The 55,683-nt window shown below is 58.1% G+C and carries 58 protein-coding genes and 1 pseudogene (1 of these 59 only partly in view); 33 read left to right on the top strand and 26 right to left on the bottom strand.

Annotation, left to right across the window (positions count from 1 at the left end):
- Together JL015_RS21945 and acnA are read right to left on the bottom strand one after the other, a co-directional pair.
- On the bottom strand, positions 1-130 hold the beginning of the coding sequence (locus JL015_RS21945; protein WP_201019938.1) for a CPBP family intramembrane glutamic endopeptidase. 662 nt of this gene lie to the left of the window's left edge; the window shows 130 of its 792 coding nt (coding positions 1-130); the start codon lies at positions 128-130; the stop codon falls past the left edge of the window.
- A 94-nt stretch (positions 131-224) separates the two neighbouring features.
- Positions 225-2,969, bottom strand: a complete 2,745-nt coding sequence (gene acnA, locus JL015_RS21940; RefSeq protein ID WP_201019936.1) for an aconitate hydratase AcnA — start codon at positions 2,967-2,969, stop codon at positions 225-227.
- 159 nt (positions 2,970-3,128) lie between these two features.
- On the opposite strand from acnA, the gene rlmM reads away from it, so the two are divergent.
- The 3 genes from rlmM (at position 3,129) to pdxB (ending at position 5,726) form a co-directional block, all read left to right on the top strand.
- Entirely contained in the window at positions 3,129-4,211 is a 1,083-nt protein-coding gene (gene rlmM, locus JL015_RS21935) for a 23S rRNA (cytidine(2498)-2'-O)-methyltransferase RlmM (protein ID WP_201019935.1), read from the top strand.
- Between the two features lie 54 nt (positions 4,212-4,265).
- Positions 4,266-4,520, top strand: a complete 255-nt coding sequence (gene tusA, locus JL015_RS21930) for a sulfurtransferase TusA (protein ID WP_201006201.1) — start codon at positions 4,266-4,268, stop codon at positions 4,518-4,520.
- 66 nt (positions 4,521-4,586) lie between these two features.
- Positions 4,587-5,726, top strand: coding sequence for a 4-phosphoerythronate dehydrogenase PdxB (gene pdxB, locus JL015_RS21925; RefSeq protein WP_201019933.1), 1,140 nt, complete (start codon positions 4,587-4,589; stop codon positions 5,724-5,726).
- A 68-nt stretch (positions 5,727-5,794) separates the two neighbouring features.
- On the opposite strand, the gene JL015_RS21920 is transcribed toward pdxB, so the two are convergent.
- On the bottom strand, positions 5,795-5,974 hold the full coding sequence (locus JL015_RS21920; RefSeq protein ID WP_201006205.1) for a PA1571 family protein: 180 nt from the start codon (positions 5,972-5,974) through the stop codon (positions 5,795-5,797).
- A gap of 201 nt (positions 5,975-6,175) precedes the next feature.
- Here JL015_RS21920 and JL015_RS21915 point away from each other — a divergent pair, with 201 nt between their 5' ends.
- Complete coding sequence (locus JL015_RS21915; protein WP_201019932.1) at positions 6,176-7,957, top strand: ABC transporter transmembrane domain-containing protein; 1,782 nt, start codon at positions 6,176-6,178, stop codon at positions 7,955-7,957.
- Between the two features lie 43 nt (positions 7,958-8,000).
- On the opposite strand, the gene ppnP is transcribed toward JL015_RS21915, so the two are convergent.
- Both ppnP and JL015_RS21905 read right to left on the bottom strand, forming a co-directional pair.
- Positions 8,001-8,282, bottom strand: a complete 282-nt coding sequence (ppnP, locus tag JL015_RS21910) for a pyrimidine/purine nucleoside phosphorylase (protein WP_201006209.1) — start codon at positions 8,280-8,282, stop codon at positions 8,001-8,003.
- A gap of 83 nt (positions 8,283-8,365) precedes the next feature.
- Positions 8,366-8,908: an exonuclease domain-containing protein gene (locus JL015_RS21905; RefSeq protein ID WP_201019931.1), complete on the bottom strand. Its 543-nt coding sequence runs from the start codon at positions 8,906-8,908 to the stop codon at positions 8,366-8,368.
- 250 nt (positions 8,909-9,158) lie between these two features.
- Here JL015_RS21905 and JL015_RS21900 point away from each other — a divergent pair, with 250 nt between their 5' ends.
- On the top strand, positions 9,159-10,007 hold the full coding sequence (locus JL015_RS21900) for a substrate-binding periplasmic protein (protein ID WP_201006212.1): 849 nt from the start codon (positions 9,159-9,161) through the stop codon (positions 10,005-10,007).
- A gap of 13 nt (positions 10,008-10,020) precedes the next feature.
- Here JL015_RS21900 and JL015_RS21895 read toward each other — a convergent pair whose 3' ends face one another.
- The 3 genes from JL015_RS21895 to JL015_RS21885 form a co-directional block, all read right to left on the bottom strand.
- On the bottom strand, positions 10,021-10,188 hold the full coding sequence (locus tag JL015_RS21895; RefSeq protein WP_201006214.1) for a DUF2897 family protein: 168 nt from the start codon (positions 10,186-10,188) through the stop codon (positions 10,021-10,023).
- A gap of 113 nt (positions 10,189-10,301) precedes the next feature.
- Positions 10,302-11,666, bottom strand: coding sequence for an ethanolamine permease (gene eat / locus JL015_RS21890; RefSeq protein ID WP_201019929.1), 1,365 nt, complete (start codon positions 11,664-11,666; stop codon positions 10,302-10,304).
- A gap of 17 nt (positions 11,667-11,683) precedes the next feature.
- A complete protein-coding gene (locus tag JL015_RS21885; RefSeq protein ID WP_201019928.1) occupies positions 11,684-11,959 on the bottom strand; it encodes a hypothetical protein in 276 nt (91 codons plus the stop codon).
- Between JL015_RS21885 and pyrF the strand changes: the two genes are divergently transcribed.
- A complete protein-coding gene (gene pyrF, locus JL015_RS21880) occupies positions 11,958-12,656 on the top strand; it encodes an orotidine-5'-phosphate decarboxylase (RefSeq protein WP_200994097.1) in 699 nt (232 codons plus the stop codon). The two genes, JL015_RS21885 and pyrF, sit on opposite strands and share 2 nt — an antisense overlap.
- Positions 12,657-12,820: 164 nt before the next feature.
- On the opposite strand, the gene JL015_RS21875 is transcribed toward pyrF, so the two are convergent.
- Positions 12,821-13,825, bottom strand: coding sequence for an NADP-dependent oxidoreductase (locus JL015_RS21875; RefSeq protein WP_201019927.1), 1,005 nt, complete (start codon positions 13,823-13,825; stop codon positions 12,821-12,823).
- 198 nt (positions 13,826-14,023) lie between these two features.
- On the opposite strand from JL015_RS21875, the gene JL015_RS21870 reads away from it, so the two are divergent.
- The 3 genes and pseudogenes from JL015_RS21870 to JL015_RS28175 all read left to right on the top strand — a co-directional run bounded on the left by JL015_RS21870 (position 14,024) and on the right by JL015_RS28175 (position 17,154).
- On the top strand, positions 14,024-14,959 hold the full coding sequence (locus tag JL015_RS21870) for a S66 peptidase family protein (RefSeq protein WP_201019925.1): 936 nt from the start codon (positions 14,024-14,026) through the stop codon (positions 14,957-14,959).
- Between the two features lie 224 nt (positions 14,960-15,183).
- Positions 15,184-16,296: pseudogene (locus tag JL015_RS28180) on the top strand (HAMP domain-containing protein); the annotation flags it as partial.
- Complete coding sequence (locus JL015_RS28175; RefSeq protein WP_374063458.1) at positions 16,273-17,154, top strand: methyl-accepting chemotaxis protein; 882 nt, start codon at positions 16,273-16,275, stop codon at positions 17,152-17,154. The pseudogene JL015_RS28180 and the gene JL015_RS28175, both read left to right, overlap by 24 nt.
- A gap of 2 nt (positions 17,155-17,156) precedes the next feature.
- Here the strand turns inward: JL015_RS28175 and JL015_RS21860 are convergent, their stop codons facing one another.
- Both JL015_RS21860 and JL015_RS21855 read right to left on the bottom strand, forming a co-directional pair.
- The gene (locus JL015_RS21860; RefSeq protein WP_201019921.1) at positions 17,157-18,350 is read right to left on the bottom strand and encodes a benzoate/H(+) symporter BenE family transporter; all 1,194 of its coding nucleotides are present in this window, start codon (positions 18,348-18,350) and stop codon (positions 17,157-17,159) included.
- Positions 18,351-18,400: 50 nt separating this feature from the next.
- A complete protein-coding gene (locus tag JL015_RS21855) occupies positions 18,401-18,874 on the bottom strand; it encodes a MarR family winged helix-turn-helix transcriptional regulator (RefSeq protein WP_201006227.1) in 474 nt (157 codons plus the stop codon).
- Positions 18,875-18,956: 82 nt separating this feature from the next.
- Between JL015_RS21855 and JL015_RS21850 the strand changes: the two genes are divergently transcribed.
- From JL015_RS21850 to JL015_RS21840, 3 genes are read left to right on the top strand one after another with little or no spacing between them, the layout of a single operon-like run.
- Positions 18,957-20,123 (top strand): aminotransferase-like domain-containing protein, encoded by a 1,167-nt coding sequence (locus JL015_RS21850; protein ID WP_201019919.1) that lies wholly within the window; start codon positions 18,957-18,959, stop codon positions 20,121-20,123.
- 38 nt (positions 20,124-20,161) lie between these two features.
- Positions 20,162-20,764, top strand: coding sequence for a glutathione S-transferase family protein (locus JL015_RS21845; protein WP_201019917.1), 603 nt, complete (start codon positions 20,162-20,164; stop codon positions 20,762-20,764).
- A 22-nt stretch (positions 20,765-20,786) separates the two neighbouring features.
- Positions 20,787-21,173 carry a lysozyme inhibitor LprI family protein gene (locus JL015_RS21840; RefSeq protein ID WP_201019915.1) on the top strand — a complete coding sequence of 129 codons (387 nt, stop codon included), beginning with the start codon at positions 20,787-20,789 and terminating at the stop codon, positions 21,171-21,173.
- An 18-nt stretch (positions 21,174-21,191) separates the two neighbouring features.
- On the opposite strand, the gene JL015_RS21835 is transcribed toward JL015_RS21840, so the two are convergent.
- Complete coding sequence (locus JL015_RS21835) at positions 21,192-21,563, bottom strand: glutaredoxin family protein (protein ID WP_201006231.1); 372 nt, start codon at positions 21,561-21,563, stop codon at positions 21,192-21,194.
- Positions 21,564-21,634: 71 nt separating this feature from the next.
- Positions 21,635-22,180 carry a GTP cyclohydrolase I FolE gene (gene folE, locus JL015_RS21830; protein ID WP_236124300.1) on the bottom strand — a complete coding sequence of 182 codons (546 nt, stop codon included), beginning with the start codon at positions 22,178-22,180 and terminating at the stop codon, positions 21,635-21,637.
- A gap of 235 nt (positions 22,181-22,415) precedes the next feature.
- Between folE and JL015_RS21825 the strand changes: the two genes are divergently transcribed.
- Positions 22,416-22,607 carry a hypothetical protein gene (locus JL015_RS21825; protein WP_201006283.1) on the top strand — a complete coding sequence of 64 codons (192 nt, stop codon included), beginning with the start codon at positions 22,416-22,418 and terminating at the stop codon, positions 22,605-22,607.
- A 39-nt stretch (positions 22,608-22,646) separates the two neighbouring features.
- Here JL015_RS21825 and JL015_RS21820 read toward each other — a convergent pair whose 3' ends face one another.
- The 3 genes from JL015_RS21820 to JL015_RS21810 form a co-directional block, all read right to left on the bottom strand.
- Positions 22,647-23,204: a Smr/MutS family protein gene (locus JL015_RS21820; protein ID WP_201006233.1), complete on the bottom strand. Its 558-nt coding sequence runs from the start codon at positions 23,202-23,204 to the stop codon at positions 22,647-22,649.
- A gap of 47 nt (positions 23,205-23,251) precedes the next feature.
- A complete protein-coding gene (locus tag JL015_RS21815) occupies positions 23,252-23,572 on the bottom strand; it encodes a hypothetical protein (protein WP_201019913.1) in 321 nt (106 codons plus the stop codon).
- Positions 23,573-23,706: 134 nt separating this feature from the next.
- On the bottom strand, positions 23,707-24,297 hold the full coding sequence (locus JL015_RS21810; RefSeq protein ID WP_201006236.1) for a cysteine hydrolase family protein: 591 nt from the start codon (positions 24,295-24,297) through the stop codon (positions 23,707-23,709).
- 200 nt (positions 24,298-24,497) lie between these two features.
- On the opposite strand from JL015_RS21810, the gene prmB reads away from it, so the two are divergent.
- Positions 24,498-25,406: a 50S ribosomal protein L3 N(5)-glutamine methyltransferase gene (gene prmB, locus JL015_RS21805; protein WP_201006238.1), complete on the top strand. Its 909-nt coding sequence runs from the start codon at positions 24,498-24,500 to the stop codon at positions 25,404-25,406.
- Between the two features lie 37 nt (positions 25,407-25,443).
- On the opposite strand, the gene JL015_RS21800 is transcribed toward prmB, so the two are convergent.
- The gene (locus tag JL015_RS21800) at positions 25,444-26,244 is read right to left on the bottom strand and encodes a hypothetical protein (RefSeq protein WP_201006240.1); all 801 of its coding nucleotides are present in this window, start codon (positions 26,242-26,244) and stop codon (positions 25,444-25,446) included.
- 115 nt (positions 26,245-26,359) lie between these two features.
- Positions 26,360-27,355 carry an alpha/beta hydrolase gene (locus JL015_RS21795; RefSeq protein WP_201019911.1) on the bottom strand — a complete coding sequence of 332 codons (996 nt, stop codon included), beginning with the start codon at positions 27,353-27,355 and terminating at the stop codon, positions 26,360-26,362.
- Between the two features lie 143 nt (positions 27,356-27,498).
- Between JL015_RS21795 and aroC the strand changes: the two genes are divergently transcribed.
- From aroC to JL015_RS21765, 6 genes are all read left to right on the top strand, one after another.
- Positions 27,499-28,590, top strand: coding sequence for a chorismate synthase (gene aroC / locus JL015_RS21790; protein WP_201019910.1), 1,092 nt, complete (start codon positions 27,499-27,501; stop codon positions 28,588-28,590).
- 40 nt (positions 28,591-28,630) lie between these two features.
- The gene (locus tag JL015_RS21785; protein WP_236250253.1) at positions 28,631-29,794 is read left to right on the top strand and encodes an MFS transporter; all 1,164 of its coding nucleotides are present in this window, start codon (positions 28,631-28,633) and stop codon (positions 29,792-29,794) included.
- Positions 29,791-30,405: a methylthioribulose 1-phosphate dehydratase gene (locus JL015_RS21780; protein WP_201019908.1), complete on the top strand. Its 615-nt coding sequence runs from the start codon at positions 29,791-29,793 to the stop codon at positions 30,403-30,405. The genes JL015_RS21785 and JL015_RS21780 overlap by 4 nt, the downstream gene beginning before the upstream one ends.
- Positions 30,406-30,485: 80 nt before the next feature.
- Positions 30,486-31,031 carry a 1,2-dihydroxy-3-keto-5-methylthiopentene dioxygenase gene (locus JL015_RS21775; RefSeq protein ID WP_201019907.1) on the top strand — a complete coding sequence of 182 codons (546 nt, stop codon included), beginning with the start codon at positions 30,486-30,488 and terminating at the stop codon, positions 31,029-31,031.
- Between the two features lie 67 nt (positions 31,032-31,098).
- Positions 31,099-31,773 carry an acireductone synthase gene (gene mtnC, locus JL015_RS21770; protein WP_201019905.1) on the top strand — a complete coding sequence of 225 codons (675 nt, stop codon included), beginning with the start codon at positions 31,099-31,101 and terminating at the stop codon, positions 31,771-31,773.
- A gap of 282 nt (positions 31,774-32,055) precedes the next feature.
- Positions 32,056-32,778: a helix-turn-helix domain-containing protein gene (locus JL015_RS21765; protein WP_201006250.1), complete on the top strand. Its 723-nt coding sequence runs from the start codon at positions 32,056-32,058 to the stop codon at positions 32,776-32,778.
- Positions 32,779-32,874: 96 nt separating this feature from the next.
- Here JL015_RS21765 and JL015_RS21760 read toward each other — a convergent pair whose 3' ends face one another.
- Complete coding sequence (locus tag JL015_RS21760; RefSeq protein WP_201006251.1) at positions 32,875-33,153, bottom strand: DUF3509 domain-containing protein; 279 nt, start codon at positions 33,151-33,153, stop codon at positions 32,875-32,877.
- Positions 33,154-33,484: 331 nt separating this feature from the next.
- Between JL015_RS21760 and JL015_RS21755 the strand changes: the two genes are divergently transcribed.
- The gene (locus JL015_RS21755; RefSeq protein ID WP_201019904.1) at positions 33,485-34,015 is read left to right on the top strand and encodes an ankyrin repeat domain-containing protein; all 531 of its coding nucleotides are present in this window, start codon (positions 33,485-33,487) and stop codon (positions 34,013-34,015) included.
- Between the two features lie 88 nt (positions 34,016-34,103).
- Complete coding sequence (locus tag JL015_RS21750; protein ID WP_201019902.1) at positions 34,104-34,628, top strand: hypothetical protein; 525 nt, start codon at positions 34,104-34,106, stop codon at positions 34,626-34,628.
- Here JL015_RS21750 and JL015_RS21745 read toward each other — a convergent pair.
- Positions 34,625-35,551, bottom strand: coding sequence for a ZIP family metal transporter (locus JL015_RS21745; protein ID WP_201006254.1), 927 nt, complete (start codon positions 35,549-35,551; stop codon positions 34,625-34,627). The two genes, JL015_RS21750 and JL015_RS21745, sit on opposite strands and share 4 nt — an antisense overlap.
- Positions 35,552-35,689: 138 nt before the next feature.
- On the opposite strand from JL015_RS21745, the gene JL015_RS21740 reads away from it, so the two are divergent.
- The 8 genes from JL015_RS21740 to JL015_RS21705 all read left to right on the top strand — a co-directional run bounded on the left by JL015_RS21740 (position 35,690) and on the right by JL015_RS21705 (position 43,897).
- Positions 35,690-35,881: a PLDc N-terminal domain-containing protein gene (locus JL015_RS21740; protein WP_201006255.1), complete on the top strand. Its 192-nt coding sequence runs from the start codon at positions 35,690-35,692 to the stop codon at positions 35,879-35,881.
- Positions 35,882-36,040: 159 nt separating this feature from the next.
- The gene (speE, locus tag JL015_RS21735) at positions 36,041-36,901 is read left to right on the top strand and encodes a polyamine aminopropyltransferase (protein ID WP_201019901.1); all 861 of its coding nucleotides are present in this window, start codon (positions 36,041-36,043) and stop codon (positions 36,899-36,901) included.
- Between the two features lie 276 nt (positions 36,902-37,177).
- Positions 37,178-39,271 carry an LTA synthase family protein gene (locus tag JL015_RS21730; RefSeq protein WP_201019899.1) on the top strand — a complete coding sequence of 698 codons (2,094 nt, stop codon included), beginning with the start codon at positions 37,178-37,180 and terminating at the stop codon, positions 39,269-39,271.
- Positions 39,272-39,411: 140 nt separating this feature from the next.
- Complete coding sequence (locus JL015_RS21725; protein ID WP_201006259.1) at positions 39,412-39,648, top strand: hypothetical protein; 237 nt, start codon at positions 39,412-39,414, stop codon at positions 39,646-39,648.
- Positions 39,649-39,893: 245 nt separating this feature from the next.
- Entirely contained in the window at positions 39,894-40,235 is a 342-nt protein-coding gene (locus JL015_RS21720; protein ID WP_201006260.1) for a ribonuclease E inhibitor RraB, read from the top strand.
- A 489-nt stretch (positions 40,236-40,724) separates the two neighbouring features.
- Entirely contained in the window at positions 40,725-42,134 is a 1,410-nt protein-coding gene (locus tag JL015_RS21715) for a circularly permuted type 2 ATP-grasp protein (protein WP_201006261.1), read from the top strand.
- A gap of 12 nt (positions 42,135-42,146) precedes the next feature.
- Positions 42,147-43,103, top strand: coding sequence for an alpha-E domain-containing protein (locus JL015_RS21710; RefSeq protein WP_201006262.1), 957 nt, complete (start codon positions 42,147-42,149; stop codon positions 43,101-43,103).
- The gene (locus JL015_RS21705; RefSeq protein ID WP_201019898.1) at positions 43,100-43,897 is read left to right on the top strand and encodes a transglutaminase family protein; all 798 of its coding nucleotides are present in this window, start codon (positions 43,100-43,102) and stop codon (positions 43,895-43,897) included. Before JL015_RS21710 ends, JL015_RS21705 begins: the two co-directional genes overlap by 4 nt.
- Positions 43,898-43,979: 82 nt before the next feature.
- On the opposite strand, the gene JL015_RS21700 is transcribed toward JL015_RS21705, so the two are convergent.
- Positions 43,980-44,351, bottom strand: coding sequence for a rhodanese-like domain-containing protein (locus JL015_RS21700; protein WP_201006264.1), 372 nt, complete (start codon positions 44,349-44,351; stop codon positions 43,980-43,982).
- A gap of 614 nt (positions 44,352-44,965) precedes the next feature.
- Here JL015_RS21700 and JL015_RS21695 point away from each other — a divergent pair.
- Positions 44,966-45,694 (top strand): amidotransferase, encoded by a 729-nt coding sequence (locus tag JL015_RS21695; protein ID WP_201006266.1) that lies wholly within the window; start codon positions 44,966-44,968, stop codon positions 45,692-45,694.
- Positions 45,695-45,742: 48 nt separating this feature from the next.
- Here JL015_RS21695 and JL015_RS21690 read toward each other — a convergent pair whose 3' ends face one another.
- From JL015_RS21690 to JL015_RS21670, 5 genes are all read right to left on the bottom strand, one after another.
- Positions 45,743-46,714 carry a magnesium and cobalt transport protein CorA gene (locus JL015_RS21690; RefSeq protein ID WP_201019896.1) on the bottom strand — a complete coding sequence of 324 codons (972 nt, stop codon included), beginning with the start codon at positions 46,712-46,714 and terminating at the stop codon, positions 45,743-45,745.
- A gap of 137 nt (positions 46,715-46,851) precedes the next feature.
- Positions 46,852-47,541, bottom strand: a complete 690-nt coding sequence (locus JL015_RS21685; RefSeq protein ID WP_201019895.1) for a crotonase/enoyl-CoA hydratase family protein — start codon at positions 47,539-47,541, stop codon at positions 46,852-46,854.
- 217 nt (positions 47,542-47,758) lie between these two features.
- The gene (locus JL015_RS21680; protein WP_201019894.1) at positions 47,759-48,439 is read right to left on the bottom strand and encodes a class I SAM-dependent methyltransferase; all 681 of its coding nucleotides are present in this window, start codon (positions 48,437-48,439) and stop codon (positions 47,759-47,761) included.
- A 30-nt stretch (positions 48,440-48,469) separates the two neighbouring features.
- Entirely contained in the window at positions 48,470-48,763 is a 294-nt protein-coding gene (locus JL015_RS21675; protein WP_201006271.1) for a DUF6388 family protein, read from the bottom strand.
- 139 nt (positions 48,764-48,902) lie between these two features.
- Positions 48,903-49,790, bottom strand: a complete 888-nt coding sequence (locus tag JL015_RS21670; protein ID WP_201019893.1) for a manganese catalase family protein — start codon at positions 49,788-49,790, stop codon at positions 48,903-48,905.
- 382 nt (positions 49,791-50,172) lie between these two features.
- On the opposite strand from JL015_RS21670, the gene JL015_RS21665 reads away from it, so the two are divergent.
- Complete coding sequence (locus tag JL015_RS21665) at positions 50,173-51,873, top strand: ShlB/FhaC/HecB family hemolysin secretion/activation protein (protein ID WP_236250252.1); 1,701 nt, start codon at positions 50,173-50,175, stop codon at positions 51,871-51,873.
- Positions 51,874-51,924: 51 nt separating this feature from the next.
- A partial coding sequence (locus JL015_RS21660; RefSeq protein WP_201019891.1) for a two-partner secretion domain-containing protein occupies positions 51,925-55,683 on the top strand: 3,759 nt, incomplete at its 3' end.

Raw genomic sequence — 55,683 nt, 5'->3', positions numbered from 1 at the left:
TTGCGCAAAGCCCTGCAATAAGCAGAACGCCGACAGCCAGGGCCGCGGGCCACTCCAGTTGCCCGTAAAACAGGGCAATGGAGTAGCCGAGGCCAAGCAGGCCGAAAAATACCCACAGCCTTGGTGCCATTGAGAATCTCCTGAAGCAAAAGCGGAGATTCTAGGGGTTTCCAGCGGGCGTGTGCGGTATCAATAGATATTGGCCAGGCATCATTTTCACGACGTCAGGACGCAATCAACTGCCTCAACACGTAATGCAGAATACCTCCTGCCTTGAAGTATTCCACTTCGTTGAGGGTGTCGATCCGGCATAGTACGTCCAGATTTTCCTGGCTGCCGTCTTCCCGGGTGATCTTGAGCGTCAGGCTCATGCCCGGCTGCACCTCTGCATGTGTCAGCCCGCTGATTTCCAGTGTCTCCTTGCCCGTCAGCTTTAGGGATTTGCGGTTCTGGTCATTTTTGAATTGCAGGGGCAGCACGCCCATCCCGACCAGATTGGAGCGATGAATCCGCTCAAAGCTTTCGGCGATGACGGCTTTTACGCCCAGAAGGTTCGTGCCTTTGGCTGCCCAGTCGCGGCTTGAGCCGGTGCCGTATTCCTGGCCCGCGATAATCACCAGTGGTGTGCCTTCTGCCTGATAGCGCATGGCGGCGTCGTAGATGGCCAGCTTTTCGCCGCTGGGTACGTGAAGGGTATTGCCGCCTTCCTCGCCGCCCAGCATTTCATTGCGAATGCGGATATTGGCGAAGGTGCCGCGCATCATCACTTCATGGTTGCCACGACGTGATCCGTAGGAGTTGAAGTCCTTGGGTTCTACGCCCTGATCGCGCAGGTAGCGTCCGGCCGGGCTTTCAGTCTTGATATTGCCCGCCGGGGAAATATGGTCAGTGGTGACCGAGTCCCCCAGCAGTGCCAGGATCCGCGCGCCTTGAATATCTTCGATCACCGGCAAAGGGCCGGCAATTTCTGCAAAGAACGGCGGGTGCTGAATATAGGTGGAGTCCGGCTGCCAGACATAGGTGGCCGCCTGAGGGACTTCGATGGCCTGCCATTGTTCGTCACCGGCAAAGACCTCGGCGTACTCCTTGTGAAACATGCTGGTGTTGACGCTTTCTACCGCCTCGGCGATTTCTTTCTGGCTGGGCCAGATATCGCGCAGGTAAACCGGTTTGCCGTCCGAACCTTCACCCAATGGTTCGCTACTGATATCGATGCGCACACTACCTGCCAAGGCATAGGCCACAACCAGCGGTGGTGACGCCAGCCAGTTGGTCTTGACCAATGGGTGTACGCGGCCCTCGAAATTGCGGTTACCGGACAATACCGAGGCCACGGTCAGGTCCGAGTTCTGGATGGCGTTCTCTATGGGCTCCAGCAGTGGCCCGGAATTACCGATGCAGGTGGTACAGCCATAACCCACCAGATCGAAGCCCAATGCATCAAGGTATTGCGTCAGGCCAGCGGCCTTGTAGTAATCGGTGACGACCTTGGAGCCGGGAGCCAGCGAGCTTTTTACCCAAGGCTTGCGCTTGAGGCCTTTTTCCACTGCTTTTTTCGCCACCAGCCCGGCTGCCATCATCACGCTGGGGTTGGAGGTGTTGGTGCAGGACGTAATGGCCGCGATAACGACTGCGCCGTCTTTCAGGCGATAAGTCTGGCCGTTGTGCTCATATTCAGCCTCGCCGCTGAGCTGTTCGGCATTGCCCACGGCCACGCCACCGCCGCCTTCGCTTTCCAGGCGACCTTCTTCTGTGCGGGCAGGTTTGACCTGCAGGCCGAGAAAGTCATCGAATGCCTGGGCGACGGCAGGCAGATCGACTCTGTCCTGCGGACGTTTCGGCCCCGCCAGGCTGGCCTGTACAGTGCTCATGTCCAGTTCCAGGCTGTCGGTGAACACAGGCTCCTTGCCAGGCAGTCGCCACAGGCCCTGCGCCTTGCAATAAGCTTCCACCAGCTTCACCGTTTCATCCGGGCGGCCGGAAAGGCGCAGGTAATCCAGCGTTACATCATCCACCGGGAAGAAACCGCAGGTTGCACCATATTCGGGTGCCATGTTGGCAATGGTTGCGCGGTCAGCCAGCGGCAGGTCGGCCAGCCCGTCGCCATGGAATTCGACGAATTTCCCGACCACGCCTTTCTTGCGCAGCATCTGGGTGACGGTCAGCACCAGATCCGTCGCAGTGATGCCTTCCTTGAGCTTTCCGGTCAGTTTGAAACCGATCACTTCCGGGATCAGCATCGACACCGGCTGGCCGAGCATGGCCGCTTCGGCTTCGATCCCGCCCACGCCCCAACCCAGCACACCCAGGCCGTTGATCATGGTGGTGTGGGAGTCGGTGCCGACCAGGGTGTCGGGGAATGCATAAGTGCGGCCATCCTCTTCCTTGGTCCAGACCGTGCGGCCCAGGTATTCCAGGTTCACCTGATGGCAGATTCCGGTGCCCGGCGGTACGACGCTGAAGTTATCGAAGGCGCTCTGGCCCCAGCGCAGGAAGGCATAACGTTCTCCGTTGCGCTGCATTTCAATATCGACGTTGTCGCTGAAGGCGTCGGGATCGCCAAACCGGTCCACCATGACCGAGTGATCGATGACCAGATCAACCGGCGATAGCGGGTTGATACGCTGTGGGTCGCCACCGGCCTTGGCCACGGCGGCGCGCATTGCGGCCAGATCCACCACAGCGGGCACGCCGGTAAAGTCCTGCATCAGAACCCTGGCCGGGCGGTACTGAATTTCACGGTCCGAACGGCGTTCGGTCAGCCAGGCCGCAAGGGCCTTCAAGTCGGCTCCGGTGACGGTCTTGTTGTCTTCCCAGCGCAACAGGTTTTCCAGCAGCACTTTGAGCGACATGGGCAGCTTGTCCAGGTCACCCAATGATTTGGCAGCTTCCGGCAGGCTGAAGTAGTGATAGGTCTTGTTATCGATTTCGAGTGTTTTCAGGCTTTTCAGGCTATCCAGGGAGGGCATGAATGACTCCTTAAAGAGTTATGCAAGCGGTACTGGCTCCATGCAACAGGTCGGGAGCGCAGTCCGAGGCTCGACATTCTGTGGACTGTCGGGCTGCGCCAGTGGTTCCTGATTGGGCTATCATGCGCGGCTTTCAAGTCTGCGGGGCCGTGAGTCACCATGAATACGCTGTTTATGCATTGTCGACCCGGTTTTGAGAGCGAGGTCTGTTCGGAGATATCCGACCATGCTGCACGCCTGAACGTGGCAGGTTATGCCAAGGCCAAGCCCGATACGGCGTGTGCCGAATTCATTTGCACTGAAGAGGATGGTGCCCGGCGTCTGATGAGCGGTCAGCGTTTTGATCGCTTGATCTTCCCTCGGCAGTGGGCTCGGGGAGTCTTTCTCGATTTACCTGAAACCGACCGCATCAGCGTGATCCTGGCTCATATGGCGAGTTTTCCTGTCTGCGGCAGCGTGTGGCTGGAAGTGGTCGACACCAACGATGGCAAGGAACTGTCGAATTTCTGCAAGAAATTCGAGGCTCCGCTGCGCAAGGCGCTGACCCAGGCGGGCAAGCTGGTGGACGATTCGCGCAAGCCGCGTCTGTTGCTGACCTTCAAGAGTGGCCGAGAGGTGTTTCTCGGTCTGGCCGAGGCAGATAACTCGGCGATGTGGCCCATGGGGATTCCGCGTCTGAAGTTTCCTCGTGAAGCGCCAAGCCGTTCGACCCTGAAGCTCGAAGAGGCCTGGCATCACTTTATCCCGCGTCAGGAGTGGGATGAGCGCCTGTCCAGCGACATGACCGGCGTAGACCTGGGGGCGGCGCCGGGTGGCTGGACCTATCAACTGGTGCGTCGTGGCATGCTGGTAACGGCCATCGATAACGGACCGATGGCCGAAAGCCTGATGGATACCGGTCTGGTGCAGCATTTGATGGCCGATGGTTTTACCTACAAGCCTCGCCAGACAGTGGACTGGATGGTCTGCGACATCGTCGAAAAACCGGCACGTAACGCCGCCTTGCTGGAAACCTGGCTGGGAGAGGGTCTGTGCCGTGAGGCCGTGGTCAATCTCAAACTGCCCATGAAGCAGCGTTACGCTGAAGTGCGTCGGCTGCTTGATCGTATCGAGGAAGGGTTCCAGGCGCGTGGTGTCAGGGTTTCGATTGGCTGCAAGCAGCTTTATCACGACCGCGAGGAAGTGACCTGCCACCTGCGCAGGCTGGACGTTGCCAAGCCAGCCCGCCCGCGCAAGGGCTGATTGGCCTGATTGAATCAATTGAGCGACAATTGCCGCCAGTTTTTGGAGTGCCTCATGTCTGAACCCATCGAAAACCAGCCTGTTGATGCAACCCTGGATGCCAGCGGCCTCAATTGTCCTGAACCTGTGATGATGTTGCATCAGAAGGTTCGTGACCTGCATGCCGGTGGCCTGCTCAAGGTGATCGCCACGGACCCTTCGACCCGTCGTGACATTCCCAAGTTTTGTGTGTTTCTAGGGCATGAACTGGTCGAACAACAGACCGATGGCGGTACTTTTCTCTACTGGATTCGCAAGAAACAGGATTGAGGCAGGTTTTACCTGCCGCAATCGTGTTTCACTACGGGTTATCCCTCAGTTACCAGAGACTCTTTCATGCGCATTGTCGCTGACGAAAATATCCCGCTGCTTGATGCCTTTTTCGCTCATTTTGGCGAGATACGCCGTCTGCCGGGGCGCTCTATCGATCGGGCCGCGGTTGCCGATGCCGATATCCTGCTGGTGCGCTCGGTGACAAACGTTGACCGCACGATGCTTGAAGGCAGCCCGGTGCGTTTCGTCGGGACCTGCACCATTGGGACGGACCATCTGGATCTGGAGTATTTCCAGCAGGCGGGCATTCAATGGTCCAGCGCTCCTGGCTGCAATGCCCGAGGCGTTGTGGATTATGTATTGGGCAGTTTGCTGACCCTGGCCGAAATCGAAGGTGCAGACCTCAAGCAGCGCACTTATGGTGTCGTGGGTGCAGGTCAGGTGGGTGGCCGCCTGATCAAGGTGTTGAAGGCTCTGGGCTGGAACGTACTGGTCTGTGATCCGCCTCGGGCTGGCGAGGGCGGCGAGTTCGTCAGCCTGGACGAGATCGTTGAGCGCTGCGATGTCATCAGCCTGCACACGCCTTTGACCAGGGTGGGGGAGCAGCCAACCTGGCATCTGTTCGATAAGTCGCGGTTACTTCAGCTCAGGCAGGGTGCCTGGCTTATCAATGCCAGTCGTGGTGCAGTGATCGATAACGTTGCGCTGCATGACGTCCTACTTGAACGTGAAGACCTGCAAGCGGTACTCGATGTATGGGAAGGCGAACCTCAGGTCAACGTGCCGCTGGCGGATCTGTGCGTGATCGGCACGCCGCATATTGCAGGCTACAGCCTCGATGGCAGGCAGCGTGGAACCGCGCAGATCTATCAGGCGCTCTGTGCCTTTCTCGATCAGCCGGCAACCATTCTTCTGGACGATCTGCTGCCTCGGCCCTGGCTGGCGCAAGTCAGCCTGGACGGGCAAACCGATCCTGTCTGGGCACTGAACATGCTGTGCAGGGGTGTCTATGATCCGCGTCGCGACGATGCCGATTTCCGTCGCAGCCTGGTGAACGATACCGCCAGCCAGCGTCTGGCTTTCGATGCCTTGCGCAAGCACTACCCGCCACGTCGGGAAATCGAGGGTTTGAAAGTCCGGCTGGAAGGCGATTCGCAGGCCTTGAAGCAGATGGTCTTGGCGCTGGGTGCATCGCTTGTCTGAACAGGCACACGGGATTCAAGGCAGAAAAAACCCGACACTGGGTCGGGTTCTGAAAAATGGGGTGATGCTTAATTATTCTGCTTTGCAGGCGTGACCCAGAATTTTTCGCATTCCTGGCAGGCAGCCTGAACCATTTCTTCGGTAATGAGGACTTCGTGTCCATCCTTGTCGAGCACAGCGCCACCTACAGAGAGGTCGGGGGTGGATCGAACGACCTGGACTTGATTGCTGCTTTCTTGCACGTTCATAGTCTTTCTCCTTGATCAGGTGTTACATCTAAACTACCCGCGTTTGATGACCGTGCAGTGACACTTCCAGTCGCAAGCGGAGTCCCAGTGCAACAGAAATGATATAAAACCGCCAGTATTTGCTTAGATCGATCCTTTCTAGAAGAGAAGCAAGGCGTCATAACGCTTGGCTTTCCTGCCCCCCATACAGGTTTAATGATTATGTCGTCGGTGTTTTCCATCGCTCAGCGGCCTTCTATCCGTCTGGCCCTGAGTTTTCTCGTCCCTTACCGCTGGCAGGCTTTGGGGGCATTGCTGGCCTTGATCATTACGGCAGGTCTCATGCTCTTCATGGGGCAGGGCATCAAGATGATCGTGGATCAGGGATTCGTGACGGGCTCGGCTGAACAACTTGAGCGATCCATCGGTTTTTTCCTGCTGGTGACTGTGGGGTTGTCGATCGGCACCTTTACCCGCTTTTATCTGGTGTCCTGGATCGGCGAGCGGGTTGTGGCGGATTTGCGCAATCGCGTATTCGAGCACCTGATCAATCTGCATCCGGCTTTCTATGAAAATAACCGCAGCTCGGAAATCCAGTCCCGCCTGACGGCAGATACCACCTTGCTGCAGTCGGTGGTGGGGTCGTCTCTGTCGGTATTCCTGCGCAGTGCGCTGATGGTGATTGGCGGCATCATTCTTTTGTTCATCACCAACCCGAAGCTGACCAGTATCGTGGTGCTCACCTTGCCACTGGTGATCGTGCCAATCCTGGTATTCGGTCGCCGGGTGCGTCGTCTGTCCCGCGAGACGCAGGACCGTGTGGCTGACGTAGGCAGTTATGTCGCCGAAGCGCTGAGGCAGATCAAGACCGTTCAGGCGTATAACCATCAGGAGCACGACAAGGCGCATTTTTCCCGGACGGTCGAGAATGCCTTCGGTACGGCACGCAAGTATATCTTGCAAAGGTCCTGGCTGATTACCATCGTGATCTCGCTGGTATTGGGGGCTGTTGGCGTGATCCTGTGGGTTGGCGGGATGGACGTGATCAAGGGCACCATCAGCAGCGGTGAATTATCGGCCTTTGTGTTTTACGCCCTTCTGGTAGGCACTTCCTTTGGTTCGCTGAGTGAGGTGATTGGCGAGTTGCAGCGCGGCGTGGGTGCTGCCGAGCGCATCAGCGAACTGCTTCAGGTCTGTAGCGAAATCACACCTCCAGCCAGCGGCCTGCTTTGTCTGCCGGGCAGAATCAGTGGTCGTCTGGCGTTCGAGGGCGTCAGTTTTGCCTACCCGTCACGGCTCGATCACAATGCGGTCGACGATCTGACCCTGAGCATCGTGGCCGGTGAAACCATCGCGCTGGTCGGTCCATCGGGGGCGGGCAAGTCCACGCTGTTCGATTTGTTGCTGCGTTTCTACGATCCTCAGCAGGGCCGCATCCTGATTGAAGGGACCCCCATTCTTCAGCTTGATCCTCAAGACCTGCGTCGCAACTTTGCCCTCGTTTCACAGACGCCAGCCTTGTTCTTCGGCAGTGTCGAAGACAACATTCGCTATGGCAACTCAGAGGCCAGTATCGAGCAGGTGGAAGCCGCAGCGCGCATTGCTCATGCCCATGAGTTCATCATGCAAATGGCTGATGGCTACAAGACCCATCTGGGGGATGGCGGCCTTGGGTTGTCCGGTGGTCAGCGGCAGCGTCTGGCGATTGCCAGGGCATTGCTGGTCGATGCACCGATTCTGTTGCTGGATGAAGCGACCAGTGCGCTGGATGCTCAAAGCGAGCACCTTATCCAGCAGGCGCTGCCAAGCCTGATGAAGGGGCGTACGACGCTGGTTATCGCCCATCGACTGGCCACGGTACAGAATGCCGACCGTATTGCAGTCATCGATCAGGGGCGTCTGGTGGCGGTGGGGACGCATCAGCAACTGATAGCCGGCAATGCGCTGTATGCGCGTCTTGCGGCACTTCAGTTCAATGTGCAGATGGAAGGCGAGATGGGTTGAGGCTTTGGCTGGCTGCGTGTCTGGCACGCAGCCTTGGCTTTACTCAGCGGTATTCGCACAGGTAAGCAGTATCGACACTTACCTTCAACTGAAACTTGCTGTTGGCCGGTACATTGAACTGGCTGCCGGTGCTGAAGGTTTCCCAGTCAGTGCTGTCCGGTAGCTTGACGATCAGTTCGCCGGAGATGACATGCATGATTTCGCGTTGTGCAGTGCCGAACTCATATTCGCCCGCTGCCATCACACCAATGGTGGCCTGGCCTTCCGTCTGACTGAAAGCGATGGATTTGACAGTGCCGTCGAAGTATTCATTGACCTTGAACATGCGAGATTCCTTGGTGAAAGGGCTGAAAAGGGTCGAATAGTATGCCCAAGGTATCAACCATCGTCACTTGGCAATCCTGATATTCAATTGGGAAGAATCAGCGGCAGCAGTCTGGCGGTGTTGCGTGCATCGACCAGAGCGCGGTGTTGCTGGCCGCTGAACTGCATGCCGGCCAGTTGCAGCGCGCTGTTGAGCCCCGGCGCGCGTTGTAGTTGGCGGGCCTCGGCGAAGCGCTGCTTCAGGTTCACATAGGGCATCTCGCTCAGGGCGCTTTGCAGATGATGCTGGCGCCACTGCTCCTCCAGTTGCCTGCGGTCGTAATCGCCCCAGCTGGCCCAGCCGACAACACGGGCCTGATGATGGCTGAGCCAGCGCTCGAATTGTGGCCATACGCTGGTCAGCGGTGCGGCGCTGTCGATATTGCTTTGGCTGATGTGGGTCAGTTCTCGGCAGAAGTGCGTCAGCAAGGGGCGGCGTGCGGGGCGTACGAAGCGCTCGAAATGATCCAGTTCGCGTCCGTCCTGATTCACCAGCGTTGCACCGATCTCGATGATTTCCATTTCTGCGACCGGCCATCCGCCTTCCTCGGTGGTAGCCTCCAGGTCGATCACCAGCCAATGCGGCATTATGAAGCTCCATCCAACAGTTTGAGTGAGATCAGAGTAGCCATATTCATTCGGCTATGCTCGATAAGGTTTTGCCACGGGGTTGCCGATACTTCAATCGACCGTTGAATACTCCTTGAGTGCCTTGTCTTTTGTCGCCATTCACCTGTCGGCTTTCATGGCGCATCCGATTATGCCGATTCATTGATTTGGTAGTTGTTTAAACTGCTGAAAGCGCATAGCGTGTGGCGTTTTTGACCGATACCTTTTCATGAAGACGCACGCAGTAATAACCGATGTGTTGTTGCGCAGGGGAGCGATGCTGATTGTATCGCTGTTATTGAGCTGGCAGGTTCAAGCCGCTCAAGTCGTGCAGGTTGCGGCCGTGCATTTTCCGCCCTATATGATTCGCCCTGAAAGAGGCAATGATACCGGGCTTCTGCCCAAGCTTATCGAGGCCTTGAATGCCAGTCAGCACGACTACGAGTTCGTGGTGGTGCCGACTTCCGTGCAGCGTCGCTTTCGTGACTTTGCACAAGGTCGCTTCGACATTGCCATTTTTGAAAACCCGGACTGGGGTTGGAAAAGTGTTGCCTATGACAAAGTGGATATGGGGCTGGAAGATGCCGAAGTCTTTGTTGCCCGACGGGCGGAAGGGCGTCAGCAGAGTTATTTCGACGACCTGTCCGATAAACGCCTGGCTCTGTTCAGTGGTTATCACTATGGGTTTGCCAACTTCAATGCCGACCCGAAGTTTCTGAGCGAGAACTTCAACGTCACGCTGACCTATTCACATGACAGCAATTTATTGATGGTCATACGCGAACGTGTGGATATTGCGCCGGTAACGCGCTCTTACCTGGTGGATTTCATGGCGCACAACCCGACCGAAGCCGAGCAGTTTCTGGTGTCCGAGCGGGTGGATCAGCTCTATCGTCAATATGCACTGTTGCGTCCGGGTGGCAGCATCAGCGCAACGAAGTTTGATCAGTTGTTGCAGCAGTTGCGTGACAGTGGGGCGTTCGCGAAGATCTTCGAGCCTCTGCACATAAAGGTATTGGCCGTGCCTCCTTACTCGGCTGCGCAAGACAAGGCAGCGAGCAAGAAGGCTGGAAGGTGAGAGAAGGCCAGGATCACTGATCCTTGGCTTCCTTGGCATCCATCTGCGCATTACGTTCATGAATACGCTTGAGCTGCTCTTCGGTCAGAGGCAGCTTTTGTGCTGTGTCGCGCAGTAACATCAGGCCGCCGACGATGGAGCCAATTGCAACGATCAGAATCAACCAGGCATACCAGGGCATAGCACTCTCCTTGTAGTCATACCGGTTTGAGCAAGGTGTTGCCCAATGGTTCAAGTGTATGCGCTCTGGAAGGGCCGCGTGAAACCGTGATGGTTTCACGCGGCCTTTTGCTGTTATGAGCCGGTCAGCATCGCGTCGGCAGGGGCGTTGGCGCGCGATTGGGAGGTAAGGCTGAAGTAGATGAAGCCTACAGCCATGAAGCAGAGGAAGATGAACCCGATCAGCATGTTGAACCAGGCCATTGCCACCAGGCATACCACGGCCAGCGCCAGGGCGATTCCTGGCACGACAGGGTAGCCCGGTGCGCGGAAGCTGCGTTCCAGCAGGGGTTCGGTCTTGCGCAGTTTGAACAGGCTGAGCATGCTCATGATGTACATCACGATTGCACCGAATACGGCCATGGTGATCATGGCTGCGGTCAGGGTCATACCGCTCAGGTTGATCAGGCCGTCGCTGTAGATGGCTGCAATGCCGATCAGGCCGCCCGCGATGATTGCCCGGTGAGGCGTCTGGAAGCGTGAGAGCCTGGCCAGCGAAGCGGGCAGGTAACCGGCACGCGCCAGGGCGAAGAACTGACGCGAGTAACCCAGGATGATCCCGTGGAAACTGGCAACCAGCCCGAACAGGCCGATCCAGACCAGCATGTGCAGCCAGCCGGAGTTATCACCCACCACGGCCTTCATGGCCTGTGGCAGCGGGTCGTTGATGTTGGACAGGGTGCGCCAGTCGCCGACACCGCCCGCAAACAGCATTACGCCGATGGCCAGCACTACGAGGGTCAGGATGCCGCTGACATAGGCTTTCGGAATGGTGCGTTTCGGGTCCTTGGCTTCTTCGGCAGCCATGGCTGCACCTTCGATAGCCAGGAAGAACCAGATTGCGAACGGAATCGCGGCGAACATACCGGCAATCGCGCCCGGCCCGAAGGTATCTGAACCTGCCCAGCCATGCAGTGCGAAGTTACTGAAACTGAAGGCCGGAGCCACCACGCCCATGAACACCAGCAACTCGGCCACGGCCAGGACGCAGACAACCAGCTCAAAGGTCGCCGCCAGTTTCACGCCCAGAATATTGAGGGTCATGAAGACGATATAGGCGCCGACCGCTGCATGCTTGGGGTCCAGGGTCGGAAACTGCACATTCAGGTAGGCACCGATTGCCAAGGCAATGGCCGGTGGCGCAAAGACAAATTCGATCAGTGTCGCCATGCCAGCGATCAATCCACCTTTCTCTCCGAATGCGCGGCGACTGTAGGCGAATGGCCCGCCCGCGTGGGGAATGGCAGTGGTCAGTTCGGTGAAGCTGAAGATGAAGCAGGTGTACATCGCTGCGACCATCAAGGCCGTGACCAGAAATCCGAGTGTTCCCGCCACACCCCAGCCGTAGCTCCAGCCGAAGTATTCGCCGGAGATCACCAGCCCGACTGCGATCCCCCATAAGTGAATTGTGCCTAGCGTTGGCTTGAGTTGTTGACTCATGTGTTTCTCCCTGAGGGTCAGAAAAGCATTGAAATATTTTTTTGCTTGCTCTTTTTATTTGCTTTGTTTGCAGGCTCCGTGCCAGTGCATGAATCGTCGTCGTATTGCTTCAAATGAGGTCGTTTGCAGAACGGCTCTGGTCGCTGCCTCGTGTTCTGGCGCAGGTTTGGTGCGCAAGGCTGCAAGGGTGAGCGCTGTAAGTGCGTATTGGCTTTTTTAAAGTCCAGGTCCCGTCCGCCAGCAGGTTCGGCTACAATGCGCGCCGATTTCGACTTACCTGAGAACACGCTCATGTCCGCCTGCCAGACTCCTGTCATCGTCGCCCTGGATTTTCCGACCCGTGACGCCGCCTTACGGTTGGCTGACCAGCTTGATCCGAAACTGTGCCGGGTCAAGGTCGGCAAGGAACTGTTCACCAGTTGCGCTTCGGATATCGTTGAAACCCTGCGTAACAAGGGCTTCGAGGTTTTTCTGGATCTTAAATTTCACGACATTCCCAACACCACGGCCATGGCTGTCAAGGCGGCAGCGGAAATGGGTGTCTGGATGGTGAACGTGCATTGCTCTGGCGGCTTGCGCATGATGTCGGCGTGCCGTGAAGTGCTGGAAAAGCGCAGTGGCCCTCAACCGCTGTTGATCGGTGTTACCGTGCTGACCAGCATGGAGCGTGAAGACCTGGCAGGTATCGGTCTGGATATCGACCCTCAAGTGCAGGTGCTGCGTCTGGCTGCCCTGGCGGAAAAAGCCGGCATGGACGGTCTGGTATGTTCGGCTCTGGAAGCCCAGGCGCTGAAGGCTGCTCATCCGTCCCTGCAACTGGTCACCCCCGGCATTCGCCCTGCTGGCAGCGCCCAGGACGACCAGCGTCGTATCCTGACACCGCGTCAGGCGCTGGACGCTGGTTCCGACTATCTGGTCATCGGCCGTCCGATCAGCCAGGCCGCCGATCCGGCACAGGCCCTGGCGGCTGTGGTTGCCGAACTGGCCTGATCCTCCGGTAGGATCATGCTGGTACAGTTAAGGTCATAAATCACTTTGTGGGAGGCAGCTTGCTGGCGACTTCAGCGTACAGACGCAGAATATCTGCCGGTTTTGAGGCTTTTTCGCCAGCAAGCTGTCTCCCACAAGTTTTGTTCCTTGACTGATCGTTCCTATCAGACCTTCAGCACCAACTTGCCGAAGTTCTCGCCACTGAAGAGCTTGAGCAGGGTTTCAGGGAAGGTTTCCAGCCCGTCGACCACATCCTCACGGCTCTTGAGCTTGCCTTCGGCAATCCAGCCTGCCATTTCCTGACCGGCTTCGGCGAAGCGCGAGGCGTAGTCCAGCACCACAAAGCCTTCCATGCGCGCACGGTTGACCAGCAGCGACAGGTAGTTGCTCGGCCCTTTGATCGGTGAGGTGTTGTTGTACTGGCTGATGGCGCCACAGATCACGACGCGGGCTCGCGGTGCCAGGCGGCTGAGCACGGCATCCAGGATATCGCCACCGACGTTATCGAAATACACGTCCACGCCTTTGGGGCACTCGCGTTTCAGTCCTGCCAGAACGTCTTCGCTCTTGTAGTCGATAACGCCATCAAAACCCAGTTCGTCGATCAGCGAGCGGCACTTTTCCTGCCCGCCCGCGATGCCGATGACCCGGCAGCCCTTGAGCTTGGCGATTTGCCCGGCCACGCTGCCCACCGCACCGGCAGCACCGGAGATCACTACGGTGTCGCCGCTTTTCGGGGCGCCCACATCCAGCAGTGCGAAGTAGGCGGTCATGCCGGTCATGCCCAGCGCGGAAAGGTAGCGGGGCAGCGGCGCGAGTCTTGGATCAATCTTGTAAAAGCCTTTGGGTTCGCCGACGAAGTAATCCTGAACCCCTACCGAACCTTGTACGTAGTCGCCTGCCGCGAACTGCGGGTTCTTCGATTCGATCACTTCGCCAACGCCCAGGGCGCGCATGACATGGCCCAGTTCAACCGGCGGGATATAGGATTTGCCCTCGTTCATCCAGCCACGCATGGCCGGGTCGAGGGAAAGGAATTGGTTGCGCACCAGAATCTGTCCGTCTGCCACTTCTGCGACCGGTACCTCCTGATACGTGAAGTTCTCTCTGCCGGGATGGCCAACAGGTCGCTTGGCGAGCAGAAACTGGCGATTGGAAAGAGTGGTCATGACAGGTCCTCGATCTGAAGAAGAAAGGCTGATTGAAGCTGTTGATGCTCTTTGAGGCAAGCAACGGTCATGTAGCGAATGCGGCTCCATCCAGCAGGATGATGCCTGTTGGCAGTCGTCACCGAAGGTGTTTCGACTTGAGTCACCCGCAGTGGTGCTCTACATTGCCTGTTCATTGAAAGTCTGGATTGTCGCGCAATGTCCCCTACGAATTTGCCAACCCTTTATCCCCGCGCGCTGCGTGCAGGTGACGCTGTTGCGCTGGTGTCGCCTGCCGGGCCGGTGGTTGCCTCCAAGGTCGAAGCCGCAGTGGAGGTGCTGAAGGGCTGGGGATTGAAGCCGCGGGTCTATCCCCATGCATTGGGCAAGCATTCCTTTTATGCCGGCACTGACGAGGACCGCCTCGCGGATCTGAACAGCGCACTGGCCGACCCGGAAATCCGGGCGGTGATCTGCAACCGTGGCGGTTACGGCACGCAGCGAATTCTTGGGCAACTGGATTTTGAATCCGTTCGGCGCGATCCGAAGCTGGTCACCGGCTTTTCCGATATCACGGCCCTGCACGGTGCCCTATGGACGCATGCAGGTCTTGCGACCATCCACGGCCCGGTGGCGGCTCAACTGGAGCGTGGCGGCTTGTTCGTCAGCGGCATGCGCCATGTGCTGATGAGCGCCGAGCCGGTGCTGCTCAAGGCCGATCCCGAGGCTGCGACCGGTAGTGTGCGAACTCAAGGCAGCGCCAAGGGTTTGCTGCTCGGAGGCAATCTGAGCATGCTCAGCACCTGCATCGGCACGCCTTACATGCCGGATCTGACAGGTGCCATCCTGCTGATCGAGGATGTCGGGGAAGCGGCTTATCGGGTCGACCGTCTACTGACTCATCTGGGCAATTGCGGGATCCTGCAGCGTCTGGCCGGTATTGCCGCGGGCGATTTCAGTGTGCCTGCCCATACCGCCGGTTCGATCACCCCGGCCCACGTGTTGCAGGAACGACTGGGCAATCTGGGGATTCCGGTTCTCGGAGGCTTGCCGGTGGGTCATGGCGACGTCAATCAGGCCGTGCCGCTGGGTACTCAGGCCATTCTCGATGCGGATGCGGGAACACTTTTAGTGTCCGCCGCTGCCCATTCTTGAGGCACGAACCTCTCTTATAGCATCGCGTTTCTCTGTGCAGGCGGAGCGTTCGGCCGCCTGCTGCCAGGGCAACCATCCTGAAAGCGACGTCTGCATAGCTCTTTGCCATTATTCCTGACCCGCAGGCTTGCACTCGACCCTGCCCGTTGCGAATGTGCACGGATATTGAATGGCCTCGTGAGTGGATCATTCAAGGCGAATGAGTCGAACGGGGGTTGAACGCTATGATCTTGGCCATTCAAGGACGCTTCGCCAACCTCGGTATGGCGAAGAAGCTGGGCTTTGGTTTTACTCTGGTGCTGCTGTTGACGGCTCTGGTGGCAGCCATTGGTGTCTGGTCGCTGAAAAGCATCAGCCAGCATGTCGATGGCCTGAAGCAGATGTCTTCCCTTAATAGTGGACTGCTGCGTGTACGCTTGCTCGAGCAGGAATACGCCCTGCACAGCGATCCCAAGGTCGTGGAGCAGATTCACACCCGAATCGATGACCTGAGCACTCTGGCGCAATCGCTGCAAGAGCAGTCGCCTGCCAACGAGGCGATGCTGTTTCAGGTTCGGCAGGCATTGGGCGCCTACCGCACCTCTTTCGATGAATTCGTCGATATCAGTCAAAGCAAGGATCTGGCACTGGAAATGGCCAGTTGGTCGGTGTCCAGCGTAGCCAACAATCTTGAAGTGTTGCAGGCCGGGCTGGCCGATGATGGAACCTGGACCCTGAAGGATTCTCAGGGGCAGCAAGGTGCAGAGTTCGTCGAGCAGGCCGGCAAGGTCAGTCAGGTATCGAAGCTGATGCAGCAGGCCATGGACGAAGCCCGTGTACGTCTGGACAAGAGCCGCAGGACCGGGTCGGGCGAAGCTGCGAAAACCGGGACCATCGAGCAGGCCGATCAAGCCAGGGGGCTGGCCGAAGAACTCAAGTCCCAGATCAAGGATGAGGGTTATCTGACGGTGTTGGGTGAAGTCAGCACGCACATCGTCAGCTTCACCGAAAAGCTCAAGGAGTACACCGACCTGCTGGCCAGGGAAGCTCAGGTTTCCGGCCAGTTGGCGACCAATGCCCGGCAAGTGGTGGAACTGGTCAAGCAGGTTTCTGCCACCGAAGATCAGTCCATGCAGACTCAGCTCACCGCCAATACCTTGCAGATTATCGGGTCGTCGGTGGTGGCCTTGTTGGTGGGGTTTATTGTTTCCTGGTTGATTACCCGCTTGATCGTCGGCCCGCTGCGCAGTGTTATCGGCCTGGCACAGCGCATTGCCGCAGGAGACTTGAGTGGCAGTGTGCAGGTTCGGCGGCGCGATGAAATCGGTCAGTTGATGCTCGCCATGCAGCAGATGGGCGAGGGCTTGAGCCGTATTGTCAGTGGCTTGCAGTCGGGCATCGAGCAGCTGTCGAACTCGGCGCACTCCTTGTCGGCCGTTACTGAACAGACCAACCTGGAAGTCAGTTCCCAGAAGGAAGAAACCGAACAGGTCGCCACAGCGATGAATCAGATGACCGCCACTGTCCATGATGTGGCGCGTAATGCCGAAGAGGCTGCATTGGCTGCTCAGACGGCTGATGAAAAGGTGGACGGTGGGCAGGCGGTGGTGCGTCAGAGCATGCAGCGTATCGAGCAACTGGCCAGTTCATCGCAGTCTGCCAGCCAGGGTATCCAGAACCTGAGTGCCGAGATTCAGAACATCGGCCAGGTCTTGAATGTGATCAAAAGCGTTGCCGAACAAACCAACCTGCTGGCACTCAATGCTGCTATCGAGGCCGCTCGGGCGGGTGAGCAAGGGCGTGGTTTTGCGGTGGTGGCGGATGAAGTTCGCGCCCTTGCCAAGCGTACTCAGCAGTCAACCCAGGAGATCGAGAATCTGGTGTTCAGGTTGCAAAGTGGTGCGCAGGCATCGGTTGAGCAGATTCAGAGCAGTGGCGAGCTGGTGAAGCTGGCGGTCAGCGATGCGCTGCAAACCGAAAGCGCGTTGGGTGGTATTGCGGTGGCTGTCTCCATGATTCAGCAGATGAACCAGCAGATCGCCGCAGCCGCCGAGCAGCAAAGCTCGGTGGCCGAGGAGATCAACCGCAGTGTGACAAGCATCCGTGCCAGTGCCGATCAGTCGGCTCTGGCCATGCAGGGCAACGCAGCTTCCAGTCTCGAACTGGCCTCATTGGGAGTGGAACTGAAAGGGATGGTCGGGCATTTCAGGCTTTAACCTCATCCACTCTTGCGCATATTGAGGATCACCAGCGTCAGTACCCCGGCCACGATTCCCCAGAGTGCCGAGCCAATGGAAAACAGGGTCAGGCCTGATGCGGTGACCATAAAGGTGATGAGTGCCGCTTCCCGCTCCTTGGGCTCGTTCATCGCGACGGTCAGGCCGTTGATGAGTGAGCCAAACAGCGCCAGAGCCGCAATCGACAGCACCAGTTCCTTGGGGAAGGCTGCGAACAAGGCGGCCAGGGTCGCGCCGAAAATACCGGCGATGCCGTAGAAAACCCCGCACCAGACGGCGGCCGTATAACGCTTTTTCTTGTCTTCATGGGCATTGGGGCTGGTGCAGATGGCGGCGCTGATCGCTGCCAGATTGAGCCCATGGCAGCCAAAGGGTGCGGTCAGCAGCGAGGTGATGCCCGTGGCTGTAATCAGAGGCGAAGAGGGCGTGTGATAGCCATCGGCACGCAACACGGCGATGCCTGGCATGTTCTGCGAAGTCATTGCCACCACGAATAACGGAATGCTGATGCTGATGGTCGCCGCCAGCGAGAACGAAGGCGTCGTCCAGACCGGCGCGGCCACTTCCAGAGAGAGGTCAGTGAAATTCAGCAGCCCCAGCACGCCGGCTATTGCGATCCCCACCAGCAGCGCCGCCAGTACCGAATAGCGCGGCGAGACTCGTTTGACCAGCAAGTAGGTGAAAAACATGGCCAGTACCAGGCTGGTGCGATGCTGTACGGCGATGAAGATATCGCTGCCGATCTTGAACAGGATCCCGGCCAGCAAGGCCGCCGCCAGGGAGGCGGGCAAGCGCTTGACCAGCCGCTCGAAACTGCCGGTCATGCCGCAGATGATCACCAGGAGCGAGCAGGTGATGAACGCGCCGATAGCCTCCGGGTAAGCCACGCCGCCCAGTGTGGTAATCAGCAAGGCGGCGCCGGGTGTTGACCAGGCCACGCTGATCGGCGTGCGGTAGCGCAGCGACAACCCGATACTGCAAATCGCCATGCCTATGAACATCGACAAGAGCCAGGATGACATCTGGCCACTGGTGAGGCCAGCAGACTGCCCTGCCTGAAGCATCAGCACCAGCGAACTGGTGCAGCCGGTCATCATTGCAATGAAACCAGCGACCACGGCTGAAGGTGATGAGTCTGCCAATGGGCGCAGTGGCGCCTTGAGGGTCTCGTTCATGCAGGGCTTTCCTTAAACGGGCAGGTTTGAAAGGTGTCGGTATTTCTTATTCAGTTATCGGTATCTGTGCCGCCGGGCCGGGCGCCCGACTGGAGCGTCTGCCCCAGCGCCTGGTTGACGGCTAGCCATCCATCCACCGCAGCCTGACCTGCGTCGGAGAATACCCGCTGCAAGAGCTTCACCTGTTCCTGGCGCAACGCCTGCTCGAATCTGATTCCTTCTTCGCTCAGTACCAGCAGTCGCTTGCGCTTGTCGGTATCAGGCGTCGTGCTGTGTACCAGCTCCATGGCAATCAACTGGCGCAGTGGCACATTGAGCGCCTGTTTGCTGACCCCCAGCACGGTGAGCAGCTCCTTCACGCTCAGGTCGGGGTAGCGAGCAATAAAAAACACAATGCGCTGATGAACACGGCTGAGCCCGCGCCGGGCCAGCATTTCATCGGCTTTGGCGGTAAATGCCTGGTAGCCGAAAAAGAAGGCTTCCATGGCAATTTGCTGATTGGCAGGATTTTTAAGGTCAAGCATGTTGACGTATCCGGGCTTTGCGTCGTAATTTGAGTCAACAAGTTTGACGTATTTCCCTTTCACTCGGCTACAGGTAGTTGCCATGGCTTTCTCCGAACGTGTTACCCGCCTGAAAAGTTCATTGATTCGCGAAATCCTGGCCGCTGCACAACGGCCTGAAGTGATGTCCTTTGCCGGCGGCTTGCCTGCCGAGTCCATGCTGCCGAAAGTGGAGTGGGCCGACATGCCGTTGACTCTGGGGCAATACGGCATGAGCGAAGGCGAGCCCGAGCTGCGTGAAGCGCTGGCCGCCGAGGCGCGGGCGCTGGGTGTTCCTTGTCAGGCCAGCCAGGTCCTGGTCGTCAGCGGTTCGCAGCAGACGCTTGATCTGGCCGCCAAGCTGTACATCGACAAAGGCACTGAAATCCTGCTGGAAGCCCCGACTTACCTGGCAGCGCTGCAAATCTTCCAGTTGTTCGGCGCTGATTGCCTGACTGTGCCCTTGCAGGCCGAGGGGCCGGATCTGATTGTCTTGCGGCAGCGTCTGGAGCAGCACAAGCCTGCGTTCGCCTACCTGATTCCGACCTTTCAGAACCCATCAGCGGTGCGTTATAGCGAAGCGAGTCGTGATGCGGTCGCGGCTCTGCTCGACGAGTTTGGCGTGACGTTGATCGAAGATGAGCCTTATCGCGAACTGACCTTCGATGGCGGCAATGCAAGACCGATTGTCGCTCGTCTCAAAAAGGCCAGCTGGATCTATACCGGAACCGTCTCCAAAACCTTGCTGCCGGGGTTGCGTGTCGGTTACCTGATCGCCAGTGCGGATCTGTTCCCGCATCTGCTGCGCCTGAAGCAATCTGCCGATCTGCATACCAACCGGATCGGTCAGTGGCAGGCCTTGCAGTGGATCGGCACCGAACACTACCGTGAACATCTGAGTGAGTTGCGTGGGTTCTATCGACAGCGACGCGATGCATTCGAGGCGGCCTTGCAGGAACACTTTGGCGATCTGGCCGACTGGAACAGCCCGCAAGGTGGGTTATTCTTCTGGCTGACGCTCAAGCAGAAGCTCGATACCCGCACTTTGCTGGATGCTGCGCTGTCTCAGGATGTGACTTTTATGCCGGGTGAACCGTTCTTTGCGAACCCGGACGCCAACCACGGTCATCTGCGGTTGAACTTCAGCCATATTGATCCGGCGCGTCTGGATGAGGGCTTGAAACGATTGGCCGCGGTAATTCGCTTGGCCAGTGCAAGGCAGGCGGCTTGATTCGATCCAATACAAGGGATTCCAGCGGGAGCAGGGCGATGTACAAGGTTTACGGCGATTACAACTCAGGCAATTGCTACAAGGTCAAACTGATGCTCAGCCTGCTGGGCTGCGAGTACCAGTGGGTGCCTGTCGATATTCTCAATGGCGAAACCCAGACCCCGGCGTTCCTTGAAAAGAACCCCAATGGCAAGATTCCGGTGCTGGAACTCAGTGACGGCACCTGCCTGTGGGAGTCCAATGCGATTCTCAATTTCCTGGCCGATGGCAGTGCCTACCTGCCCACTGAGCCTCGGCTGCGTACGCAAGTGCTGCAATGGCAGTTCTTCGAGCAGTACAGTCATGAGCCTGCGATCGCGGTGGCACGGTTTATCCAGTTCTATCTGGGTCTGCCTGAAGAGCGTCTGGCCGAGTACCGTGCATTGCAGAAGTCTGGCTATCGTGCCCTTGCAGTGATGGAGCAGCAGCTCAAGCGCACGCCGTTCCTGGTGGGCGACAGTTTTTCCATCGCCGATATCGCTCTCTACGCCTATACCCACGTTGCCCATCAGGGCGGTTTTGACCTGACCCCATATCCTGGCATTCAACAATGGCTGGAACGGGTCAAGGAGCGGCCCGGTTATGTAGGCATGCTGGATTGATCGAAAGAGAGAGGAGCGTTTCGTGAGGTATTCCATCGTCGCTCTGGCAGCCGTCATCGCTCTGGGCATTGGTTGTTCGGCGCAGGCCGAGGATTGCAATGCCAACCAGGCCAGCATGAATCAATGTGCCGGCAAGGACCTGGCTGCGCTCGATACTGAATTGAACAGGCAGTACAAGGCGCAGATGAGCTGGCTGAAAGATCCCGCCAGGAAGCAGGCGCTCAAGGACGCACAGATAAAGTGGATCGCCTTCCGTGATGCCGACTGCCTGTATCGCGTGGGCAAGGCGGAGGATTCGGGTTCGATCTGGCCTTTGCTGCAATCACAGTGTCTGGCCGAGCATACCCGCGTGCGGGTCAAGGAGTTGAAGGCGTATGTGGCGTGTCGCGAGGATGGCTGCCCGCGTTGATGCAGGCAGCCCACAGGTTCAGACAGTGCTGAAGCGCTGATCCAGGTACTCGATGATGGCCTTGGACTCGTAGAGCCAGGTGGTCTTGTCGCCTTCCTGGATGCGCAGGCAAGGCACCTTGATCCTGCCGCCTTCGTTGAGCAGCGTCTGGCGATCATTCTCGTTGTTCTTGGCGTCCCGCAGGGCGACCGGAACATTGAGGCGGCGCAGGGTGCGGCGAGTCTTCACGCAGAACGGGCAGGCATGGAACTGGTACAGGGCCAGATCTCTGGCCGCTTGATCGACGGCAGCCTGAGCCTGAGGTTCGCGTTTCTTCCTGGCCGGGCGGGTCAGGAAGTCGGCGAAGATGACGAGCTGGCCAAGGCCAACCCTGAGGGCTTTCATGAACACGGTCAAACCTCTTGCGGGGCACGCATTGAAAGGGCGGGCCCGCGCCAACAGGCGGCGCAGGCTGCTGCGCCTTACTTGATAAGGCTGAGGAATTCGCTGCGGGTCGCTGCGTTTTCACGGAATTCGCCGAGCATCACCGAAGTGATCATCGAGGAATTCTGTTTTTCCACGCCGCGCATCATCATGCACATGTGCTGGGCTTCGATGACCACTGCAACGCCCAGGGCGCCGGTCACCTGCTGGATGGCTTCGGCGATCTGGCGGCTCAGGTTTTCCTGAATCTGCAGGCGACGGGCGAACATGTCGACGATACGCGCCACTTTCGACAGGCCCAATACCTTGCCATTGGGGATGTAGGCTACATGGGCCTTGCCAATGAACGGCAGCAGATGGTGCTCGCACAGCGAATACAGCTCGATGTCCCTGACCATCACCATCTCGCTGGCGTCGGAGCTGAATAGAGCACCGTTGGTCACTTCTTCGAGAGACTGTTCATAACCGCGACACAGGTACTGCATGGCTTTGGCTGCACGCTTTGGCGTGTCCAGCAGGCCTTCGCGCGAAACATCTTCGCCCAACTGACTCAATATGGCGGTGTAATTCTGTTCCAGTGTCACAGGAGTGTGTTTCCGTGTGGGTTTCGATAAACGCGAGGGGCATGGCCCTCGCCAAAGTCGCACATAATAACTTACACATGCGAACAGGTGTATGGCCACTGCACAAATCGGCATGTGAAGTCTGTTTGTATCGCTTTTATTACGCTTTGGCTACCCGATTGCTACCGACTTCCATCGCTGGCTGCGGTCATAGGGAGCAGTAGTCAATCACTGCTTCATGAGAGAGTAAATTCGGATGTTGAGTCGAGTAGCAAAAATAGCGATGGTGATCGTTGTCCTGACTTCGGTTTCCGGCTGCTGGCCGTTCTGGCCCGGCCCTGGTGGTCACGGCGGTGGCGGAGGCGGCGGTCATCATCAGGGTGGTGGCGGCCCCGGTGGTCCGGGCGGTCCTGGTCCGGGTTTTGGTCCTGGTGGCGGTCCTCGCTGACAACGCGGGTCGGGCAGCGTCAAGGCTGCCCGGCCTTCATCACTCGTCGCGACCTTCCATCATGGTGCGCTTGAGCATGACGTAAACCGCGCCAGCGCCGCCATGTTTGGCCAGGCATGAGCAAAAGCCCAGCACTTGCGGGTGCTGGCGCAGCCAGGTGTTGACGTGGCTCTTGATCATCGGGCGCTTGCCGTCCAGGCGAACAGCCTTGCCATGAGTGACACGCACGCAGCGGATTTCCAGCTTTGTGGCTTCGGCGAGAAATTCCCACAGGGTTTCCCTGGCCACTTCCACGCTCATGCCGTGCAGGTCCAGGCTGCCCTCGAAACTGATCTGGCCAAGCTTGAGCTTGCGCATCTGGCCTTCCTGCACGCCATCGCGAGCCCAGCTCAATACATCTTCCGGGCCGACATCGATCACGAACTGGTCGGACAGCCCGTCGACCGTGACCGAATCGGTACGCACCGTGGCGGACTGACGTAGCTTTGCCAGCAGTTTGCGGTCGGTCTTGGGTTTGCCGACGTCGGCGTGCTCGTGCTTGATGGGCTTGACGCCGCGCGTCTCGTTTCTGAACAGGGAAAAATCGTCGTCTTGCATGGGGGCCTCCGCGAAGGAAGCTAGTTTAACCCTGTCGAGCGGCAGGGTCAGTCGTGTTTTTTCATCAGGTGCGCAGACATGCTCAACCCTTTCGCACGGCGTTGACGTCGGCGGCAGCGGCGCCACAGCCAGATGCCCAGGTACAGCACCAGAAGCCCGATGCCGGCAATCACGGCAGCACCTGCCGGGGTTGCATCGAGATCGCCGAGCGCCTGGGGATGGCCGATCAGGCCGGATGCACCCGCCATTGTCAGCAGTACGCCCAGGGTCACCAGCAAGGTGGCAAACGCGGTACCCAGACGCATGCGCCAATTGCCCGGCTCTTTGGAGCGCAAGCGACGGGCATCGAAACCGCCGGATATTTTCATGCCGATTTCCTCAGTGGTTATCGGCGCTATGACCCGAATGAAGTGGGGTTGTTCCCGGTTTCCATGGGCGAGGGGGAGTAAAGGGATGGGCGGTTATGTGAGAGGGTTCACACAACCACACAGGCCGCCTGTCGTCAGATCAGGTCTTTGGTCAGTGCCAGCGTGGCGAAGTTGTCCGCCATGATCGCCATTTCCGTGCGGTGTACGTCATGAGCGCTGACGTCGCCGTTGGGGCCGGGCAGATTGCGGGTGGCGCAGGCATCGTCAACCAGGGTGACGCGATAGCCATAATCCTTGGTCGCACGCACGGTGGTGCTGATGCTCGAATGGCTCATGAAGCCGCAGATGATCAGGTCCAGATGACCCAGGCTTTGCAGCAGCTCATGCAGGCCGGTGCCGTTGAATGCGTTGGGCAGGCGTTTCTCGACCAGATGTTCATCACCTTGAGGTACCAGCTCCGGGACCAGCTGGCCACGTTCGCCTTGCGGGTCGAACAGGCCGCCCACGGTGCCAAGGTGGCGTACATGCACGATAGGGCATTTTACGGCGCGGGCTTTGGCCACCAGTTGACCGATATTGTCCAGGGCTTCATGGATGCCTGTCAGCGCCAGAGGACCGCTGAGGTACTCTTTCTGGGCGTCGATGATAATCAGTGTGGCATTGCTCAAGTTGGCCGCTGCATGAACGCGGCCACTGAGTTGAAACATGGTCTTTAAAGATGACATCCAGAGGGCTCCTTCGGGTGGGGCTTTTGCGACATTCTCCTCTGGCTGAGCGCTTCTGTGAATCTCAACAATCACAAGCCCCGGTTTTATTGGGCTGCAGGGCATTTTGCCGCGGCAGTTGGTGGCGGTTTGCCTTGATGAAGGGCGGTTAATGGTGGAAACTTCCGGGTCTGCCAGATAGTTTCCCCAGGAGTTTGTCCATGATCACTTCTCGTTTGCGCACCGTGCGTGACCATATCCGTTGGGCCGTCAGCCGCTTTCACGAGGAAGATGTATTTTTCGGACACGGCACCGACAATGCCTGGGATGAAGCGCGGCAACTGGTGCTCGGTGCTCTGCATCTGCCTTGGGAAATTGCCGACAGCTATCTGGACTGCCGCCTGGAAGTCGATGAAATCTCTGAATTGCAGCGCCTGATCAAGCGTCGCATCGATGATCGCGTTCCTACGCCTTACCTGCTGGGAGAAGCCTGGTTCTGCGGCATGTCCTTTATTGTCGATGACCGCGTATTGATTCCCCGCTCACCGATTGCCGAACTGATCGAAGACCGCTTTGCACCCTGGCTCGCCAATGAACCCGCCCGCATTCTGGACCTGTGCACCGGTTCCGGTTGCATTGGCATTGCCTGCGCCGACGAGTTCCGGGACGCCGAAGTGGTATTGGCCGACCTGTCGTTCGAGGCCCTTGAAGTGGCTAACCAGAACATCGAGCGCCATGGTGTGGAAGATCGCGTCTATACCGTGCAGGGCGATGGTTTCGATGGCCTGCCGGGGCAGCGTTTCGATCTGATCGTGTCCAACCCGCCGTATGTCGATGCCGAAGACTTTGCCGACATGCCCGATGAGTACCAGCATGAGCCGGAACTGGCGCTGGCCTGCGGTAACGACGGCCTGAATCTGGTGCGCCGCATGCTGAGCCAGGCGGCCGATCACCTGACCGAGAAAGGGTTGTTGATTGTCGAAGTGGGCAACAGCCAGGTTCATGTCCAGGCGCTTTACCCGGAAGTGGATTTCGCCTGGCTGGACTTCCAGCGCGGTGGGCATGGCGTGTTCATGCTGACTGCCGAACAGTGTCGCGAGCATCAGGCGCTGTTCGATTCCAGGATTTGAGGCCGTTGTGAGCGGGGTTTCAGACCCCGCTCACAAGCTAGCGATGTGTCGCAATCCAGATCAGCAATCCCGCCTGAAACACTGCAAAGGTCACCAGGCAAGCGATGGTAAAGCGCAGGCTGCTGTCTTCGCGCTTGTACTTGCTCACCCGGTCTTCATGAGCACGAATCACGACTTCCTGTTCGGTCAGGTTCTGCTCGGCCTTTTCCAGCATCTGTGATGCTTCGAGGATCTCGATGATCCGCACCTTGTCGTTGTTCCAGGTGCTGTGCAGGTTGCCGACGTGAACATCCTTGATGCTGCCTTTCATATGCTGCGCATCGGCATAGATGACTTCAAAGCCCAGCGTGCGCAGGAAGTGATCGCGGCGCAGGCGGGTGTCTTCGTTCAGGCCGTCCTTGCTCGCCAGCGGGACGCCTTCAATCTTGTAGGATGACCATTTCTTTTGTGCCCAGTGAACCGCGTGGGCAATCAGGAAGCGCCCAAGACCACGGTTCCAGGGTTCTATCTGCAACCCTGATTCGGGGCCAAAGCGCACCATATGTTTCTGGTGATCGACCCACACGTCCAGATTGTTCTGTTCCTTGCGCACCCGTTGCCCCGGCAACTGGATATTGATGCGCAGCAGGCTCAGTTCCTTGCTGTGGCGCTCGGCTCGTCCGAATTGCACGAAACGCAGCGGCCGTCCGCCGGTTGCGCGGTCGGTTGGCAGCGGCGAAAGGCGAAGCATCTGAAAGCTTTCGGGCACCACATCTTCCCAAGGCTGTGGCGGCAGGGCCTCGGCTTCTGGCTTTTCTGGGGCTTCGGCTTTTTCGGTCACGGTAGTTGTGTCAGTCATTAACGATGATCCTGTCCATGGCCTTGTGCAGCAAACACAATGCCAGCACATCCCTATCGGCCGGTTTTCCCAAGTCTGAAGGGGTTTGCGGCTTTGTTGACGTCAAATCTTTCGCTCAAGCAGGTGGCAATGCACCGATAAAGCGCAAGATGTGCGCTGAAAGCTCGCTCGCCAGTGGCAATGTCGGGTTTCTGTAGGATTGCAGTTGCTTATCCAGGTCGTCGGGGACGATGCGCAGTACGTGATTCATGCCGTCGATCAGCGCAAGTTCGGCATCTGGCCGGGCTTTTTTCAGGATCAAGGCGTCATTGATGCTGACCTGAATATCGTTGCGCCCCTGGATAATCAGCGCAGGCATCTGCAACTTGCCGAACGCGACGGCCGGGTCCTGACGAAACAGCGAGATCAGATAAGGCTGGACGCTGGGCCGGAACACGACCTCCAGGTCGGCAGGCACCTTATCGTCGGTCTTGCCGGCCTTGAGTTCATCAAGCAGCTGATTGCTGCGCTGCAACAGCTCTGGAGGCAGGCGTTCGCGAAATTGTTCACGCAGCACCTGATCCACCGGGCGACCCGTGCCCGCGACGGAAATCACGGCACGTGCCCCGGCCTTTTCCGCAGCCAGTGACGCCACCAGCGCCCCTTCGCTATGCCCCAGCAGAATCAGTGAGCCAAGTCGCGGGTTGGCCTTGAGCTTCTGGGCCCAGGCCTGTACGTCGGCGACATAGCCTTCAACGCTCAGGTTGCGTTCGTCCGGGGTTGCGGCCTTGCTGGCCGCGACGCCGCGTTTGTCGTAGCGCACGCTGGCAATATTGTTCTTGGCCAGGATTATGGCCAGACGCTTCATGCTGTCGTTGCGTCCGCCTTCCGGGTTGTTGCCGTCGCGGTCGGTGGGGCCTGAGCCGGCAATGATCAACACCACGGGCACCGGTTTTGTGGATTGCGGGAGCAGAAGGGTGCCGAACAGTTTTCCGTTTTCCGTATCCACGCTGATCGGGCGCTGCACGATGGCGGGGGATGCAGCGTTGGCTACGCCAGCCAGCATGCACAGTGTCAGGGCCAGCATGCGCAGGGCGTTCAGGGCTCGAATCGGGGAAATGCCAGGTAGCATCGCAAGGCCATCATTGGTTCAGGTTTCGCTTTGACGCGCGCCGTTGCATAAGGTTCGAGGATGAACTGCGCGGCCAGCCTGCGTATACTGGCGCGCTTGATTGAATTGATCTGGTTTTTTGGCTGATTTCTCGGAGCGCCCGCATGTCCGGCAACACTTTCGGCAAGCTGTTCACTGTCACCACCGCCGGCGAAAGCCATGGCCCGGCGTTGGTCGCTATCGTCGACGGCTGCCCGCCGGGGTTCGAGCTGTCCCTGGAAGACCTGCAACGTGACCTGGACCGGCGCAAGCCCGGTACCAGTCGCCACACGACCCAGCGTCAGGAAGCCGATGAGGTCGAGATCCTTTCAGGCGTGTTCGAGGGCAAGACCACGGGCGCTTCCATCGGCCTGCTGATCCGCAACACCGACCAGAAGTCCAAGGATTACTCGGCGATCAAGGACTTGTTCCGTCCGGCTCATGCCGACTACACCTACCATCACAAATACGGCATCCGCGACTATCGCGGTGGCGGTCGCAGCTCGGCGCGTGAAACCGCCATGCGTGTGGCGGCTGGTGCCATCGCCAAGAAGTACCTGGCGACCCAGGGCATTGTCATCCGTGGCTACATGAGCCAGCTTGGCCCGATCCAGATCCCGTTCAAGACCTGGGACTCGGTCGAGGAAAACGCCTTTTTCTGCCCGGACCCGGACAAGGTGCCGGAGCTTGAGGCCTACATGGACCAGTTGCGTCGCGACCAGGATTCAGTGGGTGCCAGGATCACTGTGGTGGCTGAAGGCGTGAAGCCGGGCCTGGGCGAACCGATCTTTGATCGCCTGGACGCTGAACTGGCCCATGCACTGATGAGCATCAATGCCGTCAAGGGCGTGGAAATCGGTGCGGGCTTCGACTGTGTCGCCCAGCGCGGCACCGAACATCGAGACGAGCTGACGCCGGAAGGTTTCCTGTCCAATCAGGCGGGTGGCATCCTGGGCGGCATTTCGTCCGGCCAGCCGATCGTTGCGCATCTGGCGCTCAAGCCGACTTCCAGCATCACTACGCCGGGACGCTCCATCGATGTCGATGGCAACCCGGTGGAAGTCATCACCAAAGGCCGTCACGACCCTTGCGTCGGCATTCGCGCCACGCCTATCGCCGAAGCGATGATGGCTATCGTGTTGCTGGATCATCTGTTGCGTCATCGTGGACAAAACGCCGACGTCAGCGTCAATACGCCTGTATTGGGGCAGCTGTAATGAATGGCGCTGCTACGGTCGTTGATCATGGATGACTGACGTGGCGCCACTGCCTGCCGGACAGCTTCCCTATTGGAGGCTCTCCGGGTTCTACATCTTCTACTTCGCTCTGCTGGGGTCGGCCGCCCCCTATCTGGCTCTGTATTTCCATCATCTCGGGTTTTCCAGTGCGCGGATTGGCGAACTGGTCGCGATCCCGATGCTGACGCGCTGTATCGCTCCCAATCTGTGGGGGTGGCTGGGTGACTATACGGGGCAGCGGCTGTTGATCGTACGCCTGGGGGCGCTTTGCACCTTGCTGGCGTTTTCCCTGATTCTGGTCGACAAGAGCTACGCCTGGCTGGCCATGGTCATGGTGCTGTATTCATTCTTCTGGCATGCCATCCTGCCGCAATTCGAAGTCATCACCCTGGCGCACCTGCGCGACCAGACCTGGCGCTACAGTCAGATCCGGGTCTGGGGTTCGGTTGGCTTTATCCTCGCGGTCGTAGCGCTTGGGGGCGTGTTCGAGTTTTTCAGCCTGGACCTGTTTCCCCATATGCTGCTGATCGTCATGGCCGGTATCGCGATCAGCAGTTGGTGGGTGCCCAATGCACAGCCGATGACTTCTGCGCAGCCACTGGATGCTGGCGGTTTTCTCAGGCAACTGACGCGCCCCAGTGTGCTGGTCTTTTATGTTTGCGTGGCCTTGATGCAGCTCAGCCATGGGCCGTACTACACCTTCCTGACCTTGCATCTGGAGCAGTTGGGCTACAGTCGCGGTGTGATTGGCATGCTCTGGGCCGTGGGTGTCGTGGCCGAGGTACTGATGTTCATGGGCATGAGCCGCATATTGCAGCGCCTTTCCGTGCGTCAGGTACTGATGGCGAGTTTTCTGCTGGCGTCGCTGCGCTGGTTATTGCTGGGAGGTCTTGCCGAGCATTTGCTGGCGTTGCTCGTGATTCAGCTCATGCACGCTGCGACCTTCGGCAGTTTTCACGCGGCTGCCATTCATTTCGTGCAACGTAGCTTCGGTTCACGCCAGCAAGGGCAGGGGCAGGCCTTATATGCCGCCTTGTCTGGAGTGGGAGGCGCGTTGGGTGCGTTGTACTCCGGTTATAGCTGGAATGCGCTCGGGCCGTTCTGGACATTTGCCATCGCCAGCCTTGCGGCATTGGCGGCAGCCGTCATGATTGCTACATCAAAGAAAGAGGAGGGTGTATGACCCGCGAACAACTCAGCCTGGAAATCATCGAAGCCGGGCGGTTTCTGTATGGACGTGGCTGGTCGCCCGCCACCAGTAGCAACTATTCCGTACGCCTGTCCGCCACCGAAGCACTGTTGACGGTGTCCGGCAAGCACAAGGGCCAGTTGGGTATGGACGATGTGCTGGCCACCGATCTGTCGGGTAACAGCCTTGAGCCCGGCAAGAAGCCTTCTGCCGAAACCCTGTTGCACACCCAGCTTTACAGCTGCAAGCCTGAAGTGGGCGCGGTGTTGCATACGCACTCGGTCAATGCGACCGTCCTGTCACGGCTGACCGACGCCGATCATCTGGTGTTCGAGGATTACGAGCTGCAAAAGGCTTTCGCTGGCGTGGTCACCCATGAATCCCGGGTGGTGGTGCCGATCTTCGATAACGATCAGGATATTGCTCGCCTGGCCTCAAAGGTGCAGCCTTGGCTGGACGCTCACCCCGACTGTGCCGGCTACCTGATTCGCGGGCACGGCTTATATACCTGGGGTGCGAAGATGAATGATGCGCTGCGTCAGATCGAAGCGTTCGAGTTTCTGTTCGAGTGCGAGCTGAAAACCCGTACGGTCCTGAATCGTTGACCTTTAACCGTTAATCAGGGAACCCAGCCTGAACGGCCTGTAAAAGCCGGGGGCCTGTTTCCAGCCGAGGAATTTACATCATGAGCTGCCTGTCCGTTTACCACGTATCCAGCCCTGAAGTGCCCAACAAGGTTCTGACCAACCTGGAAGATATCGCTTCGACCCTGGCCGAGCACGGCGTTGCGTTCGATCGTTGGCAGGCGGCTGCGCCGATTACGCCGGGCGCCAGCCAGGAAGAAGTGATCAGTGCCTATCGCACGCAGATCGACAGGCTCATGACCGAGCGCGGTTATATCACCGTCGATGTGGTCAGCCTCAACAGCGATCACCCGCAGAAGGCCGAACTGCGCGCCAAGTTCCTTGAAGAACACCGCCACGGCGAAGACGAAGTACGTTTCTTTGTCGCCGGGCGTGGCCTGTTCACGCTGCATATCGATGATTACGTGTATGCCGTGCTGTGCGAAAAAAACGACCTGATCTCGGTACCCGCCGGAACCCGGCACTGGTTCGACATGGGCGAAAACCCGCACTTCGTCGCCATTCGCCTGTTCAACAACCCGGAAGGCTGGGTGGCGAATTTCACCGGTGAAGATATCGCCGGTCGTTTTCCACGGCTGGATGATTGATAAATGACGCATTGAGGAGCGCGCTTGCTCGCGTCCTCAATGGCTCAACACTAGGAGCCTATCCCTGATGCCCATCAAAGTTATCCTCACGGATATCGAAGGCACGACCAGTGCTGTAAGTTTCGTGTTCGATGTGCTGTTCCCGTTTGCAGCAAAACATTTACCCGATTTTGTCCGCCAGCAGTCGGATACACCTTCGGTAGCCGCTCAATTGCAGGCTGTCCGCCAGGAAAGCAACGAACCTGATGCCGATGTAGAGCGGGTGATCGACATTCTTCTCGACTGGATTGCCCAAGACCGCAAGGCCACACCCCTCAAGGCCTTGCAAGGCATGGTCTGGGAACAGGGCTATAACGCCGGGCAACTCAAGGGTCATGTCTACCCGGATGCGGTCGAAGCGCTCAAGCGCTGGCATCAGGAGGGTTATAAACTTTATGTTTATTCTTCCGGCTCGATTCAGGCTCAGAAACTGATTTTCGGCTGTTCGGAGGCGGGCGATCTGTCCGGCCTGTTCAGTGGCTATTTCGACACCACGTCCGGCCCCAAGCGCGAAGAGCAATCCTATCGCACCATCACCGCCAGCATCGGCTGCCCGGCAGAGGAGATCCTGTTTCTGTCGGACATCGTCGAAGAACTCGATGCCGCCCAGGCTGCGGGTATGGCGACATGCGGGCTGGTACGCGCTGGCGGTGAGCTGCCGGGGCATGAGTCAGTGGCCAGCTTTGCCATGATTGCCCCGTAGGAACTAATTCATTCGCGAAGACGGTATTCCAGACGATGCATTTTCTCTGGATGTACCGTCTTCTCGCGAATGAGTTCGCTCCTATGGTCATCATTCCTTCCTTATCTGTAATCCCGATCTTGCTTTCAGGTAGGCCCGTGCCTGTCTTTTTGTGCATAAATCCTGTTTGTTTTACCCCTCGTTTTTAAACGCAATTATTCGTGTAAGTTCTGGCGGCCATTCCCCCTGATTAATCAAAAAACAGCTGTGCATTAGAGAGGGGGCGCAATAGGAGCGGCAGCGATGTGCAGTGCCAGGACAGTAAATACAACGATGGGTTTATTGATACAGCAGATGGTCAGTAGCATTACCGAGGACGATGGCCAGGTGGCTATCGCAAATGCACTTCAGTGGCTCAGGCATGAATGCCGCTGTGAGCGAGCGATGTTCTACCAGTTCAAGGGCTCGTTATTGCTGACGTTCATCACTTCCAATGTCGATGATACCTGGGGAGATATCTATCGAAACCGCCGCATGCTGACGGAAGATCCGGTTATCCGTTGTTATCGCAATGCGCTGGGTTTTCTAGACTGGCGAGAGGCGTTCAAACAGTATCAGGCCCCTGATTGCTATAGCGCAGCGGTTGATGCCTGCCAATTGATGCCAGCCTTGTCCTACGCTTACTCCAGCCATTGCCGAGGTGTCAGTGGCGTGACGTCGGTGTGTACGTTGAGTGCGATGCAGCGGGGTACTACAACCGAGGACCGGTACTTGCTGAGCAGTCTGGTGCCGGTGTTGCATATGGTCGGCAGGGGAACCCGGTTTCGATCCCATGGTTTGACCGGCAAGGAACTGGAAATCCTGCAATGGGCGCGCGATGGCAAGACCGCCTGGGAAATTGCCTTGATCCGCGAAGTGTCCGAGGCCACGATCAAGTATCACTTCAAGATGATCTACAGCAAGCTGGGGGTTGCCAACCGCGCTCAGGCGGTAGGGGAGGCCCTGTGCCGTGGCTTGATCAAATGAGACAGGCAAAAAAAACCGCGAAAGCAAGAATGTTTCGCGGATAACAAGGGAGGAGGTGGCCGCCGACAGCAGTCGGCGGCAGGGTGATACGGTCTGTCAGCGGGTATGGTAAGTCGGCAAGTCAAAACGGTGCTGGCTTTGCAGCATCGAGATTGCGGGTAATTCACTGGCTTGTGCTGCCAGGTCACGGCGAATGGCGCTGATGACCCACTCAAGCTGAACCGGTGTATGCAACTGGGCATAGGAGATGGAGCGTCGAATCTGTTTGCCTTCGTTATCGCGCAGAGACAAGAGCACACCACCGTCCGGGCGAGGCTGGGCAGTAACGGTATAGCTGGAGAATACGGAAGCGAATTTTTCTTGGATAAAAGACATGTCTAGCGGCTCCATTGCTCATGGGATAACAAGCTTGTGAGTACTATTGCAGTGTCCATGCCATGGTTTGGTATTTATTAAATTCCTTTAAAATCAATATCTTGTAAATATTACGGTTTTCATGCTTCGTGCAATTTGCATGAATGGCCATCGGGCATCCTGCATTTTGCTGGTTGCCGACGAAGCCTCTCGCCGTGCAAGAGCACGCGCAATATTTTCCTATCGGGCATATAGCTTGACCCAAAGGGCACGGCTGGCAAGACTTGCGGTCATTGTATCGAGTGCCGCAAGTGATATCGGGTTCTCGTAACCTTGCGCCAGGGAGTGACACATGACTGATTCAAACACCAATACCCCGAAAACCATGACCCATGACGAAGCTGCCGAGTTCGCCGAGCAGGTGTTCGAGGTCGCTCGACAGGGCGATGCGCAGATGCTGGGCCGGCTGCTGGAAAAAGGCCTGCCTGCCAATCTGCGCAATCACAAGGGCGATACATTGCTGATGCTCGCCAGTTATTACGGTCAGCAGGATGCCGTGCGTGTATTGCTCGATCACAAGGCTGATCCGGAAATCCGTAACGACAATGGCCAGAGCCCGATTGCCGGTGCCGCGTTCAAGGGGGATCTGGCGGTCGTCAAACTCCTGGTCGAGTCTGGCGCGGACGTGGAGGGCGCTTCGGCAGACGGTCGGACAGCGTTGATGATGGCGGCGATGTTCAATCGCACTGAAATCGTCGACTACCTGATCGGCAAGGGTGCCAACCCCCATGCCCGCGATGCCAAGGGCGTCAATGCACTGGGTGCTGCTCAGGCAATGGGGGCGACAGAAACCGCCGGGCAGTTGAGCAGGCTGGGCGTTTGAGGGCTCTGGTCCTGAATCGATAGAGGTGTGCAGCGTTTCCCGCTATCCTGCGCGCCTCGTTTTTTGCCTCTATCAGGATCGCCCCTTCATGAAAGACTCCCTCATTGAATTAATCAGCAAAATCAGTTCGGGCTGCATGGGGGAAGACGAGATTGCAGGCATCGCTGCCGAAGCCGCTCAGGCTTACGCGGACCCCGAGGCATTTCTGGTTTCCAACCCCGATATCAACTACGACGATACGTTTCCCATTCCCCTGGGTGAGTGGGTGGTAGTGGGCAGCCTGCCGGAAACCGTGTTGTTTCAGGCAGACACCTACATGGACCTGTTCGAGCAGATCGTCCAGTCGTTCGGCAAGGACGTCTCCTTCAATATCAAGCCCAGGCAACTGGCCAAGGTAGAAGCGCTGACTGCGCTCAACCGTATCCAGATCCAGCTGAGCAGCATGAACAAGGAAATGGGTGGCTATGTGCTCATGGATTTCAGTCAGCCGCTGGATGATGAGTTGCAGGCTGTATTGGTCTACGGCTGTGATGAGGCGCGAGTGCTTGAACTGGCCGCAGCTGCCGGCATCCATGCCGCGTCTTCATTGCAGGCACTTAAAGCCAATGCCTAACCCAGGGCGGTATCCAGAAACATCATCACCCCGAAGCCCAGCATCAAGCCCAGGGTTGCAGAGGTCTGGTGACCATTGCGGTGGGTTTCGGGTATGACTTCGTGTGAAACCACGAAAATCATGGCACCTGCCGCCAGACCCAGGCTCAGCGGGTAAGCAATCGCAAAGCCGCTGGAAATCCCCAGGCCAACCACTGAGCCCAGGGGCTCCATCAGGCCTGAACCAATCGCCACCAGCATGGCTTTGAACGCCGATAGGCCGGTTGCCCGCAACGCCAGGGCAATTGCCAGCCCTTCGGGAATATCCTGGATGGCAATGGCGGTGGTCAGGGGCAGGCCGACATTCATGTCGCCGCCGGCAAAACTGACACCAATGGCCATGCCTTCCGGCAGGTTGTGCAGGGTGATTGCCAGCACGAACAGCCAGACCCGGTTGATACGGTCGGCATTCGGCCCTTGTCGGCCTACGCTTTCGTGCTCATGGGGCGTGAATCGATCCAGCCCCAGCATCAGCAGCACGCCAAGCCCCAGCCCTGTCACCACGGTGGCGGCGGCGAGCGGGCCGTTGCCGGTGATGTCGCGCGCAGCGGCCAGCCCGGGCAGAATCAGCGAAAAGGAACTGGCTGCCAGCATCATTCCGGCGGCAAACCCGAGCATGATGTCCTGAGTCCGCTGGCTGATATTACGGAACGCGACAGCCATTACCGCACCCAGCGCCGTCGCCCCGAAGCCCGCCGTACCGCCGATCAAGGCGTAGGCCAGATTGCTCTGGTTGGTGCCGAAGAAGGCGTTATAAAGACTGGCGGCACCCAGGCCAATAACGATGACCAGCGCCAGAAGGAATCCCAGGCTTACCAACGGGCTGGTCTGGAGTTGAGCTGACCACGTTGCCCATAGCGTTCGGGGTTGCAAGGGTGTTTGCATGAAAGGCGACCTGTCTGAAAACAATGATTCAAAGGATAGCGGACTCAGTTTCCGAGCATGGAAATGTGCCGTTGGTTCAATGGGGCTGACTATTCTCTATGGAGTCATTATTTACACAGTCTGCACAGGAGCTACATCATGGGTTCAACTTTCAATAGCCTGATCGGCTTGATCATTCTGGCCCTGGATATCTGGGCCATCATCAACGTACTGAAAAGCAGCGTGAGCACCGGTATGAAAATCGTCTGGGTGCTGTTGATTCTACTGCTTCCGGTATTGGGGCTGATTATCTGGGCGATTGCCGGCCCACGCGGCAATGTCCGTATCTGAGGCAACCGGGCAGGAGCGAATGAATTCGCTCCTGCGCATGGACTCGTTTGCCGTTATGCAGTGATGAGGTTCGACCTGTCATCTTTCGCAACGTAGAATGCGCGCCTTTCTTGTGGGCGGTCGGCCGTCCTGTCATCAGTCTTTAGCGGGAGCTTACCCATGAGCGATTATCAGGAAACGTTGTACGAAGGCTATGGCCAGCGCTTTCGTATGGAAAAAATGCTGCATGAAGTCCGTACAGAGCATCAGCATCTGGTGATTTTCCAGAATCCGCGGATGGGGCGCGTAATGGCCCTCGATGGCGTAATCCAGACCACCGAAGCCGATGAATTCATCTACCACGAAATGCTGACCCACGTGCCGATCCTGGCTCATGGTGCTGCCAAGCGTGTGCTGATCATCGGTGGTGGCGACGGCGGCATGCTGCGTGAAGTCGCCAAGCACCTGAGCGTCGAGCACATCACCATGGTCGAGATCGACGCCACCGTAGTGGAAATGTGCAAGGAATTCCTGCCTGGCCACTCCAGCGGTGCTTTCGAGGATTCTCGTCTGAACCTGGTGATCGATGACGGCATGCGTTTCGTCGCGACCACCGAAGAGAAGTTCGACGTGATCATTTCCGACTCCACCGACCCGATCGGTCCGGGTGAAGTCCTGTTTTCGGAGAACTTCTATCAGGCCTGCCATCGCTGCCTGAACGAAAACGGCATCCTGGTCACTCAGAACGGCACGCCGTTCATGCAGTTGAGCGGTGTGCAGACCACGGCTGGTCGCATGAATGGCCTGTTCGCGGACTGGCATTTCTATCAGGCGGCAATCCCCACCTATATCGGTGGCGCAATGACCTTCGCCTGGGGCTCGACCAACACCACCTATCGCAAACTGCCGCTGGAAACCCTGCGCCAGCGCTTTGTCGGTAGCGGTATTGTTACTCGCTATTACAACCCGGAAATCCATATCGGTGCTTTCGCCTTGCCACAATACGTGCTGCAAGCCGTGAACAAACCCAGCAACGACTGAGGTTTTCTTCAGGCATGGGCATGACCTGAATCCTTGAAGGTCATGCCCGCGTGGCAAGGATTGCGGCACCGCTCACATCGGTTGCCTGCGACGCGCAACAAATTTTTCACACCCTTTTGTCGAAAATGGCGCGCGATTATTCAGTGCCACGCTCTGATAAGCGCTAAAAACACGGCAATCACGTAATATCTGCCCCCCATGCGCTGCCTCCTCTTTCGGATCGGCAGGTATCGCATATCCGAACTCAATTCCTGAATCCACCGGATCCTGACAAAAATGGCTAACACGGACGCCCAGATTCATCGGCAAGCTTTGTCCCGCCTGCAACACCCCACTGTCAAATCACATCTGGCCTACACGCTGCTCAGCGGCCTGGCCTTGATGGTGATGTACACCCTGCTGCGTATCGGGCTGCTGGTCTACAACCGTGAAATGATTGGTGATACGCCGGCATCGACCTTTATCGAAGCACTGTTCAACGGCATGCGCTTCGACCTGCGTCTGACGGTCTATCTGCTCATTCCTCTGATGCTGTCGCTGTTCAGTGTCAGGGCCATGTCTGCGCGGGGCTTCTTCCGGTTCTGGCTGACACTGGTCGGCAGCATCACCCTGTTCTTCGGCCTGATGGAGATGGACTTCTACCGTGAATTCCACCAGCGTCTGAACGGTCTGGTGTTCCAGTACGTCAAGGAAGACCCCAAGACTGTGCTGAGCATGCTCTGGTACGGTTTCCCGGTGGTGCGTTATCTGCTGGCGTGGGCGCTGGTCACCTGGTTGTTGAGCCTGGTGTTCAAGGGGATTGACCGCGTGACGCGCCCTCGTCGCGAATTCAGTGTCAGCAGTGGCAGCAATCGCTCGATTGCTCCCTGGTACCTGCGCATCGTTGTCTTCTTCATCGTGCTGGTCATCGCAGTCATTTCTGCTCGTGGCACCTTGCGTCAAGGCCCGCCGCTGCGTTGGGGCGATGCTTATACAACGGAGTCGAACTTCGCCAACCAGTTGGGCTTGAACGGTACGCTGACTCTGATTACCGCCGCGAAAAGCCGCATGTCCGAAGACCGCGACAATATCTGGAAAGCCACTTTGCCTCAGCCTGAGGCGCAGCAGGTCGTGCGCAACATGCTGTTGACCCCTCATGACCGGCTTATTGATCCGAATACTGCTGCCGTACGCCGAGACTTCACTCCGCCAGCGGAAAACACGTTGCCGATCCGCAACGTGGTGGTGATCCTGATGGAAAGCTTCGCTGGCCACTCGGTCGGTGCTCTGGGCGACAAGGCCAACATCACGCCTTACTTCGACAAACTGTCCAAGGAAGGTCTGCTGTTCGACCACTTCTTCTCCAACGGTACCCATACCCACCAGGGCATGTTTGCCACCATGGCGTGCTTCCCGAACCTGCCGGGCTTCGAGTACCTGATGCAGACTCCCGAAGGCAGCCACAAGCTGTCGGGCCTGCCGCAGTTGCTCAGCACAGGACGCAACTACGATGACGTCTATGTCTATAACGGCAACTTTGCCTGGGACAACCAGTCGGGCTTCTTCAGCAACCAGGGCATGACCAACTTTGTCGGCCGTGAAGACTTCGTCAACCCGGTGTTCTCCGACCCGACCTGGGGTGTGTCCGACCAGGACATGTTCGACCGTGGTGCCGAGGAGCTGAAAGCCCGCCAGAATGGCAAGCCGTTCTATGCCTTGCTGCAAACCCTGTCCAACCACACGCCTTATGCCTTGCCGGAAAACCTGCCGGTGGAGCGTGTCACCGGGCATGGCACGCTGGATGAGCATTTGACCGCCATGCGCTATTCCGACTGGGCGCTGGGACAATTCTTCGAGAAGGCCAAGAAAGAGCCTTACTTCAAGAACACCCTGTTCGTGGTACTGGGCGACCATGGTTTTGGCAACAAGATGCAACTGACCGAAATGGACCTTGGCCGTTTCAACGTGCCATTGCTGCTGATCGGGCCGGGCGTGCAGGAGAAGTTCGGCCAGCGCAGCAGTATCGTGGGCACTCAGGTCGATGTGGTTCCGACCATCATGGGGCGCCTGGGCGGTCAGACCCGCAACCAGTGCTGGGGACGCGACCTGCTTAACCTGCCTGAAGGCGACAAGGGTTTTGGTGTGATCAAACCGTCGGGCAGCGAGCAGGTGGTGGCTATCATCCATGGCAACCGTATCCTGATCGAACCAACGGAAATGCCTGCCAAGGTCATGACCTACACACTGGGCGCCAACCCGCATGCCGAAGTGGTTCCCGATGCTCCGGACACGGCCGAGCTCAAGCAGAAGCTGGAAAGCTTCCTGCAGACAGCCACCAAGAGCCTTCTGGATAACACTGCCGGGGTAGAGGCCAGCAAGAACCCTAACTGATCTTTTGCTGCCATGAACGAAGGCCCTCTGCACTGGTTGCGAGGGCCTTTCTTTTTACCTGCATTTTTCTTGAACGAATGCCGTTGGCAAAAGGTCCAGATCATGTAGGCCAGCGTTCTGGCTTTGTTCTGGAGACATCGATGAGACAGTGGGCCATTTCATATATCGATAAAGATGGTGTACAGCAACGTCATGATATTGATTCACTGGAGCGCCCGAGCGAGGAGGCTGCGGCACGTCTTCTGCGTCCCATTCTGTTTCCGGTCACCGATGAACTGAACCTCAATGATCTGGAGGGGAGAACCGAGGAGCCCACAGTGAAAACCCTCAAGGATCACAACAGTGTCCAGATCATTTCCATTACAGAAGTAATCTGATTCATTTACACACGCAAAGACTTGTTGTGTCAGGCACTTGGCAGCCGACCCGAGATGGGTCTACTCTGCAAACGAGGCCGATACGTCGGCCTCTCCATGTCGAAACCCGAGCTGTCACAGGCTCGGTTTGGTCAGCTTCATGCTTGATTCCCCACTTCGGATTAACTGTCGTGTGGCGACCCCCGCCAAGGTGGTCGTTCTGGAAGAGTTGAAACTCTATCTATCGTTGCATAGGAGGACGTTTCATGAGCACAGCCTATCAAGAGGACATCAGCAGTAACGTACTGCGCCGCATGAAAGAAGGCGGTTTTGATTTTGCACGCAGTTACCCCATCGAGTTCTATGCCGTATTCCCGGATGAGGAAAGGGCGCGGCAGGCAGCAGGACAGTTTCGTGGTGAATCCATCAATACCCAGATCAACGTGCGTGACGACGGTGCGTGGCACTTGCAATTGAGCAAGGTCATGTATGCCACGTACGACGGGATCGGAGACTTTGAGCAAGACTTCCAGAGCGTGATTTCACCGATGGACGGTGAAGTTGAAGGATGGGGGGTCACAGCGGAGATCAGAAGACTGCACGCATGAATCATCTCGATCCAGTCACGACCGGCCAATTGCGGAGCACTCTGCAATTGGCCGGTCTTGTTTTTGGGTGCTGGTGGCAGGAGCGAATTCATTCGCGAAAGCCCACTGAAGTAAATTCGATGATCAAAAAAAAGCCACTCAATGGAGTGGCTTGAAGGGAAGTCCGGTTATAAAGGCGCGAGGGCGCAGGTGCTGACATATTTCCAGAAAAAAACGTGAAACAGGCATTCGGGCCTTTGTTTGCTCGGTGATGGTGATTGTGGCGAACTAATATCTCACCATCAAATCAACACTGACTATGCTGGTGATAGATTTCGCGAGTGACTGACGCTTCCGAATGAAGCGTAGGAGAATTGACTGGGGCGTTTATTGCACAGGAATGGTGCGTTGGATGTTCTTGTTTTAAATAAGTTGTTGATATTAAAGCGTTTATGCCGATGGCACGGGCCTTGCGAAGGTCCTGATGTCCATGGTGACAAGGAGTACGGCATGATCCGCACCTTTTATGACGAGATGTACGACGCTGGCGGTCAGGTCCGCCCGCATTATCGGGAATTTGCCCGCTGGTTGGGGGATACGCCTCCTGAGCTTCTGGCTCAACGCCGGCGTGAAGCCGATCTATTGTTTCATCGCGCCGGGATCACGTTCACGCTCTATGGTGACGAGCAGGGGACCGAAAGGTTGATCCCCTTCGATACGATCCCGCGCAGCATTCCTGCCAGTGAATGGCGGGTTGTGGAGCGCGGCTGCATTCAGCGCGTCAAGGCGTTGAACATGTTTCTCGCCGACCTGTATCACGATCAACGGATCATCAAGGCGGGCATCATTCCTGCCGAGCAGGTCCTGGCCAACGAGCAATACCAGTTGGCAATGCAAGGCTTGAATCTGCATCGTGATCTGTACTCGCACATCTCCGGGGTCGACCTGGTGCGTGATGGCGATGGCACTTATTACGTGCTTGAAGACAACCTGCGCACCCCGAGCGGCGTGAGCTACATGCTCGAAGATCGCAAGATGATGATGCGCCTGTTCCCGGAGCTGTTCGCCGCGCAACGCATTGCACCGATCGATCACTACCCGAACCTGTTGCTCGACACGCTCAAGAGTTCGAGCCATCTGGACAACCCAAGCGTTGTGGTCCTGACGCCTGGTCGTTTCAACAGCGCATTTTTCGAGCACGCCTTTCTGGCGCGGGAGATGGGCGTTGAACTGGTGGAAGGGGCTGACCTTTTCGTCCGTGATGATCGTGTCTTCATGCGCACCACCGACGGCCCGAAAGCCGTTGATGTGATCTACCGCCGTCTGGACGATGCCTTCCTCGATCCGCTGGCCTTCAACCCCGATTCGATGCTGGGTGTTCCGGGCCTGCTGTCGGCCTATCGTTCCGGCAATGTGGTCCTGGCCAATGCCATCGGCACCGGGGTGGCCGACGACAAGTCGATTTATCCATATGTCACGGACATGATCCGTTTCTATCTGGATGAAGAGCCGATCCTCAAGAACGTGCCGACCTGGCAGTGCCGCAAGCCTGAAGAGCTGTCCCATGTGCTGGCCAATCTGGGTGATCTGGTGGTCAAGGAAACCCAGGGCTCCGGTGGTTACGGAATGCTGGTCGGTCCTGCGGCAAGTGCTGCTGAAATCGAATCGTTCCGTGCCCGTCTCAAAGCCAAGCCACACGCTTATATCGCCCAACCGACCTTGTCCCTGTCGACCTGCCCGACCTTCGTCGAGAACGGCATCGCCCCGCGACATATCGACTTGCGCCCATTTGTCCTCTCCGGCCGCGAAACCCGCGTCGTGCCTGGCGGGCTTACCCGAGTAGCGCTGCGTGAAGGCTCGCTGGTGGTGAACTCGTCGCAAGGTGGTGGAACCAAGGACACCTGGGTGGTCGAGGATTAAGGATGCCTGCCAATGCTAAGTAGAACTGCCTCGGATCTTTTCTGGATGTCGCGTTACCTGGAGCGAGCGGAGAACCTCGCCCGAATGATGGACGTGAGTTATTCGCTGTCATTGATGCCCCAGGACGGGCGCGGCGGGCTGGATGAAATTGCCATGCCGCTGCTGATCACCGGAACCCTGGATGCTTATGTGGAGCGTCATGGCGCCTTGCATGCCGAGCGCATGCTGCACTTCTTTGCCCTTGATGCAACCAACCCGGCCAGCATCTACAGCTGTCTTGGCGCAGCACGGGCCAGTGCCCATGCGGTGCGCGGACGAATTACCGCTGACATGTGGGAGAACATCAACTCCACCTGGCTGGAGATTCGCGGGATCGCCGAGCAAGGGCTGGCGCGCTATGGCATGAGCCATTTCTGCGAGTGGGTGAAGGAGCGTTCCCACCTGTTTCGTGGCGCGACCTACGGCACCATCATGCGTAACGATGCGTTCCGTTTCATTCGCCTGGGCACCTTCATCGAGCGTGCCGACAACACCATGCGCATGCTCGATGCCCGTTATGAAATGCTTGAGTTGCGTGGGCCGCAGGCCAACGCGGCGGCGGATAACTCGGCAGCCGGTTACTACCAGTGGAGCGCCTTGTTGCGCGCCTTGTCGTCCTTCGAGGCCTATACCGAGCTGTACCGGGACGCGCCGGGTGCGCGCCATGTTGCCGAGCTATTGCTATTGCGTGCCGACATTCCGCGTTCCTTGCGGGCCTGCCTGGAAGAGTTGGACCTGATCCTCGCCAGCCTGCCGGGCGCCAATGGCCGACCGGCACAGCGTCTGGCGGCGGAAATGGATGCACGCCTGCGCTATACCAGCATCGACGAGATCCTGGCTGAAGGCCTGCATGAGTGGTTGAACGAATTCATTCCCCTGGTGGCCCAACTGGGTGATGCCATCCACACTTCATATCTGGAGGCTGCATGAGACTCTCAATTAGCCACGAGACCACCTATCACTATGATGATCAGGTTCGGGCCAGCATCCAGTATCTGCGCCTGACTCCCCATGACAGCGAGCGTCAGCAGGTTCTGAGCTGGCAGTTGAGCCTGCCGCGTCCGGTGCGCGCGCAGATCGATCCGTTTGGCAACATCCTGCATGTGCTGAGCCTGGACGAGCCCCATGAATCGATCATCATTGGCGCCCGCGGTCAGGTTGAAATCGATGAAACCCGTGAGTCCGAATACGAAAGCCAGTCGGCGCTGCCGTTTCTGCGCTTTACCCGTCTGACCGAAGCGGACGAGGCCATGCGCGCATTTGCAGCCAAGGAGAGCAGCAAGCGTACTGATCGTACGGGGCTGATCGATCTCATGCAGGCGCTGAATCAGCACATCGTCTACACGCCCGGGGCGACGGAAGTCGATACCAGCGCGGTTCAGGCGTTTGCCGGTCGTTCAGGCGTCTGCCAGGACCATACCCATGCATTCCTGGCGTGCGCACGTAGTCTTGGCGTTCCGGCACGTTATGTCTCCGGTTATCTGTACAGCGAAGACAAGGATCACCTGTCCAGTCATGCCTGGGCCGAGGCCTGGATCGACGATGGCTGGTACAGCTTTGACGTCACCAACACTCTCGCCATTCCGGCACGCCACCTGAAACTGGCAGTCGGCCTGGATTATCTGGATGCCTGCCCGGTACGTGGCATGCGTCGTGGTGGGGGTTACGAGCAGATGCACGCCAAGGTGTCAGTCTCGACACAGGTTCAGGTGCAGCACCAGTAAGCTTCAAACCGCTGTGGGAGCGAATGAATTCGCTCCCACACGCTCGCCTGATTCATGACAGGTAAGCTGTTGGCGCAAGCAGTTATTCCGCCGGATCATCGGTAATGTCATACAGCGCATTATGCAGCTCTTCATAATTGCCGCCGTTGATGACACTGAAGTAACCCGCCTGTCTGAGTTTGTCCTGCGCCTTGCTTGCTTTTTCACTGCTGCTGCTGAAAATGACGAACACAGAGTTGCGGTCGGTGAGCACCTGTTTCAGTTGGTTGACCAAGCGTGCATCTTCGACCCGAACCGCATTGAGCACGGTGCCAGCGTCGTATTCGGTCTGGCTGCGCACATCCACTGCCAGTTTCCCTTCCTTCAAGGCGGCCACGGCGGCGGCCTGTTCTACTTCACCAGCCTGCACCGCGAAGCTGCAAGCCAGAATACCCATTGCTATCCATTGGCGCATAAGTCCATCTCCCTGCATTTAACAGGAAGATTGGCACAGATAAGGACGGTTCGGTAGCGCATCCTGAATCAGCCGAACAACCTGTTCAGATTCGGCAGGATCAAGAGAAGAGTGGTCGCGAATACAATAAGTCCCGCCTGACGTATCTTTGAATGCTTGAACATGGCTGACTGCCTTTTGTTGTTATTCCTGAGCGACAAAAGCTCACCGAATTCATCAATTACGAAATCGGGCAGCTGGCAAAGGTGGTGCTTATGAACAGGTGGTCCCGGCCACATGGCCGCTGACCTGACGCTGGATGTATTTTTATCGCGCCTTCCTGTTACAGATTTAACCTTAGAGGCCGCATTGCATATAGCTTAGAACTATTTGATATTTAAGTCTGATAATTTCTGATTAAAGGTTATTTAGGAACTGCTGATAATATGGTCAGGCCTTGGCTAGAGGCTTTGAGGGAGCGTCGTTAGCCTGCTACCGTTCGTCCGGCCAAGGTATGTCCTGCGAGCGATACCAGGTGGGGGCCGTGCAGATACTGGCTTCTTGCTTTGATCGTGCAATTCAAGGCAGGCTTTGCCAGTGCGCTATTGCCCTTTTACTGTTTCAGGTCCTTTTTTATGTCGTTACGCATCTGCATTCTGGAAACCGACATCCTGCGCCCGGAGTTGGTTGAGCAATATCAGGGTTATGGGCGGATGTTCGAGTTATTGTTTGCGCGCCAACCGTTTGCCGTACAGCTCAGTGTCTACAACGTGGTGCAGGGCATTTATCCACCCGAAGACGAGCGCTTCGATGCCTATCTGGTGACCGGCAGCAAGGCCGACTCATTTGGCAGCGACCCCTGGATTCAGACGCTCAAGGCCTATCTGCTCAAGTTGTATGAGCGGGGCGACAAGCTTTTGGGGATCTGTTTCGGGCACCAGTTGCTGGCGTTATTGCTGGGTGGCAAGACCGAGCGTGCCAGCCAGGGCTGGGGAGTGGGCATTCATCATTATCAACTGGCTTCTTCTGAGCCCTGGATGACTCCGTCGATGGACAAGCTGACGCTGCTGATCAGCCATCAGGATCAAGTCACGGCATTGCCGGAAAATGCCACGGTCATCGCTTCCAGCGATTTCTGCCAGTACGCGGCTTATCACATCAACCATCAGGTCCTGTGCTTTCAGGGGCACCCCGAGTTCATCCATGAATTTTCCCGCTCCTTGCTGGACCTTCGCCAGCAGACACTGGGCGAGCAGGTTTATCGCAAGGGCCTGGACAGCCTGGAGCATGAGCACCACGGCACAACGGTAGCCGAGTGGATTACGCGCTTTGTGGCCCACAAACCGGGCCAGAGTGTGGCTTGAAGCCTGAGTGCTCCCGGCGCGATACCAGACGCCGGGAGCACTTTGCCCTTACAGCCAGCCCGAGCGCTTGAAGCTGCTGAACAAGGCCGTGCAGCCTCCCACGATCACCCCCAATACTGCGAAGTAGCCGTAGTGCCAGGTCAACTCCGGCATATTCTCGAAGTTCATCCCGTAGATCCCCGCGACAGCGGTCGGAAACGCCAGAATGGCCGCCCAGGCCGCGAACTTGCGTTGCACGATGCTTTGCCGTGACGACTCCAGCAACAAACCGATCTCAATGGTCTGGCTGGCGATATCACGCAGATTGGCCAGGTCTTCCATTTGCCGTTTGACGTGAATCTCCACGTCACGAAAGTACGGGCGCATGTTCTTGTCGATGAAGGGAAAGCTCAGCTTTTGCAATTCCTCACCGACTTCCACCATTGGCGACACATAACGCCTCAGGCGCAGCAGGTCGCGACGCAGGCTGTGAATGCGGTGGATATAGGATTCATTCAGGATGCCGCCGAGGACGTTTTGCTCCAGTTCTTCCAGCTCGGCATGAATGGCTTCGGTGACCGGCTGATAGCTCTCGGTCACAAAGTCCAGCAGGGCATAGAGCACGAAGTCTTCGCCATGCTCCAGCAGCAATGGCCTGGCCTCACAACGCTGGCGCACGATGCCATAGGACTTGGAGTGCCCATTTCGCGAAGTGATGATGTAGCCCTTGCCGGCGAAGATATGGGTTTCGATGAATTGCAGCTTGCCGTTTTCCCGCACGGGCGCGTAGGTGACGATAAACAGCGCGTCGCCGAAGGTTTCAAGTTTCGGGCGGCTATGGACTTCCAGCGCATCTTCAATGGCCAGTTCATGCAGGTTGAATTGCTTTTTAAGACTTTCCAGCTCCTGTGGGGTGGGCTGCTCCAGCCCTATCCAGACAAAATGCTCAGGTTTGGCTGCCCAGGCCGCGCCTTCTTCAAGGGTGATATTGCTGACTTTCTTGCCTTTGCTGTAAACCGCTGCTGCAACAACTCGGCCCATATCGGTATCGCTTCTTTTTCAAGGAGTGGCAGTGATGCAAAAAGGATTGCGCCAGGGTGAGCTTAACCAAACGCTCATGAGTCCGCAGATAATAAAAAGCCCGCATTGGCGGGCTTCATATCTGTCGAACGCCATGCTTAGAGCGAATGCTGCTTATCGAGTTCTATCGCGGCATCCAATGTATCGAGCAGCGCCTTTCTGGCTTTCAGCTTGGTTTTCCTGTGGGCATTCATGTTGATCTTTTTCAACTGCACGGCAGCGGCGCGGGCGGTTGCCAGCAGCTCGTCGACGCTGACCACCTTGTCCAGAAAACCCGCGTCCAGCGCGCCTCTGGGGTCGAATATCTCGGCGTTGATTACCGAGCGATGAAAGGCGGACTTGCTCAGGCGGTCACGTGCCAGTTCGATGCCGACATGGTGCATGGTCATGCCGATCTGTACCTCATTGAGGCCGATATTGAAGGGGCCTTCGACACCGATCCGGTAATCGGCTGACAACAGCAGAAAAGCACCTTTGGCCACGGCATGACCCGGGCACGCAACAATGATGGGGAAGGGGTGAGCCAGCATGCGACGCGCCAGAGTCGAACCCTGGGCTACCAGGCCGATAGCCGCCTCGGCACTGGAAGTCATGACCTTGAGGTCATAGCCGCCCGATAGGATGCCCGGTTGCCCGGTGACGATCACCACGGCACGATCTGTCTCGGCCTGATCCAGCGCGGCATTGAATGCGGCAATCACATCCGGCGAAATGGCGTTGACCTTGCCGTTGTTGAGAGTCAGCGTGGCAATACCATCGTCCAGTTGGTACGAGATCAGATCACTCATGGCGCTATTCCTTCTTGTTGAGATGCGCAGACGTTACTCAGCTGCAACCATCAGGTAAAGCGCTGACTGATCGGTCATGAACGGATTGTGAGGTCATCCACGAAGCAAGCCGGTAGGAGTGAATTCATTCGCGAGGCGTCATTCTAGGCGATAGATTCTCTTCGGATGTACGGGCACCTTCACGAATGAATTCGCTCCCACGGAAACACGATTTAATTCATGATGTTACGTCTTGTTGGATAAGAGGCGATCTTGCCGTAAACAATGCCACTTTCCCCGTGACCTCCACCGTCACGTCCTTGAAATGCAAGGCCAGGGCATTGCGCAGGCTGGCAACGCTGTCACTGCGATTACCGAAGATGCCTTTCTTGTTATAGACGTCCATCAGCTTGCGACCAAACCCGTTGTGCCCGGCTTCGTCGCCCAGAATGGTTGCGCCGAACAGCACACCGTCATCTTTCAGGCGGGTCTTGAGGTTGGCGAAGACCTGCGCCTTGTCGCTCATGGTTCCGGGCAGGCAGTGCAGCAGATAGAACAGAGAGATCGAGTCAAACCCTGTCTCATGTTCGGGTTCGAACGGCTTGAACACATCGTGGCGGATTACCCGGATGCCCGGCCGCCCGAAGCGCTGGCGTGCGGCTTCCAGGCTGCTGCTGTTGAGGTCCAGCAAGGTGACTTCGGTACTGATGGGCAGATTGGCATTGGCCAGGTAATAGCCGGTGCCGACGCCTACATCCAGATGGCGTGCGCCGACATGGCGATTGAAGAACGGCTGCAATACCTGCGTCGTCGAGCACTGCCAGGCAAAACGATTGGAAACCCCCAGGACCCACCAGTCATAGAGTTTCAGGGTCAGGGGAGAGTAAACGGCTGCGCCCGCTTCGGAAGAATGGTTCATGGCACTTCTATTCCTTGTACAGGCCCGGGATTACTGTTCGATTTCGTTCAGTTCGCAATACTCGTCCCAGTCCATGCCCAGGGCTTCGGCCACCTGTGCGTGGGCTTCAAGGCGCATGCTCTTGAGTTGTTCCGGGGTTTCGGCAATCAATTGCAAAGCCAGTTCCCAAGGCTCTATGCCCTGATCCTCGGCTTCATCCTCGAACGCCCACTGCGCTTGCTGCTTTTGCTCTTCGGGGCTGAGGTTCTTGATTTCATCCTGCAAGGTCGGATGGGTAGAGAGGTATTTCGCCAGGGCGGCTTCGTTCCACTCAAGTGCATTCATGCCGGGTTTCCTCAAACTCAATGGGGTGGCCAGGCTTGCGGGGAGCAGGCCTGGCGAGACGGCGAGATTGTGAGGGAACATTTCAAACGCTGCCAGTGCTGGCACTGCTGAATAACGGTGTTACGCCAGCCCGCCGGATTCAAAGTGATTCTTTACCCTGCAGCAGACCTGATCCCAGCTCCGCCGCAGTAAGCGGGTCGGCGTCAGGATCGGACTTGGTGCGTTCTTTCATCATGGTCAGGGTCAATGCATCCTCTTCATTGAGTGTCACCGATGCAGTGCCATCGCCACCGTCAACAGCGGGTTGTGGATTTTCGACATACTCGAACTCTTCATCACTGTTCCATGGCCCGCGAAGGTTCGGCTCGCCACTGGACATGTTGAAGTAGGTGCGGGTGAACTCCGGCATGCCGGGCAACTTGCCTTGCGGGAAGTTGGGCTGGATCGAGTGCAGTGCTTTTTCAAATGACTTCTGGTGAGCGATCTCGCGCGTCATCAGGAAGCCAAGTGCCTCCTTGATACCGGGATCGTCGACAACATTCAGCAGGCGCTCATACACGATCTTGGCGCGGGCTTCGGCGGCAATGTTGGAGCGGAAGTCAGCGGTGGGCTCGGTGATCGAATCGACGTAGGCGGCCGTCCATGGAACGCCCGCAGAGTTGACCAGCGGAGCACCGCCACCATAAAGCACACTGGTGATGTGCGAGTCGTTACCCGCGCCATTGATGCTGCGATACAACTCACCTTCTTCCTGCACGCCTTCGGCCATCTGTCCTTTCGCGCCCCGGTTGAGCATGACGATGATCGAACCGACGATTTCCAGGTGGCTCAGTTCTTCCGTGGCAATGTCCATCAGCAGGTCTTTACGTCCTGCATCCTCTTCGGCCAGCGCTTGCGTGAAGTAACGGGCTGCTGCCGCCAGTTCGCCTTGTGCGCCACCGAACTGCTCCAGCAGAAGATTGGCAAGGCCGGGATTGGGCTCGGCGACACGTACGGTGTACTGAAGTCTTTTGTTATGTAAAAACATCGGGTTTTCCTCAAACTCAGGTTTTTGCGCGTTTGCCACTTCGGGCAATGGCGCAGGCATAAGTTCTGAGGAGGCCTGGAGACTAAAGATTCTTTGTTTATTCGTTTACTGCGATGGGCGGAACATGATGAATAGTTCAAGGCTGCTGATGAGCTGTCGTTTCAGTAAATCGGGTTCTGTGTGGCAGCCATTTCGTCATCGCTTCTTCCTGCCGAAGCGCTTCCTTGCATGTAATGCGGGGAAGAGGGAAGGCTCTGGATAAGGGGGAAAATACGGGCGTAACAAACCCGATACGCGGTCGATACAAAAAATTGACGCCATTGTAATGTCAAACTACAATCGCGCCGAATTTGATATCAATATGATATTGCAAGGACGCACCGTGCATTCCTCCGCATCAAGGGCAGCTCTGTTTGCCCTATTCGCCGTAACTCCCTTGGTTTCCCTGGCCGCTCCCAACCCCGGTGAGCAGGACCTGATCCGCGATCGTCAGGATCGTCTACTCGAAGAGCAACGCCGTCGCCTGGAAGAACTCAAGGAATTGCCCGGTGCCCAGCCAGCCCCGCAAGCTCCCGAGGCGCCAGTCGATACGCGCTGTTTCAAGATCGACGTCATTGAACTCAAGGGCGCCGACTCGCTGTCGGGCAGTGAGCGCGATGCCTTGCTCAAACCTTTTCTGGGTGAGTGCCTGGGCGTCGCTCAACTCAACGACGTGCTCAAGGCCGTCACCGATCACTATATCGACAAGGGATGGGTTACTACCCGCGCCTATCTGCCGCAACAGGATCTTTCCAAGGGCCATCTCGAAGTGCTGGTGGTCGAGGGCAAGCTGGAGAAACTGCGTAGCGAGGAAGGCAGTGGCCTGACTCCGCGCGAGCTGGACATGACGTTTCCGGGGCGTGAAAGCGAAGTACTGAACCTGCGTGAAATCGAGCAGATGGTCGATCAGCTCAATCGTCTGCCGTCCAATCAGGCGAAGATGGAACTGACGCCGGGGCAGGCCGTGGGCGGCAGCGATGTGCTGGTGAAAAACACGCCTCAGAAACCCTGGCGCACCTCTCTGGCCCGTCATAACAACGGTCAGAAAAGCACTGGCGAACAGCAGTGGGGCGCGGGCTTTGAATGGGACAGCCCGCTGGGGCTGGCCGACCAGTTAAGCCTGCGTGGCGGGCGCGACGCTGTCACTGACCATCAACGCAGCTCCTACAGCAGCATGTTCAGTTACAACCTGCCGTGGGGCTGGTGGAATTTCAGTTACTCCTACAACGACAGTGAATACCGAACCCTTGGGCAAGGCGCCGGGATCGACTTCAAGTTCACCGGTGAAAGCCAGGCCCATCAGTTGCGCGTCGATCGCGTGATTCAGCGCGATGCCCGTGGCAAGACGTCCGTGAATGCCGGCATCAGCCACCTGCGCACTCGCAGTTTTGTGGAAGACAGCGAACTGGCGATTGGCTCTCAGCGCATTACCGAGACGCAGTTCGGCATCGCCCATGGCCGGCTGATCGGCAGCGCATTTGCCAACCTGGAACTGGGCGTCCAGCAAGGCAGTGGTGCGCTGGATGCGATGGGCGATGGCCATCCTGCAGGCAATGAACCCACGGCCCGCTACCGCAAATACACCGCAACGTTCAGCTATCAGCAGCCTTTCGAGCTGTGGGGTGAAAGCTTCAGTTTCAACAGCCTGGCCACCGGCCAGCGCAGCGAAGACCGGCTCTACAACAGCCAGCGCCTGAGTATCAGCGGGCAATCCGCAGTGCGTGGCTATAAAGAGCAGTTTCTTTCCGGCGACAGCGGCGGCTACTGGCGCAACGACCTGCGCTGGACCCGACCGGTCGGTTGGGAATGGTTGCAGCCGGTGCTCCAGCAATACGGCATGAGCGTGTCTTACGACCAGGGCGTCATCCGTCACGACGCCAATAGTGAAGGTGAAAACGGTCGGGTATCCAGCAGTGCGGTTGAGTTGTTCACCCGCGGCAAATACCTCGCCGCCAACGTGACTTTCGCCCATTCGCTGGAGCGGCCTGCCGCGCTGAGCGAGCGGGAAGCACCGATCTACTTTCGGCTTGAACTGTTTTTCTAAGCCTTTCTGACCCTTTACCAACCGTTCTGACCTCCCGCAGGAAACCTCCGCATGGACGCCAAGCATCTCGCCTTCCTGGCCCGTCAACCGTCGGCCCGTGTGCAACTGCGTGAGCGTTTCTGGGGGATGCCCAAGCGCGGTATTGCGCTGATCCTGGCCAATGCCATGTTCTGGCAGCCGCTGTGGGCGCAGGCGGACGGGATCGTGGTGAGCAGCGGCTCCACCAGCGTCGGGGCGGCGGGCAACGGGGTGCCGATCGTCAATATTGCGGCGCCCAATGCCAGTGGCCTGTCGCATAACCAGTTCCAGCAGTACAACGTCGGCAGCCAGGGGGTGATCCTCAACAACGCCACGGCGCCCACTCAGACCCAGAACACCCAGCTGGGCGGGATCATCATCTCCAACAGCAACCTGCAAGGCGCGGCGGCGACCACGATTCTCAACGAGGTGGTCAGCAACAACCGCACCGAACTCAAGGGCTACACCGAAGTGGCGGGGCAGGCGGCGCGGGTAATCGTTGCCAACCCGTACGGCATCACCTGTGATGGCTGCGGTTTTCTCAACACGCCGCAAGCGACCCTGACCACCGGCAAACCGGTGCTGGACAACAACGGCAATCTGGTGCGGTTCAACGTCCAGGGTGGCAGCGTGGCCATCGAGGGGCTGGGGCTCAATGCCGACAACCTTGACCAGTTCGACATCATCACCCGCAGCGCAAAGGTCAACGCCGAGCTGCACGCCAAGAAGCTCAACATCATTGCCGGTCGCAACGACGTTGATGCCCAGACCCTCAATGCCACGGCGCTGGCGGACGACGGCAGCACCAAACCGCAACTGGCCATCGACAGCTCGGCCTTGGGCGGCATGTACGCCGGTGCCGTGAAACTGGTGGGCACCGAAGCCGGGGTCGGGGTGAGGCTGGCGGGGAATATGGCGGCCAGTGCCGGTGATATCCAGATCGATGCCAATGGCCAGTTGAGCATGGTGCAGACGGCGGCCAGCGGGGCGGTGACGGTGAATGCCAACGCGGTCGAGGTCAACGGGCCGCTGTATGCGGGTTCGTCGCTGTCGATCACGACGCCGGGCGATCTGGCCATCCAGCAGAATATCGCCGCACGGGACAGCGTCACGCTGTCCAGCACCGGGCACCTGAGCAACAGTGCGATCATCGAGGCGGGCGTCAATGCTGATAACAGCCGCAATGCCGCCGGCGATGTGGTGCTGTCGGCAGGCAACCTGACCAACACCGGCAACATTGTCGCCAGCCGTGCCGTGCAGGCGACCGTCACCCAGACCCTCAACAACCAGGGCGGCGAAATCCTCAGCGATGCAGCCCTGACCCTCACCAGCGGTCGCCTGGACAATAGCCTCAGCGGGCGTATTGCCGGTAAAGGCGTGACCGTCACCACCGGCGCCTTCAACAACAGCCAGGACGGTCGCCTGACCAGCACCGAGGTCTTGCGCCTGACTGCCGCGCAGGTCAATAACAGCGAAGCGGGGCGTATCGCCAGCGCCATGGCCCTGACCATGGTGGTCACGGGCCTGGATCTCTCGACCGCGATCCTCAATAACAATCAAGGCGTGATACGCAGCGAGAGCACCCTGACCCTGAACGCGGGTGCGGTGTCGAATACGGCAGGCAGCCTCACCAGCGCTGGCACGTCCAGCCTTACCGTCACCGACGCCGTGGTCAACCAGGGCGGCGAAATCCTCAGCGATGCGGCCCTGACCCTCACCAGCGGCCGCCTGGACAATAGCCGCAGTGGGCGGATCGCCGGCAAAGGCGTAACCGTCACCACCGGCGCCTTCAACAACAGCCAGGACGGTCGCCTGACCAGCACCGAGGCCTTGCGCCTGACTGCTGCGCAGGTCAATAACAGCGAAGCGGGGCGTATCGCCAGCGCCATGGCCCTGACCGCGGTGGTCACGGGCCTGGATCAACACGCCGACGGGCGCCTGTACAGCAATGGCGATGTCAGCCTGGACCTGAACAACGGCCATCTGAATAACCAAGACGGTTTGATTACGGCCCCCGGCCAGTTGCTGCTGACGAATCTGGGCACAGTCAACAACCAGAGCGGCGAAATCTCCAGTGCCAAGGGCTTTACCCTGGCCGCCACGTCGCTGGACAACACCGACGGCTCGGTGCTCAGCGACGAATCCCTGATCGTGCGCATCGACCAGGTGCTGACCAACCTGCGCGGGCGGGTATCTGCTACGGGCCTTGAGCTGTCTGCTGCCACTCTGAATAACCAGCAAGGTGTCTTGCGCAGCGATAGCATCCTGACCCTGAACGCTGGCTCTGTGTCGAACTTGGCAGGCAGCCTCACCAGCACCGGCACTGCCAACCTCACCGTCACGGACGCCGTGGTCAACCAGGGCGGCGAAATCCTCAGCGATGCAGCCCTGACCCTCACCAGCGGCCGCCTGGACAACAGCCGCAGCGGGCGTATTGCCGGCAAAGGCGTGACCGTCACCACCGGCGCCTTCAACAACAGCCAGGACGGTCGCCTGACCAGCACCGAGGCCCTGCGCCTGACTGCCGCGCAGGTCAATAACAGCGAAGCAGGACGTATCGCCAGTGCCATGGCTTTGATCGCTGTGGTCACGGGCCTGGATCAACACGCCGACGGGCGCCTGTACAGCAATGGCGACGTCAGCCTGGACCTCGGCAACGGCCACCTCAATAACCAGGACGGTTTGATTACGGCCCCCGGCCAGTTGCTGCTGACCAACTTGGGTACGGTCAACAACCAGCGCGGCGAGATCTCCAGTGCCAAGGGCTTTACCCTGGCCGCCACCTCGCTGGACAACACCGATGGCACGGTGCTCAGCGACGAATCCTTGGTCGTACGCATCGACAAGGCACTGACCAACCTGCGCGGGCTGGTGTCCGGCACCGGCGTGGACCTCTCTGCCGATACCCTGACCAACGACAGCGGTGAGGTGAGCAGCGAGGCGGGCCTCACGCTGGACGTCACCGGCGAAGTCAGCAACCGCCAGGGCCTGCTGAGCAGTGCAGGGGCCATCACGTTAGAGGCCAAGAGCCTGCACAACGCCGAAGGCCAGGTCATGGCCGACGAGGTGCTGACCGTCATTCTGGCTCAAGCCCTCGACAACCAGGCTGGCACCCTGGGGGCCGGCCTGGGTCTGAACCTGCAGGCCGCGAGCCTGGATAACCGCCTGGCCGGTGCCGTGCTCACCGATGGCCAACTGGATATCACCCTGACCGGCACCCTGGATAACCGCAGCGGCGGCCAGGTGCAGGCCAAGGGCATCCTCAACCTGACCAGCCAGGTCTTGAACAATCAGGGCGGCCGGGTAGTGGGGCAGGACCTGCTGACCGTGAACAGCGACAGCGCGCTCAACCGCGGCGGGGTGATCCGCTCCGACAAGCTGATGACGCTGTTGATCGGTGACCTCGACAATAGCCAGACCGGTTTGAGCGCCGCGCAGAAGGGCGGTATCACCAGCCAGGCCGGGCTTGAATTCACCGGCACCCAACTGAATAACCAGAACGGCCTGCTCAACGCCGTGGGCGTGATGACGTTGCAGGCCGACACGGTGCTCAACGGCCAGGGCCGCATCGCCAGTCAGAACAACCTGAGCGCCACCGTCGACAGCCTGACCCAGCAAGGCGGCGAACTGGTGGCCCAGGGCACCCTGACCTTGACCGGCACGACCCTGGATAACGGGGTCGGTGGTCTGGTAGGCGCCACAAAAGCGCTGAAACTCGAGGTCGACGACATCGACAACCGGGCCGGTGAAATTTCCAGCCAGGTGGGCGTGGAACTGATCGGTGAACAACTC

This window comes from Pseudomonas cichorii (assembly GCF_015471405.1).
Classification (GTDB): Bacteria; Pseudomonadota; Gammaproteobacteria; order Pseudomonadales; family Pseudomonadaceae; genus Aquipseudomonas; species Aquipseudomonas serbiensis.
This window is presented reverse-complemented; position numbering and strand designations above follow the sequence as displayed.

Coding starts and splice junctions, on each gene's coding strand:
- mtnC (WP_201019905.1), top strand. CDS start 31,099: ATGCCCATCAAAGTTATCCTCACGGATATCGAAGGCACGACCAGTGCT.
- JL015_RS21920 (WP_201006205.1), bottom strand. CDS start 5,974: ATGAACGTGCAAGAAAGCAGCAATCAAGTCCAGGTCGTTCGATCCACC.
- JL015_RS21715 (WP_201006261.1), top strand. CDS start 40,725: ATGATCCGCACCTTTTATGACGAGATGTACGACGCTGGCGGTCAGGTC.
- JL015_RS21675 (WP_201006271.1), bottom strand. CDS start 48,763: ATGAATGCACTTGAGTGGAACGAAGCCGCCCTGGCGAAATACCTCTCT.
- JL015_RS21810 (WP_201006236.1), bottom strand. CDS start 24,297: ATGTCATCTTTAAAGACCATGTTTCAACTCAGTGGCCGCGTTCATGCA.
- JL015_RS21855 (WP_201006227.1), bottom strand. CDS start 18,874: ATGCTTGACCTTAAAAATCCTGCCAATCAGCAAATTGCCATGGAAGCC.
- JL015_RS21750 (WP_201019902.1), top strand. CDS start 34,104: ATGAAAGACTCCCTCATTGAATTAATCAGCAAAATCAGTTCGGGCTGC.
- JL015_RS21870 (WP_201019925.1), top strand. CDS start 14,024: ATGTCCCCTACGAATTTGCCAACCCTTTATCCCCGCGCGCTGCGTGCA.
- tusA (WP_201006201.1), top strand. CDS start 4,266: ATGTCTGAACCCATCGAAAACCAGCCTGTTGATGCAACCCTGGATGCC.
- JL015_RS21845 (WP_201019917.1), top strand. CDS start 20,162: ATGTACAAGGTTTACGGCGATTACAACTCAGGCAATTGCTACAAGGTC.
- JL015_RS21795 (WP_201019911.1), bottom strand. CDS start 27,355: ATGCTACCTGGCATTTCCCCGATTCGAGCCCTGAACGCCCTGCGCATG.
- JL015_RS21815 (WP_201019913.1), bottom strand. CDS start 23,572: ATGAAAATATCCGGCGGTTTCGATGCCCGTCGCTTGCGCTCCAAAGAG.
- JL015_RS21705 (WP_201019898.1), top strand. CDS start 43,100: ATGAGACTCTCAATTAGCCACGAGACCACCTATCACTATGATGATCAG.
- rlmM (WP_201019935.1), top strand. CDS start 3,129: ATGAATACGCTGTTTATGCATTGTCGACCCGGTTTTGAGAGCGAGGTC.
- JL015_RS21710 (WP_201006262.1), top strand. CDS start 42,147: ATGCTAAGTAGAACTGCCTCGGATCTTTTCTGGATGTCGCGTTACCTG.
- JL015_RS21800 (WP_201006240.1), bottom strand. CDS start 26,244: ATGACTGACACAACTACCGTGACCGAAAAAGCCGAAGCCCCAGAAAAG.
- JL015_RS21780 (WP_201019908.1), top strand. CDS start 29,791: ATGACCCGCGAACAACTCAGCCTGGAAATCATCGAAGCCGGGCGGTTT.
- JL015_RS21700 (WP_201006264.1), bottom strand. CDS start 44,351: ATGCGCCAATGGATAGCAATGGGTATTCTGGCTTGCAGCTTCGCGGTG.
- JL015_RS21825 (WP_201006283.1), top strand. CDS start 22,416: ATGTTGAGTCGAGTAGCAAAAATAGCGATGGTGATCGTTGTCCTGACT.
- JL015_RS21730 (WP_201019899.1), top strand. CDS start 37,178: ATGGCTAACACGGACGCCCAGATTCATCGGCAAGCTTTGTCCCGCCTG.
- JL015_RS21765 (WP_201006250.1), top strand. CDS start 32,056: ATGTGCAGTGCCAGGACAGTAAATACAACGATGGGTTTATTGATACAG.
- JL015_RS21885 (WP_201019928.1), bottom strand. CDS start 11,959: ATGAGCGTGTTCTCAGGTAAGTCGAAATCGGCGCGCATTGTAGCCGAA.
- acnA (WP_201019936.1), bottom strand. CDS start 2,969: ATGCCCTCCCTGGATAGCCTGAAAAGCCTGAAAACACTCGAAATCGAT.
- JL015_RS21690 (WP_201019896.1), bottom strand. CDS start 46,714: ATGGGCCGAGTTGTTGCAGCAGCGGTTTACAGCAAAGGCAAGAAAGTC.
- JL015_RS21725 (WP_201006259.1), top strand. CDS start 39,412: ATGAGACAGTGGGCCATTTCATATATCGATAAAGATGGTGTACAGCAA.
- JL015_RS21680 (WP_201019894.1), bottom strand. CDS start 48,439: ATGAACCATTCTTCCGAAGCGGGCGCAGCCGTTTACTCTCCCCTGACC.
- JL015_RS21820 (WP_201006233.1), bottom strand. CDS start 23,204: ATGCAAGACGACGATTTTTCCCTGTTCAGAAACGAGACGCGCGGCGTC.
- JL015_RS21755 (WP_201019904.1), top strand. CDS start 33,485: ATGACTGATTCAAACACCAATACCCCGAAAACCATGACCCATGACGAA.
- speE (WP_201019901.1), top strand. CDS start 36,041: ATGAGCGATTATCAGGAAACGTTGTACGAAGGCTATGGCCAGCGCTTT.
- JL015_RS21850 (WP_201019919.1), top strand. CDS start 18,957: ATGGCTTTCTCCGAACGTGTTACCCGCCTGAAAAGTTCATTGATTCGC.
- pyrF (WP_200994097.1), top strand. CDS start 11,958: ATGTCCGCCTGCCAGACTCCTGTCATCGTCGCCCTGGATTTTCCGACC.
- JL015_RS21915 (WP_201019932.1), top strand. CDS start 6,176: ATGTCGTCGGTGTTTTCCATCGCTCAGCGGCCTTCTATCCGTCTGGCC.
- JL015_RS21775 (WP_201019907.1), top strand. CDS start 30,486: ATGAGCTGCCTGTCCGTTTACCACGTATCCAGCCCTGAAGTGCCCAAC.
- aroC (WP_201019910.1), top strand. CDS start 27,499: ATGTCCGGCAACACTTTCGGCAAGCTGTTCACTGTCACCACCGCCGGC.
- prmB (WP_201006238.1), top strand. CDS start 24,498: ATGATCACTTCTCGTTTGCGCACCGTGCGTGACCATATCCGTTGGGCC.
- JL015_RS21685 (WP_201019895.1), bottom strand. CDS start 47,541: ATGAGTGATCTGATCTCGTACCAACTGGACGATGGTATTGCCACGCTG.
- pdxB (WP_201019933.1), top strand. CDS start 4,587: ATGCGCATTGTCGCTGACGAAAATATCCCGCTGCTTGATGCCTTTTTC.
- JL015_RS21875 (WP_201019927.1), bottom strand. CDS start 13,825: ATGACCACTCTTTCCAATCGCCAGTTTCTGCTCGCCAAGCGACCTGTT.
- ppnP (WP_201006209.1), bottom strand. CDS start 8,282: ATGTTCAAGGTCAATGAATACTTCGACGGCACTGTCAAATCCATCGCT.
- JL015_RS21860 (WP_201019921.1), bottom strand. CDS start 18,350: ATGAACGAGACCCTCAAGGCGCCACTGCGCCCATTGGCAGACTCATCA.
- JL015_RS21895 (WP_201006214.1), bottom strand. CDS start 10,188: ATGCCCTGGTATGCCTGGTTGATTCTGATCGTTGCAATTGGCTCCATC.
- JL015_RS21670 (WP_201019893.1), bottom strand. CDS start 49,790: ATGTTTTTACATAACAAAAGACTTCAGTACACCGTACGTGTCGCCGAG.
- JL015_RS21720 (WP_201006260.1), top strand. CDS start 39,894: ATGAGCACAGCCTATCAAGAGGACATCAGCAGTAACGTACTGCGCCGC.
- JL015_RS21905 (WP_201019931.1), bottom strand. CDS start 8,908: ATGCCGCATTGGCTGGTGATCGACCTGGAGGCTACCACCGAGGAAGGC.
- JL015_RS21760 (WP_201006251.1), bottom strand. CDS start 33,153: ATGTCTTTTATCCAAGAAAAATTCGCTTCCGTATTCTCCAGCTATACC.
- eat (WP_201019929.1), bottom strand. CDS start 11,666: ATGAGTCAACAACTCAAGCCAACGCTAGGCACAATTCACTTATGGGGG.
- JL015_RS21695 (WP_201006266.1), top strand. CDS start 44,966: ATGTCGTTACGCATCTGCATTCTGGAAACCGACATCCTGCGCCCGGAG.
- JL015_RS21745 (WP_201006254.1), bottom strand. CDS start 35,551: ATGCAAACACCCTTGCAACCCCGAACGCTATGGGCAACGTGGTCAGCT.
- JL015_RS28175 (WP_374063458.1), top strand. CDS start 16,273: ATGCTCGCCATGCAGCAGATGGGCGAGGGCTTGAGCCGTATTGTCAGT.
- JL015_RS21900 (WP_201006212.1), top strand. CDS start 9,159: ATGAAGACGCACGCAGTAATAACCGATGTGTTGTTGCGCAGGGGAGCG.
- JL015_RS21740 (WP_201006255.1), top strand. CDS start 35,690: ATGGGTTCAACTTTCAATAGCCTGATCGGCTTGATCATTCTGGCCCTG.